This window comes from Mycobacterium sp. Marseille-P9652, from assembly GCF_902652685.1.
Taxonomy (GTDB): Bacteria; Actinomycetota; Actinomycetes; order Mycobacteriales; family Mycobacteriaceae; genus Mycobacterium.
The window spans coordinates 1-57204 of record NZ_CACRUY010000005.1 but is presented as its reverse complement, the minus strand read 5'-3'; the positions used below and the strand labels follow the sequence as shown (position 1 = coordinate 57204).

The following is a 57204-nucleotide window of genomic DNA, read 5'->3' as shown; positions in this document are numbered from 1 at the left end:
GGCGCCGTCGACGTTGCTCCTGGCCGTGCTGAGCGGATTCGAGCGGCGCGGCCGGTGGAACGTCCCCAAGAAGCTCACCGCGTTCACGCTGTGGGGTAGCGGGGTGCTGGACCTGCGGTATGCGGACTTCACCTCGACCGAGGTCGACATCCACGCGATCTCGATCATGGGCGTCCAGAACGTCCTGCTGCCGCCCGAGGTGAACGTGCAGATCCAGGGCCGCGGTGTGATGGGCAACTTCGACAACACCGTCCTCGGCCAGGGCACCCCCGGCGCGCCGAAGGTGAAGATCCGCGGCTTCTCCTTCTGGGGTGCCGTGGGCATCAAGCGCAAAGCCCGCCGGCCCCGCGGCGCTTCGTAAGGCGATCGCGAGCGCGGCGAAGCCGGGCGATGCGGGTCGCCGTGGTCAAACAGTCAGTCCGGCACGTAGTCGAACGTATCGGGGTCCGGCCCGGTCCTGCCCGACTCGCCCCGGTCGAGCCCAGAGATCGCGGCCATATCGTCGCCGTCGAGCTCGAAGTCGAACAGCTCGAAGTTGGCCTTGATCCGCTCCGGCGTCACCGACTTGGGGAACACGATGTCGCCGCGCTGGATGTGCCAGCGCAACACCACCTGCGCGGGCGACTTCCCGTGGTCCCCGGCGATGCGGGTGATCACCGGGTCGTCGAGCACCTTGCCCTGGGCGATCGGCGACCACGCCTCGGTCGCGATTCCGTGGTCGCGTCCGTAGGCGCGGACCTCGTCGTTGGTGAAGTACGGGTGCACCTCGATCTGGTTGACCGCGGGGACAATGCCGGTTTCGGCGGCCAGCCGATCGAGGTGTGCGGGCTGGAAGTTCGAGACGCCGATGCTGCGGGCGCGGCCGTCTCGGGCGAACTCCTCGAACACCTTCCACGTCGAGACGAAGTCCCCGTCGTACAGCGTCGGCAGCGGCCAGTGGATGAGGAACAGGTCGACGTAGTCGGACCCCAGCGCCTCGAGTGTGCCGTCGAAGGCCCGGCGCGCGTCGTCGGGGCGGTGAAAGCCGTTGTTCAGCTTGCTGGTGACGAACACCTCGGACCGGTCCAGGCCGGAGTCGCGGATGCCCTGACCGACTTCCTTTTCGTTGCCGTACATTTCGGCGGTGTCGATGTGCCGGTAGCCGATGTCGAGTGCGAGCTTGACCGCCGCGGCGGTCTCGTCGGGCGGAATCTGGAAAACGCCGAAGCCGAGCTGGGGGATGCGGTGACCGTCGTTGAGTTCGATTGCCGGGACGTTGCTCATGCGCTTGCGAATACCCGGTCGGTAGACCGTCAACCCTGTGACGAAGCTATCGCCGGCGGCGCGACCTGAGGTAGTCGCCCACCACGGCCGCCCCCAGGCCGTCGAGGTCGGGCACCACCACGCGTCCCTCGACGCGGCGGGCCACCTGGTCGATGAACCGCGCCAGGCCGGGGTCGCTGCCCAGGCGGAAAATCGTGATCTGCGCACCGAGCCGGGCCATGTCGTCGAATCCGCGCACGGTATGGGCGATCGTCCGCGGATGCGGCGGGTAGTCGAAGAACACCGACGTGCCGTCGCCGTCGAAATCCTCGAGGTGCGCGGTCGGTTCGCCGTCGGTCACGACAAGGACGACGGGTTGGGCGTTGGTATGCCGCCGGAGATGCCGGCCCGCCAGTGCGAGCGCGTGATGCAGGTTGGTGCCCTGCTCGTAGACGCCCTCGAGGCCGGTGAGCTCCGCTGCCGTCACCGTCCTCGCGTAGCGGCCAAACGCGATGATCTGCAACGCATCCGACCGGAACCGCGTGCTGACCAGGTGATTGAGGGCAAGCGCCGTCTGCTTCATCGGCAGCCAGCGATTCTCCATCACCATCGAGAACGAGGTGTCCACCAGCAGCGCTACCGCCGCCTGCGTGCGCGTCTCGGTCTCGGAGACCTCGACGTCCTCGACGGTGATCTTCAGCGGCGTCACGCGACCGTCCCGGGTGGCCGTCCCCGCCTGCCGCAGCACGGCGTTCGTCAAGGTGCGGGGGATGTTCCACGGCTCGGTGTCGCCGAACTGCCACGGGCGGGTGGCACCGGTCAGCTCGCCGGCGGCCCCGGCGCGCCGGAGCTCCCGTTCGCCGCGCCGACTCGAAAGCTGTTGCGCCACATCGCGCAACGCGGTCTCCCCGAGCCGGCGCATTGCCTTCGGGGACAGCCGCCACTGGCCGTCGGATCCCCGGTCCAGGAAGCCCTGGTTGACCAGCGCGCGCTCCAGCTCGGCCAGCGTGCGGGCGTCGACGGCGGCCTGGTCGCCGAGCTGGCGGGCGAGCGCGTCGAGGTCGACATCGTCCATGGTGGCGCCGGGGTAGCTCTGCGAGAGCTGCTCGGCCAGCTGCTCGAGCTCGCCGATGTCGGCGAGCGCCTGGGTGCCCTCGCCCATCCCGAACGGGTTGTCGCCCGAAAACTCCTCCGACCCGGTCCAGTCCTCACCCGGCCGCGCCGCCTGCAGGTGCGCGTCGAGGCGGTTCAACGCCTGCATCAGGTCAGGAGAGCCGAATGCCTGCTGCGCCAACGCATCCAGCTCGGCGCGCTGCTCGGGGCTCAGGCTGTTGCGGAAGCGCTGGGCGGCGGCAGCGCGCTTGGCCAGCGAGTCGAGCAGTTCCTCGACGTTGCGGGGGTTCTCGGGGAAGAACTCGCCGTGCTTGTCCATGAACTCCTGGAAGTCCTGCTGCGTGTCCTCGCCGCGGGAGTGCTTGTCCAGCAGGTTGTTCAGGTCGTCCAGCATGTCCTTGACGTGCTGGCGGTCCTCGTCGGTGGCGCCCTCGAGCGCCTGCTTCATGCCGGCGAAGCGCTGGTCGAGCATTTCGCGGCCCAGCAGATCCTTGATCTGTTCGTACTTTTCGCGGGCCTCGGCGCTGCGCCAGTTGTAATCCGAGAGCTCCTGGACGGCCTTGGCCGGCGATGCGGGCAGCGCGTCGAGCTGCAGTTCCCCGAAGCGGGCGTCGTCGTCGAGCGCGCGCGCCAGTTCCTTGCGTTCGGCCAGCACGGCCTCGTCGAGCAGTTTCTTGATGTCCTGCAACGTGCCGTCCAAGTTGTTGCGGCGCAACAACTCCCGGCGGCGACGGTTGGCCTCGGCCGCCAGCCGGTCGGCGCCGCGCATGTTCTCGGTGCCCCGGCGCAGCAACTCCGAGAGGGCGCGGCGCGGTGACGTTCCGGCCATGACGTCCTGGCCGATCTGTTCGAGCGCCTCGCGCAGATCCACCGGCGGGGCCAGCGGGTCGGGTCCCCCGGTGTAGGCCGAGTATCGCGAGGAGTGGCCTTTCGAAAAAGGCTTAGCCATAAACGGTTTGACCCTCTCCGGACACCTTGTCGATCCGCTTGGCGAGATACAGCGCCTCGAGCGCCAGTTCCAGCGCCGCGGCGCGCTCACCCACCGATTGGGCGTTGAGCTTGGTCGCGATCCGGTCGACGACCGGCAACTCTCCCACCGCGGCCAGCACGTCCTTGGCCGGCACCCGCTCGCCGGTGGTCACCGCGGACCCCCGCTCCACGGCGGAGACCAGCGAACCGACGTCGATGCCGCCGAGCACGCGCGAGGCCGTGTCGGCGGTCGCGCGCCGCAGCAGGTGCTCGAGCACCGCCTGCTCGCGCCCCTCCTCGCCCGACTCGAATTCGAGTTTCCCGCGCAGCACGTCGATGACGGTTCCGAGGTCGACGACACGGGCCACCGGGTCCGTCTCGCCCAGCACCGCGCCGCGGTGCCGGGCCGAGGCGGCCACCGTCTCGGCCGCCGCGATCGCGAACCGCGCCGACACCCCGGACCGCTGGTCGACCGAGTTCGACTCGCGCAGATACCGGGCGAAGCGCGCGATCACCTGCATCAGGTAGTCCGGCACCTGCGCGCTCAGGTGCGCCTCCTGCGCGATGACCCCCACCTCGGCCTCGAGCTCCAGCGGGTAGTGGGTGCGGATCTCGGCGCCGAAGCGGTCCTTCAGCGGCGTGATGATGCGGCCGCGGTTGGTGTAGTCCTCGGGGTTCGCGCTGGCGACCACCAGCACGTCGAGCGGGAGCCGCAGCGTGTAGCCGCGGACCTGGATGTCGCGTTCCTCCATCACGTTGAGCATCGACACCTGGATGCGCTCGGCGAGGTCGGGCAGTTCGTTGACCGCGACGATCCCGCGGTGGGCGCGCGGGATCAGCCCGTACGCGATGGTTTCCGGGTCACCGAGGCTGCGGCCCTCGGCGACCTTGATCGGGTCGATGTCGCCGACCAGGTCGGCGACGCTGGTGTCGGGCGTGGCCAGCTTTTCGGTGTAGCGCTCGCTGCGATGCTTCCACTCCACCGGAAGGTCGTCGCCCAGCGTGGCGGCCTTGCGGATCGACTCCGGGGTGATCGGCGAGTAGGGGTGTTCGCCCAGTTCCGCCCCGGCGATCACCGGCGTCCACTCGTCCAGCAGTCCGACCAGCGCCCGCAGCAGCCGTGTCTTGCCCTGACCGCGCTCGCCGAGCAGCACGAAGTCGTGACCGGCGATCAGCGCCCGTTCGACCTGCGGCAAGACGGTGTCCTCGAAGCCCAGGATGCCCGGCCAGACGTCGTCCCCCTTCGCGAGCGCGGCGAGGAGGTTCTCCCGGATTTCCTGCTTGACTCCCCGTTCGCGGTGGCCTGCGGCGCGCAGTTCGCCGACGGTGCGGGGCAGATGAGTCGGAGTTGTCACCACTCCACGCTACGGCGTGCCAGGGCATGAGTCATGTGCGCGTTGTTCACCGCCCGCTTATTGACACCCGCGCGAATTCCGTGCATCGCGCAACCGTCAGCAGTCGAGGCAACGTTTGACGCTCAGTGCGCGAAGTGACGAGCGCCCGTCAGGTAGAGGGTGAGGCCCGCGCCGGCCGCCGCGGCGGTCACCTCGTCGTCGCGCACCGAGCCGCCCGGATGCACCACCGCCTTGACGCCGGCGGCCGCCAGCGTTTCGAGCCCGTCCGGGAACGGGAAGAACGCGTCGGACGCCGCGACCGCGCCCCGGACCCGGTCACCGCCCCGCTCGACCGCCAGCCGGGCGGCGTCGACGCGGTTCACCTGGCCCATGCCCACCCCGATCGTGGCGCCGCCCCCGGCGATGACGATCGCGTTCGACTTGACCGCCCGGCAGGAGCGCCACGCGAAGACGAGGTCGCTCAGCGTGGCCGGGTCGGCCGGCGAGCCGGCGGCGAGTGTCCAGTTGGCCGGGTTGTCGCCATGGGCGTCGAGTTCGTCGCGTTGCTGCACCAACAGGCCACCGCTGATCGGCCGCAGTTCGGTGCCGCCCGTCAGCGGCTCGGAGGCGACGAGCACCCGGATGTTCTTCTTGCGCGTCAGCGCCTCGAGGGCCCCGGGCGCGTAGGCGGGCGCGATGATGACCTCGGTGAAGATGGTGCTCACATACTCGGCCATCTCCACGCTCACCTCGGTGTTGGACGCGATCACCCCGCCGAACGCGCTCAGCGGGTCGCATTCGTGCGCCTTGCGGTGCGCGTCGGCGACCGACACCGACGAGGTCGCGATCCCACAGGGATTGGCGTGCTTGATGATCGCCACGCAGATCTGCTCGTGGTCGAAGGCGGCCCGCCAGGCCGCGTCGGCGTCGGTGAAGTTGTTGTAGGACATCTCTTTTCCGTGCAGCTGCTCGGCCTGCGCCAGGCCGGGCCACGCTCCGGGGTCGCTGTACAGTGCCGCCTGCTGGTGCGGGTTCTCGCCGTAGCGCAGCATGGCCTCGCGGCGCCAGCTGCGGCCGAGCCATCGGGGAAACGCCGTCGGGGGATGCTCGGGCGCCAGCGTCGACTCCATCCAGCCGGCGACCGCGATGTCGTACTCCGCGGTGTGCTGAAACGCCAGGGCGGCCAGCCTTTTGCGCTCCCCGAGGGTGAAACCGCCGTGGCGGATCGCGGCCAGCACGCCGTCGTATCCGCGCGGGTCGGTGACCACCGCCACGCTGGGATGGTTTTTGGCGGCCGCCCGCACCATCGACGGCCCGCCGATGTCGATCTGCTCGACGCACTCGTCGATGCTGGCCCCCGAGTCGACGGTTTCACTGAACGGATAGAGGTTGACGACGACCAGCTCGAACGCCGCGATCCCGAGCTCCTCGAGCGCCGTCGCGTGCTCCGGCTTGCGCAGGTCGGCGAGCAGACCGGCGTGGACCCGCGGGTGCAGGGTCTTCACCCGGCCGTCGAGCACTTCGGGAAAGCCGGTCAGCTCCTCCACGCGCGTGACCGGAATCCCTTTCTCGGCAATGGTCTTCGCGGTCGACCCCGTCGAGACGATTTCGACGCCCACCGCGGTCAGACCGCGCGCGAGATCGATGAGCCCGGTCTTGTCGTACACGCTGATCAGGGCGCGGCGGATGGGCCTTCTCGCCGCATCGCGCCAGTCGTCGGTGCTCATGGGTTCGTCACCTTTCGTCCGATCGTCGCTTGTCTTCCGACCAGCGTCAGGCCGCCCGTCGCGATCGCGGCCACCACCTCCACCAGCAGCCCGCGTTCGACGACCTTGATGCGCTCGTGCAGAGTCTCGTCGGTGTCGCCGTCGAGCACCGGAACGGATTGCTGCGCCAGTATCGGTCCGGTGTCCGTCCCGGCATCCACCAGGTGCACCGTACAGCCCGTGACCTTGACGCCGTAGGCCAGCGCGTCGGCCACGCCGTGCGCGCCGGGGAACGCCGGCAGCAGGGCCGGGTGGGTGTTGATGACGCGCCCATAGAATTGCGAAAGAAACTGCGGGCCAAGGATTTTCATGAATCCCGCAGAGACGATCAGGTCCGGCGCGTGGGCGGCGGTGGCGGCGGTGATGGCGCTGTCCCAGGCGGTGCGGTCGGGGTGCTCGCGCAGCCGGACGGTGTAGGTGGGCAGCGACGCCGTCGCCGCGATGTCGACGGCCGGGCAGTCGCGATCGGCGCCGACGGCGACGACCCGGGCCGGGTAGTCGCCGACGGCGGCGTCGAGTAGCGAACGCAGCAACGAGCCCGCGCCCGAGGCCAGGACCACGACCCGCGCCGGTGCACTGGGGGGCACGCGGAGCGGTTCTTGCACACGGCGAGCCTACTGGTGAGGCTCATTGCGCCGAGCCTGCGTCCAGCGCGTTGCCCCCCGGCGTGTCGACGCGCTGCGCGCAGGCTCGATGCCGTCACCGCGGGCTCGATCGCTACCTGCTCAGTCGGGCCGGCGCTCGGGTTCCTCGGGCGGCGGGGCTTCACCGTCGACCGTCTCGGGAACCTCGGCTTCGGCGGCGTCCTCGACGACGGTTTCCTCGCCCTCGAAGACGCCCGCGAAGTCGGCCGGTTCTTCGGCCGCGACGGGCATGGGCTGGGGCTTGGGCCGGGGCCGCCTCGGCCGCCGCCGGATACCGCCGGCCAGGAACACCGTCGCCCCGCCGACCGCTGCGAACCAGAAGAACACCCCGCCCACCAAGGTGCCCTGGTCGACGCCCACGTCGCCAAAGTTGCCCAGCCGCCCGCTGCCGCCATACGCGAGCAGGGACATCGTGGCCGCCCCGACCGCCGAGGCGATCAGCAGCTTCGCCGTGGCCGCGACGAGCGGGAGAGCGCGCCGCGCGCACTGTTGCCCGACGGCCACGCCCGACGAGGCGCCGACGATCAGCAGCGCCACCCACACCGGCCCGAGCGGCGGCCTGGGCACCGCGGCCAGGATCGGCAGGGCCGGGATGTCGCCGCCGAACACGGTGAACGAGCTGAACGTCGCGAAGCCGAGGTGCGCGCTCGAACCGACCGCGACCGCCGAGGTGCCGACGATCACGTTGGGCGCGTACAGGATCGAGAGCAGGGTGAGGCTGAACTGGCCGAAGATCGAGTCGGTGATGCCGTAGAGCTCCTGCATCGTCGCCCAGTGCACGACCAGTGACCCGGCCGTCACCATGCCGGACAGCCCGAGCAACGCCAACACCCCCGCGGCCGCGGCGCGCAGCGAGTCGCCCAGCCAGTTCGGCAACGGCGACGCGGCCAGCGCCCGCCGTCCCACCCGGGACCAGATCCCGATGGCCGCGCCGGTCGCGTGCACCACGAGCACGCTGACGAACGCGCGCAGGGCGCTGGGCGTCTGGAGTTCGGTGATCACCGACGAGGCGTCGTGGATGACCGCCAGCGCGATCGCCGCCATCAGCAGCGGTCCGCCCAGCGCCGACGCGATCACCCAGCGCACCACCAGCCACGACGAAGACGGCGAGGTGGCGCGCGCCGTGCTGCGCGCCGTACCCCACACCATCAGCAGCGCGGGCAGCAGCGGCAGCACGCCCAGTTCGTGGCCGCCGATCGAGATCGGCACCTGGTGCACGCCGAGCCACATGCTGGCGATGGCGCCCAGGGCGCCGGTCATGTCGCTGTTGGCGATCAGCAACTGGATCAGCGTGACGGCGGCGATGACGACCAGCGCCACCACCGCCGGGCCGAACGCAACCCGGACCAGGTCACGCGCCTGGCGAGCGCCCGCAGCCCGGTTGTCCTCCACCCGTGTCACGCTAGGCGCACGTCCCCGGCTAGGCGCGGAAGCGCGCGGTTACGACGGCGCGGGCCCGGAGGGTGACGAAGGCGACTGCTGCTGACCCTGACCGAAGTTCTGCTGGCCCTCGGAGGGATTGGACTGGCCGGAGTAGTTGGCCGGGGCCGACCCCGCTTCCGAACCCGACGCGCCGGAGCCGGCCGAGGGCGGCGGGCTGAAGCTGGGGAACCCGGTCGGCGGGGTGTTCGTCCCGTGGTGCTGCGCCGAGGGCTGCGGGCCGGACTGCGGCTGGGCGGCGAAGCCGCCGGTGGTCGGGATCGCGCTCTGGGTCGGAGCCTGGCTCGACGGGTAGCCGCCGTACTGCGCCCCGTAGCCCTGCTGCTGCGGGTTGTGGGACTGCGGGCCCGGCTGACCGTAGTAGGGCTGCTGGCCGTACTGGCCGTACTGCCCGTATTGGCCGTACTGGCCGGCGTACGGGTCGTACTTGGGCCGCGGCGCCGGCGGGGTGATGACCCCGGCGTCGAGGAGCAGCGCGCCGACGGCCGCGAGCGCCTCGAGCACGACGGCGACCAGCACGAGCCACAGCCCCCAGCCGATGGAGACGCCGTTGCCGGTGTTGACCACCGCGGAGACCAGCAGCAGCAGGGCGAGCACCGCCAGCACGGCGGTCACCGCCACGTACGTCTTCGCCTTGGGCACCAGGCTGACGGCGGCGAGCAGGCCAGCCAACAGCGCCGCGATCACCGCCAGGGACACGCCGACCGTGGTGCCCTCGCCGGACACGCCGTTGCCGATGTCGACGTTGACCGTGAAGATCGGCCCGAAGCTGGCCAGGTAGGCCAGGAACCCGAGGGCCGCGACGGCGATGGTCAGGTACAGCGGCAACTTGCTCTTGCCGTCGTCGTCCTTGGTGAAGGACGGCGAATTGCCCGCGTACGAGCCGCCGGGCTGAGAGGGTGGGTATCCGGGACTACCGGGCGAGTAGGTCATGAGTCCTCCTGTTGCTTCCAGTGCCTCGAAGTACCGATGGGGTCCGACGCTGTGCTCCCCGCCGCGCCGCCTCCCCGTAAGACGCGATCGACCAACCACGCTAGCGCACGCGCGGAGGGCCCCGCCGGGCCGACCGCCCCGCCGGACGGCGGGCCCGCTTGCCCCGCGCAGCTAGAACACGTTCTAATTCTGGACATGGACTACGGCCTCGTACTTTTCACCAGCGACCGCGGCATCTCGCCGGCGACGGCCGCCAAGCTCGCCGACGACCACGGCTTCACGACGTTCTACGTGCCGGAACACACGCACATCCCGGTGAAGCGGGAGGCCGCCCACCCGACGACGGGTGACGCGTCCCTGCCCGACGACCGCTACATGCGAACGCTGGACCCATGGGTGAGTCTGGGTGCCGCCTGCGCCGTGACGTCGCGGGTGCGGCTGTCGACGGCGGTGGCGCTGCCCGTCGAGCACGACCCGATCACGCTGGCGAAAAGCATCGCCACCCTCGACCATCTGTCAGGCGGGCGGGTCAGCCTGGGTGTGGGGTTCGGCTGGAACACCGATGAACTCGCCGACCACGGGGTGCCGCCCGGCCGCCGCCGCACCATGCTGCGCGAGTACATCGAGGCGATGCGGGCGCTGTGGACGGAGGAGGAGGCGGCGTACGACGGCGAGTTCGTGAAGTTCGGCCCCAGCTGGGCGTGGCCCAAGCCGGTGCAATCGCACATTCCCGTCCTGGTCGGCGCGGCCGGCAACGAGAAGAACTTCAAGTGGATCGCCCGCAGCGCCGACGGCTGGATCACCACGCCGCGCGACTTCGACATCGACGAGCCGGTGAAGCTGCTGCAGGACGTCTGGGCGGACGCCGGTCGTGACGGCGCCCCGCAGATCGTCGCGCTGGACTTCAAGCCCGTCCCCGAGAAGCTGGCGCGCTGGGCCGAGCTCGGGGTCACCGAGGTGCTCTTCGGCCTGCCCGACCGGTCCGAGGACGAGATCGCCGCCTACGTGGAGCGGCTGGCCGGCAAGCTGGCGGCTCTGGTCTGACGACTCCTCGGGGGATCCGCGAAACGTAAACCATTGCGTACCTCCACGGCGTGTCGTGTGGTTTACGTGTCGCGGAACGCGGCCTGCTCAGGCCAGCGTGCAGCGGTTGCCGTAGTCGAACGAGCGCACCCGCACTGCACGCCCGAGCGGATCCCCGTCGATCAGCAGGGCGATCAGGTCGTCGTCCTCGGTGGTCGACAGGAAGCGGCTGCCGTCGTCCAGCCGGCCGATGATAATCCCGGTAGGCCGCCCGTCGTCACGCCGGACGGTGTAGGTCTCGACGACGCCGCGGCCGTCGGCGCTCTCGGTCACCGGTTGCGTCGGCCAGCCGGCGACCTGCGCCTGCAACGCCGGGCTGCGGTCCGGCTCCCACTGCCCCGGAGTCGTGGAGTAGATGCCCACCGAGTACTTGCTCAAGATGCCGCCGTTGGCGCCGACGAGGCCGAACGAGCCCGGCGCGGAGCGCATCTGGGTCACCGTCTCCGCGACGGCGTGCATCGAGTAGTTGTTGCCGGCGCCGCCGAAGAACGGCAGCCCGCCGGTCAGCGTGAGGCCCCGGGGGTCGTCGGGGGCGAGCCCCATGCCGTCGCAGATGTTGAACACCGGCACCGGAAAGCAGCTGTACAGGTCGAAGGTGGCGACGTCGTCGATGCCGATGTTGGCCATGACCAGCGCCTCGCGCACCGCCATCACGGCCGACGGCGCGCGCCCCAGGTCGGGGCGCGCCAGCAGCGCCTGCTCCTCCAGGTCGGCGTGCCCGCGCAGGTACACCCAGTTGTCCTCGGGCACCCCGAGGCGGCGCGCCGACTCCACCGACATCAGCAGGGCGGCGGCGCCCTGGTTGACCTGGTCGCGGGCGACCAGCAGCCGGGGGTACGGCTCGGCGATCATCCGGTTGGTCTCGGTCACGGTGGTCAGCTCGTCGACGGTGCGCTCGACCGGCGCCGCGGCATAAGGATTGCTGGCGGCGATCTTGGTGAAGGGCGCGAACAGTTCGCCCATCGTTTGGAGGTACTCGGCAGGGCTCAGCCCGGTTCCGGCGCGTCGAGCGTTCTCCAGCAGCCCGTACTGGATCGGGGCGCTGGTCAGCCCGTGGATGACCGTGTAGCGCGAGATCAATTTCTCGATTCCCGTCCCGCGGTCTTCGAGGTCGCCGTCCACCGTCTCGGTGAAGTCGGGTTTGTCGTCGGCCTTGGCGAAGTGCCGCAGGGTGGAGGTCGCGTCGGAGCCGAAGACCATGGCCGCCTGCGAGCGCCCCGCCGCGATCTCGCCGGCCAGCTCGCTGATCAGGTGCTGGGGCCCCTGCCCGCCGACGATCTCAAGGATCGCGCGGGCCGGGTCGGCGCCGATGCGCTTGGCCACCGAACGCGGGTAGTTGTTGGACCGACCGAGCACGGCGCTGGCCACCGGTCCGGAGATCTCGAATTGCCGCACGCCGGCGACGGTGTCGACGGCGGCCGCCACGGCACCGACGTCGGCGCCACAGTCCGCGAGCGCTGCCTGGGCCGCGGCGGCGGCCAGTTCCACGGGTGACATCGCCCGGTAGTCGGGGTCGTCGATGCGCTCGGCGGCCTGCCCGACGCCGACGACGACCGGCGTTCGCGGATCAAGATTCATAGTTCAACTATCTACCTGAGGGTGACGGCGCCTCGCCAACCGGGCCACCCGCAAGACGCCAAAGCCCCCGACACGCCGTGCGTGCGGGGGCTTCTGCGTTCGCCCGTGGGCCCCCCTCGGGGGGAGCCCCTCCGTCTACAGGCTCTTCAGAATCTCCCGGGCCAGCGCCGCCGTCTCCGACGGCGTCTTGCCCACCTTCACGCCCGCGGCCTCCAGGGCCTCCTTCTTGGCGGCGGCGGTGCCCGACGAACCGGACACGATCGCGCCCGCGTGGCCCATGGTCTTGCCCTCGGGGGCGGTGAAGCCCGCGACGTAGCCGACGACGGGCTTGGAGACGTGGGCCTTGATGTAGTCGGCCGCCCGCTCCTCGGCGTCGCCGCCGATCTCACCGATCATCACGATGACCTTGGTGTCGGGGTCCTTCTCGAACGCCTCGATGGCGTCGATGTGGGTGGTGCCGATCACCGGGTCGCCGCCGATGCCGATCGAGGTGGAGAAGCCGAAATCGCGCAGCTCGTACATCATCTGGTAGGTCAGCGTGCCCGACTTCGACACCAGGCCGACGGGACCGGGCCCACTGATGTTGGCCGGCGTGATGCCGGCCAGCGCCTCGCCGGGGGTGATGATGCCGGGACAGTTCGGTCCGATGATGCGCGTCTTCTGCCCCCTGTCGACGTTGTAGGCCCACGCATACGCGCTGTCCTGCACCGGGATTCCCTCGGTGATGACCACCAGCAGCGGGATCTCGGCGTCGATGGCCTCGATCATGGCGTCCTTGGCGAACTTCGGCGGCACGAAGCCGACCGACACGTTGGCGCCGGTCTCCTTCATCGCCTCCGCGACGCTGCCGAACACCGGCAGCTCGACGTCCTTGCCTTTCGCGTCGACGTGCGAGACGGTGGTGCCGGCCTTGCGCGCGTTCACCCCGCCCACCACCTGCGTGCCGGCCTTCAGCATGAGCGCGGTGTGCTTGGTGCCCTCGCCGCCGGTGATGCCCTGGACGATGACCTTGGAGTCCTTGTTCAGGAAGATCGACATGTGTTGGCTCCCTTACTTGTTCGCCAGCTCGGCGGCTTTGTCGGCACCTTCGTCCATGGTGTCGGCCTGGATGACGAGCGGGTGGTTGGCCTTGGCCAGGATGCGGCGGCCCTCGTCGACGTTGTTGCCGTCAAGCCGGACCACGAGCGGCTTGTTGGCCTCGTCGCCGAGCATGTTCAGCGCGGTCACGATCCCGTTGGCGACGGCATCGCATGACGTGATGCCCCCGAAGACGTTCACGAACACGCTCTTGACCTGCTTGTCGTTGAGGATCACGTCCAGGCCCGCGGCCATCACCTCGGCCGAGGCGCCGCCGCCGATGTCGAGGAAGTTGGCCGGCTTGACCCCGCCGTGCTTCTCGCCGGCGTAGGCGACGACGTCGAGGGTGGACATCACCAGGCCCGCACCGTTGCCGATGATGCCGACGGCGCCGTCGAGCTTGACGTAGTTGAGGTCGTGCTCCTTGGCCTTCAGCTCGAGCGGGTCGGTGGACGCGCGGTCCTCGAACTCGGCGTGCTCGGGGTGGCGGAAGTCGGCGTTGGCGTCCAGGGTGACCTTGCCGTCGAGCGCCAGGATCTGGTCGTCGGGCGTGCGGACCAGGGGGTTCACCTCGACCAGGGTGGCGTCCTCGGCAACGAAGAGCTCCCACAGCTTGTTGATGGTCACCGCGGCCGCGTCGAGCACCTCGGCGGGCAGGTGACCCTGCTCGGCGATCGACCGCGCGGTTGCCAGGTCGACGCCCTTGACGGCGTCGACGGGGACCTTGGCGAGCCGGTCGGGCTTGGTCGCGGCGACCTCTTCGATCTCCATGCCGCCCTCGACGGAGCACATGGCGAGGTACGTGCGGTTGGCGCGGTCGAGCAGGAAGGAGATGTAGTACTCCTCGGCGATGTCGCTGGCCTCCGCGACCAGGAGCTTGTGGACGACGTGGCCCTTGATGTCCAGCCCGAGGATGTTCGTGGCGTGCTCGTAGGCCTCGTCGGGCGTCGCGGCGTATTTGACGCCCCCGGCCTTGCCGCGGCCACCGATCTTCACCTGCGCTTTGACCATCACCGGTCGGCCGATCTCGGTGGCGATCTCGCGTGCGCCCTCGGCGGTGTCCGTCACCCGTCCGGGCGTAGTCGGTACGTTGTGTTTGGCGAACAATTCTTTAGCTTGATACTCGAAAAGGTCCATGGGCTCACTGTCTTCGCTCGGCTTGCTGCTAGGCCAGTACGTAGGCGGTGCCGTAACGGCAACTCGCACGGAGGAACTGTATCCACCCCTCGAACGGCTGCTACCGTCGCGTCCACCGTTGTGGCACAGGTCACGGCATACCCGCTGGCATGGAAGGTGATCCAGTTCACAATTCCGGTCGGAATCGTCGGCCGAGGTTGCCAGCGCCGTCGGTTAACCGTTACGGTCCCTAGGGTCCAGATAACGTTATGGTCACGATACGAGGACATTTCAGCTTGTCCCTGAACCGTTTTGCCACTCCTGCTGTGGCTTCTGGCGTCGTGCGGGTCGGTCGCTCCGCGGGCGGCCGGTGGACCGAAGCCCACCGCAACGAGGTCACGGAGATCCTGCCGCTCGACGGTTTCGACTTCGACGACCTCGACTTCAACGACGCTCGCGATCTCGACGACCTCGACTTCAGCAACGACTCCACGTTCGACAACGCGGCGCAAGTGTTGCGGGCCCCCGAGCTGGACGACCTCAGCGACGCCGACGACCCGGCCCCCCTCCGCCTGGCCGCGCCCGACGAGGCGGTCACCCGTGTCGTGGCCGTCGACGCGCGCTTCGAGCGCGACTCGGCCCGGGACCGCTTCCTGGACGCGTTCCGCGACACCGACGTCATTCCCGTGATCCGGCGCGGCGGCCAACACCGCAAGCAGCCGACCAGCGCCGCCAAGGGGCGGCTGATGATCGCGTCCATGGCCGCCGGCGCCGCCGCCGCGGCGGCCCACGCGGCGACCGGCCACGCCGACACCCACACGACCGAGCCAGTCCTCGCCGCCAGCGCGTCGACGCTCGGCGGCGGTTCGGAGGCCAGCACCGTTCGCGGCGCCCAGGTGATCGCCGTGCAACCCGCGGCCAGCGTCGCGGTGCACAACCAGGAGCTGGCCAAGGGGGTGGCGTTCGCCAACGACCGCGCCGAGCGTGAGGCGCGGCTGCAGCAACCGCTCTACGTCATGCCGACGAAGGGCATCTTCACCTCGAACTTCGGCTACCGCTGGGGCGTGCTGCACGCCGGCATCGACCTGGCCAACTCGATCGGGACGCCGATCTACGCCGTGTCCGACGGCGTCGTCATCGACGCCGGACCCGCGTCGGGGTACGGGATGCTGGTCAAGCTGCGCCACGCCGACGGCACGGTCACGCTCTACGGCCACGTCAACACCACGCTGGTGAGCGTCGGGCAGCGCGTGATGGCCGGCGACCAGATCGCCACCATGGGCAACCGGGGTAACTCCACCGGCCCCCACCTGCACTTCGAGGTGCTCCAAGGCGGCACCGAGCGGATCGACCCCGTGCCGTGGCTCGCAAAGCGTGGACTTAACGTAGGCAACTACGCTGGTTAGGGTGACCGCGCCCAACCCACAACCCCCCGCATCACAACCGCACGCCGAGTCGCCCTCGGAATCGCGGACGCGGATCATCAGGCGCGCGCCCACCGGTCCCATCCCGACCGCCCCCGAATCGCCCACCACCCTGATCCCCCCGCAGCCGGCGGGCTATCCCGTCCGCGGCACGCCCGCCGTGGAGCCGAGCGGCCGGACCGCCGTCGCCGCCTGCGCCGTCAGCATCGTCAGCGGCTGGGCGACGTCGGTGGTGGCCACCGACCTGATCGCCGGGTGGTGGCGGACCGACCGACTGTTCTGCATCGCCGTCGCGTTCCTGGCCCTCGTGTTCGCGGCCACCACGATCTCCGGGGTGATCCTGCTGCTGCAGCGCCGGCCCGTCGGCCGCTGGCTCCTTTTGGTCGGCGCGGTCGTCGGTTTCCTGACCTACCTCGGAATTTTCATCGCCGGCGCCCGTGTCGCGTGGATCGTGGAGCTACTGCCTGTGCTGCCGCTCGCCACGGCGGTCCTGGTACTAATTCCTCCGACCAAACGCTGGGTGCAGGCCTGAATTGCGCCGAATGTGTTCTCAGGGCGGGAAATCAGCGAAATAGCCGCCCTGACTTCACGTTCGGCGGGCCTACAGCTTGCTGAGCGGCGCGTGGTTGTGCATCAGCTTGACCCGGCCCGAGCTGCCGAAGTCGATGAGCGACATGGCCGATTCGCCGACGCCGGACACCTCCTCGACCCGGCCCAGCCCGTACTTGTCGTGCGTCACCCTGTCGCCGGGTTCCAGCACCAGTAGCGGCCGCTTGCTCGCCCCCGACCTAGTCGGCGCCGCCCGCGGCGTCCCGAACCGGCCGGCGCCGCTCACCGGCGCGCTGAACGACGGGGCCGGCGCGGTTCGCCGCCACTCGATGAGCTCCTGCGGAATCTCCCGGAGGAAACGCGACTCGGGGTTGAGCATCGGCTGTCCCCAGGACGACCGGACGATGGCCCTGCTCAGGTAGAGGCGCTGACGCGCCCGCGTGATGCCCACGTAGGCCAGGCGCCGCTCCTCGCACAGTTCGGTCGGATCGTCCAGCGACCGCATGTGGGGGAACATCCCGTCCTCCCAGCCGGTCACGAACACCACCGGAAACTCGAGGCCCTTCGCGGTGTGCAGCGTCATCAGTGTGACCACGCCCGCCCCGTGCTCGGGGATCTCGTCGGTGTCGGCGACCAGTGACACCCGCTCGAGAAACTCGGCCAGCACGCCGGTGTCCGGCACGTCCTCGTCCTTGGGCGTCGATTCGTCCAGCGCGGCCGCGTTGGCCCGGTCGATGCTGAATTCGTGTGCGACGCTGACCAGCTCGTTGAGGTTGTCCAGCCGGGCCAGCTCCTGCGGGTCGGTCGAGGACTCCAGCTCCCTGCGGTACCCGGTTCGCTCGAGGACCGACTCGACGAGGTCACCGAGGTCGTCGTCGAGGCGGCCCCTCAGGTCGTCGAGCAGCTCCACGAAGCCCGCGATCGCCTTCTCGGCGCGCGTGTTCAGCATCGGCACCTTGCCCTCGGCCGCGGCCACCAGCGCGTCGGCGAAGCTCGAGCCGGTGTTCTCGGCGTACACCGCCACACACGCCTCGGCGCGGTCGCCGATGCCCCGGCGCGGGGTGTTGAGGATGCGCCGCATGCTGACCGCGTCGCCCGGGTTGTCGAGCACCCGCAGGTAGGCGACGATGTCGCGGATCTCCTTGCGCTCGTAGAACCGCACTCCCCCAACGACTTTGTAGGGGATCCCGGCGCGGATGAACACCTCTTCGAGCGACCGCGACGAGTTGTTGGTGCGGTAGAAGACGGCGACGTCGTTGTAGGTGATCTCGCCGCGGTCGGCCAGCGCGTCGATCTCCTCGGCCACGAACCGGGCCTCGTCGTGCTCGTTGTCGGCGACGTAGCCGACGATCAGCTCCCCGGCGCCCGCGTCGGTCCACAGCCGCTTCTCGCGCCGCCCCGCGTTGCGGGCGATCACCGAGTTAGCCGCCGAGAGGATGTTCTGCGTCGAACGGTAATTCTGTTCCAGCAGAATGGTTGTCGCGTCCGGGTAGTCGCGTTCGAAGTCCTCGATGTTGCGGATAGTGGCGCCGCGGAACGCGTAGATCGACTGATCGGCGTCACCGACCACACACAGTTCTGCCGGCGGCACGTCGTCGGGCGAGTGCTCACCCACCGCTGAACCGCCGTGCTCGTTCGGCGGTCCCAGCTTCGCCTCGCCTCCGGCGAGCCTCGCTGAACCTCCGTGCCCCACCAGCTCCCGCACCAACACGTACTGCGCGTGGTTGGTGTCCTGATACTCGTCGACCAGTACGTGCCGGAACCGGCGCCGGTAGTACTGGGCGATCTGCGGGAAGGTCTGCAGGATCCCCACGGTCTCGCCGATGAGGTCATCAAAGTCCAGCGCGTTGGCCGCCCGCAGCCGCCGCTGGTATTCGGCGTACACCGACGCGACCGTGCGGGCCAGGTCGTCGGAGGCGTCCGACAGGTCCGACACGTACTGGGCCGGGTCGATCAGCTCGTTCTTCAGATTGGAGATCGCGTTGGCCAGCAGGCGCGGCGAGTATCGCTTGATGTCGAGCCCCATGTCGCGGCCGATCATCTGCAGCAGGCGCCGCGAATCGTCGGCGTCATAGATGGAGAAGTTGGAGTTGAGGCCGTCGATCAGGGTGGCGTGATTGCGCAGGATCCGCACGCCCGTCGAATGGAACGTCGACACCCACATCGCGCGGGCCCGGTTGCCGACCAGCCGCACCACCCGCTCGCGCATCTCCGCGGCGGCCTTGTTGGTGAAGGTGATCGCCAAAATCTGCCCGACGCCGACGCCGCGCGCTGCGATCAGATAGGCGATGCGCCGGGTCAGCACCGCCGTCTTGCCCGAGCCGGCGCCGGCCACGATCAGCAGGGGCGATCCCTCGTGCACCACGGCCTGGCGCTGTTCGGGGTTGAGGCCCTCCAGCAGCTGGTCGGCGTCGGAGGCGGCCCGGGTATCGGTTGCGTGCACACTCATGTCTGTCCAAACTTACCGCCGCCCGCCGACACGCGTGGGCAGACGGCACCGCGCGGCGCGAGCTCAAGTGGCATGCCGCGAGACTGCCGGAATTTTGCACGGGCGCGGCTGTTGATGGCACACTCAAGGCGTGCTCAACAAGCAGCGCCGATTTTTTTATGGGTACCGGCCAGCGGTGCCCGTGGTGTAGCTGCTTTCGCTCAAGCCCCGTGGTCCGCTTCCGGATTCGGGGCTCGTCTTTTTGTGAGGCCCGTGCCGGATGAGACCAGAACCCCCACCTCACGAGAACACGGAGTCAGCAGAGATGGACATCGAGATGGTCGACACCCAACAGGACGGCGATATCGACGAGTTGCGCCGGGAAATCGACCGATTGGACGCCGAGATCCTCGCCGCGGTCAAGCGGCGGGCCGAGGTATCCCGGGCGATCGGCAGGGTCCGGATGGCGTCCGGCGGCACCCGGTTGGTGCACAGCCGCGAGATGAAGGTGATCGAACGGTACAGCGAGCTCGGCCCGGAGGGTAAGGACCTGGCGATGCTGCTGCTGCGGCTCGGCAGAGGCCGCCTCGGCCACTGAGTGCGCCCGGCGTCAGCCCTGGCTCGGCCGCATCGCGGTGCATAGCTCGATGGTGACGGCCCGCAGCGCCCGGCTATGCCGCGCTCGCGACCGTCACTAGGCCGACGGTGACGGCCCGCAGCGCCCGGCTATGCCGCGCTCGCGACCGTCACTAGGCCGACGGTGACGGCCCGCAGCGCCCGGCTATGCCGCGCTCGCGACCGTCACTAGGGTCGGGGATATGACCTCCGTGCACACCATCCCCGACATCACCGCCACCCCGGCCTGGGACGCCCTGCGCAGGCACCACGAGCAGATCGGCGAAACGCACCTACGCCAGTTCTTCGAAGAAGACCCCGACCGCGGCCGCGATCTCACCCTCACGGTCGGCGACCTGTACATCGACTACAGCAAACACCGCATCACCCGAGAGACGCTGGGGCTACTCGTCGATCTGGCTCGCGCGGCTAACCTCGAGGAGCGCCGCGACCAGATGTTCTCGGGCGCGCACATCAACACCTCGGAGGACCGCGCGGTGCTGCACACGGCGCTGCGGTTGCCCCGCGACGCCGAGCTGATCGTCGACGGCCGCAACGTGGTCGAGGACGTCCACGAGGTGCTGGACAGGATGGGCGACTTCACCGACAGGCTGCGCAGCGGCGAATGGACCGGGGCCACCGGCGAGCGCATCCGCACGGTCGTCAACATCGGCATCGGGGGGTCGGACCTCGGCCCCGTCATGGTCTACCAGGCGCTGCGCCACTACGTCGACGCCGGAATCTCGGCGCGCTTCGTCTCCAACGTCGACCCGGCCGACCTGGTCGCCACGCTCGCCGACTTGGACCCCGCCACAACGCTTTTCATCGTCGCCTCCAAGACCTTCTCTACGCTCGAGACCCTGACCAACGCGACAGCCGCCCGGCGCTGGCTGACCGACGCGCTGGGCGATGCGGCCGTGTCCAAGCACTTCGTCGCCGTCTCGACCAACAAGCGGCTGGTCGACAACTTCGGGATCGACACCGACAACATGTTCGGGTTCTGGGACTGGGTCGGCGGCCGCTACTCGGTGGATTCGGCGATCGGCCTCTCGGTGATGGCGGCCATCGGCAAGGAGGCCTTCGCCGACTTCCTTTCCGGATTCCACGTCATCGACCGGCATTTCAGGACGGCTCCGCTGGAGTCCAACGCGCCGGCGCTGCTCGGCCTGATCGGACTGTGGTACTCGAATTTCTTCGACGCACAGTCGCGGGCCGTGCTCCCCTACTCCGACGACCTCGCGCGTTTCCCGGCCTATCTGCAACAGCTCACCATGGAGTCCAACGGCAAGTCGACGCGCGCCGACGGCACGCCGGTCACCACCGACACCGGTGAAATCTTCTGGGGCGAGCCGGGAACCAACGGCCAGCACGCCTTCTACCAGTTGTTGCACCAGGGCACGCGGCTCGTGCCCGCCGATTTCATCGGGTTCAGTCAGCCCCTCGACGACCTGCCCACCGCCGACGGCGACGGCAGCATGCACGACCTGTTGATGAGCAACTTCTTCGCCCAGACGCAGGTGCTGGCGTTCGGCAAGACGGCCGACGAGATCGCCGCCGAGGACACTCCCCCAAATATCGTGCCGCACAAGGTGATGCCGGGAAATCGGCCGTCCACGTCGATCCTGGCCAACCGGCTCACCCCGTCAGTGCTGGGCCAGCTGATCGCGCTGTACGAGCACCAGGTGTTCACCGAGGGCGCGGTCTGGGGCATCGACTCGTTCGACCAGTGGGGCGTCGAGCTGGGCAAGACGCAGGCGAAGGCGCTGCTGCCGGTCATCACCTCCGATGGCTCGCCCGAGCCGCAGTCGGACAGCTCCACCGACGCGCTGTTGCGCCGCTACCGCACCCAGCGTGGCCGCGCGAGCTGATATTTCGCGTCCGCTACGAGGGTCGGCCGACGAGCTCCGAGCCCAACCGCCGGACGAAGGTGCGTAGGCGTTCGGCCGACGCGTTCTCCGGATCGCTGAGGCGCAGCTGCAGCAACTCGCGACCGGCGGCGTGCAGGATGCGGGCGGTGTATTCCGGCTCGTGCAGCGCGGGGTTGTGGCGCAGCAATTCCCGGACGAAGAAGTCCAGCACGACGGCCTGGGACTGAGCCAGCCTGGCGTACAGCTGCGGCGGGGCGCCCTGCGGCGGGAACAGGAACAGCCGCCAGGTCGCCGGGTGCGCGTCGACGGCGGCCAGCACGCCGTCGAAGGCGACCACCAGTGAATCGTCGACAGCGTCCACTCCGGAGATTGCCTCGGCGAACTGCGCGCCGGCCCGGGCGGCCTCGCGGTCGATCAGCTCGACGAAAAGGCCCGCCAGGTCACCGAACTTCTGATAGATCAGCGACCGGTCGACGCCGGCGGCCTCGGCAATGCGGTTCGGCGTTGCCGCGTGAAACCCCTCGGCGTCGACGATCGCGTGCGTGACATCGAGTATCTGCTCGCGCCGCGCCGCGGCGGTCATCCGCCGCCTCGGGCTGTCGGTCGCCGCCTGCGTCACGCTTGACAGCATAACTAACAGCTTGTGAGTATTACTCACATGGTGTTAGTTGGCCGGAGGCAGCGATGGTGACGTACTTCCCCGAACTCGCCGAGCGCGTTCGCAGCCAGCGTGACCTACAGCCCGACCTGTACGGGGACTTCGACTTCGACCTGCAGCCGGATCGCCTGGCCACCGAAGCCGACGCCGAGTCCGCCCTGCCCGCCTGGGTCGCAGACCGCGCGCCGATCCTTGCGGACGACCGCGTGACCGAGCTGATCCGCACGGCCACCATGCTCGGCGACGTCGTCGCCGATCCCTATGCGGCCCTGATGAACACGCACAGCGTCGCCCACCTGATCGACATGCTCAAGACGGCCTGCCGGAAGGGAATCGACGCGGTCCCCGACGCGCCTGCCGAGCTGGCGTCGTTCATCGCCGCCATGGAGGCGACGCCGGAATGGATCGATTTCGACCTGGTGCGTGAAGGGGCCCGGCAGGAGCGCATTCCCGCGGCGCTGCTGGCCCCGTTCATCACCCGAGGCGCGTTCATCGCCACCTTCACCAACACCTATGCCGCGCTGCCCATGGCCCTGACGGGCGCCCTGTCCGGCAAGCGGGCCGCCCGGCGGGTCAACGAGACGGCGAGCTTCTTCGCCGTCACCACCCTGCCGGGCGCGCTCGACCGCTACGGGCCCGGATTCGAGGCGGCCGCCATGGTCCGGCTCATGCACTCGATGGTCCGCTACAACGCGCTGAAGAAGTCCGACAAGTGGGATGTCGCGATCTACGGCATGCCAGTGCCGCAGGTCGACCAGATGCCCGCCGGCATGATCGGCCAGTACCTGCTGGCGCGCAAGGCGCGCCAGCAGGGCCGCAGCGAGTTCACCGCCGAGGAGCGTGCCGTCGTCGAATTCGCCCGGTACCGTTGCTTTCTGCTCGGCCTGCCGGAGGAACTGCTGCCCGCCGAACCCGCCGACATCATGCACGTCATGCATGCCCGCTCGGCGCTGCTGCGCGACGGGTTCGACGCGATCTGCGAAGAGCTCGTCCGCGGAACCATGGCGGCCTACCTGCGCCCCGGCACCAGCCTGTTCGACCGCTGCGCCGAAGCGGTCGAGAGGAGTTTCAGCAAGCTCACGTTCGTCCGCACCTTCTGCAACGGCGACAGCGACATCGCGCAGGCCATGGGCGTCTCGCTCGACCCGACGGACCTCCTGCGCATCGCCCTCACGGCGCCTTTCATCATCGGCCGGTTCACCGCGGTAAACCACGCCAGCCGCATCCCCGTGCTACGCGACATCACCGACGCGTATGTCATCGGGCTGCTCAAGCTCCGGCTGGCTACCTACGGAAAGCCCGAATTCACCACCGACGCAGCGCATTACACCCCGGCGCACCACTAATCCTGCGGCGCGAGCGTGCGCGGTTGTACGCCCCGGCGCGGCGTGTCGCGTGCAAACGCGCACGCTCGCGGCGTAGACGTCAGGCGAACCATTTGGTGAGCGGGGGCGGCAGCACCCGCATCACCTGCACGAGCGGTGCCCACGGCCACCACGGCACCGCGGCGCGGCCCGCCTCGCGCTCGATGGCGGCGACGAGCGCCTTGACGCCAGTTTCGTTGTCCACCATCAACATCGTGCTGTTCGACTTCGCCGTCATCTCGGATTCGATGTAGCCCGGCTCGAGCACCGAGACGGCGATGGGGCCGCTGCGGTACTCGGCGCGCAGCGACTCGCCCAGCGAGCTGACGCCGGCCTTGCTCGCGGCGTAGGCGGCCTTCACACCCGGCACCCCTTTGTTGCCGAGCACCGAGGAGATCAGCACGAGGTGGCCGGACCCGCTGCGGTGGAACATCTCCAGCGCCGTCTCGATCTGGACCAGCGCGGCCACCAGGTTGGTCTCGATGGTCGCCTTGTTGGCCCACAACTTGCCTGAGCCCAGCTTCGCGCCCTTGCCGATGCCGGCGTTGACGATGACGCGATCGATGCCGCCCAGCTCGTCGCTCAACTCCCCGAACACCTTCGGCACCTGCTCGTGGTCGTTGACGTCGAGCGCCGCGACCGCGACCTTGATGCCGGGATGCTGTTGCTTCAGTTCGGCTTTCAGCTCGTCGAGCCGGTCGGTGCGACGGGCGCACAGCGCAAGGTCGCGTCCCTTGGCCGCGAACGCGCGCGCCATCCCGGCGCCCAGGCCGGAGCTGGCGCCGGTGATGAGGATCTTCTGGCGGGTCACCCGGGCAGCATAACGAGTTCGGGCCGAGCGTCGAGTTGTTGGGCTCTGCACCGGGGTTTTGGCACCACAACTCGACGTTCGCGCGGCCAAATGAGCGATCACTTGAGCAGGCGCGACATCCGCCGGTCGGCGAGCACCTTGCCACCGGTCTGGCACGTCGGGCAGTACTGAAAAGACTTGTCCGCGAACGCAACTTCGCGCACCGTGTCCCCGCACACGGGGCACGGCAGCCCGGTTCGCGCGTGCACGCGGAGCCCGGAGCGCTTCTCGCCCTTGAGGGTGGCGGCGCCCTGGCCCACGGACCGGCTGACGGCGTCACGCAACACCGACACCATCGCGTCGTGCAGGGTGGTGAGCTGTTCGGCGGTGAGTTTTCCGGCCGTCGCGAACGGCGAGATCTTGGCGACGTGCAGGATCTCGTCGCTGTAGGCGTTGCCGATGCCGGCGATCACCTTCTGGTCGGTGATGACGGTCTTGATCCGGCCGGTGTTGCCCGCAAGCACCGCCGCCAGGTCGTCGATGCCGAGGTCGAGGGCGTCGGGACCAAGCGCGGCGATCTGCGGCACCTGCTGGGGGTCGGCGACCAGCCACACGGCCAGTCGTTTCTGGGTCCCCGCCTCGGTCAGGTCGAATCCCGGCGCGTCACCGGGGGTTCCGAGGTGGACACGCAGGGCGATCGGCCCCTTGCCGGGCCGCAGCGGCGCCGCCGCCAGCTTGTCCGACCAGCGCAGCCAGCCCGCGCGCGACAGGTGGGTGATCAGCCACCACTGGCCGGCCTGCAGCCCGAGGTACTTGCCCCACCGCTGCGCCGCGACGACGGCGTTTCCCTGCAGGGCGGTCACGGGTGGGTCGAAGGTCTTGAGCACGGAGAAGGCGGCGACGTCGACGCGGCCGACCGTCAGTCCGACGGCGTGCCGCCGTAGGTGGTCGACCAGCGCTTCGATCTCGGGGAGTTCGGGCACGCTTTCAGTCTGCCGCCCGCAGCAAATAGGTGTCCATGATCCACCCGTGCCGAGCCCGGGCCTCGGCCCGCGCCGCCTCGATCCGCGCACCCACCTCGCCGACGGTGCCGCTGAACAACAGCTCGTCGGGGGTGCCGAGGTAGGCGCCCCACCAGATCCGCGTCTCGGGCGGGCACGTCCGGAACGAGCAGTCGCGGTCGAGCATCACGACGGCCGACCCGGACAGGCCGTGCTCGCGCAGTCGCCGGCCCGTGGTGACGAGCACCGGTTCCCCGACGTCGTTGAGCGGGATCCGGTGGCGCGCGGTGAGCGCCTGCACCGCGGTGATTCCCGGGATGACGTCCACGGTGAATTCCACTTCGGCCGCGACCCTGTCCAGGATGCGCAGGGTGCTGTCGTACAGGGACGGGTCGCCCCAGGCGAGGAACGCGCCGACGCCGTCGGGCCCGAGTTCGGTAGCGATGGCGGCGGCCCACAGCAGCGCGCGTTCGGCGTGCCAGTCCGAAACCGCCTCGCGGTAGTCGGCGTCCGTCGACCGCTTGGGGTCGCGCAGCTCGACGAAGCGATAGCCGGGCTCGCGGATGAACCGCGCGCAGACTTCCCGCCGCAGGGCGAGCAGGTCACCCTTCTCCTCGCCTTTGTCCATCGCGAAGAAGACCTGCGTGTCGTTGAGCGCCCGAATCGCCTGCACAGTGACGTAATCGGGGTCGCCGGCGCCGATGCCGATGACGTGAATGCGCCGACCCACCCCGACAGTCAACCGAATCGAAACCAAAAGGGCCTAGTCGGGACCCAAAGTACCCAGTACCATGGGTACCGTTTGCAGGACCCAATGAAGGGACGCCAGCAATGACCACTGCGGTGAGGGCCGGTGGGCCGAGTCGTGAGGAATTCTCCGATCGCCTGCTCAAGGGATCGGTCAAGAAGTCCTACGAACCGGTCGTCGACATCGACTGGGACGCCCCGCTGGACCCGGACAAGTTCTTCCTGCCGCCGCGGCTGGTGTCCCTCTACGGCACCCCGATGTGGGACGAGATGACGCGCGAGCAGCAGATCGAGCTGTCCCGCCAGGAGCTGGTCAACACCCTGTCGGCCGGCATCTGGTTCGAGAACATGCTCAACCAGTCGCTGCTGCGGACGATCCTGCACGAGGACCCGACCAGCCGCTCGACCCATTACAAGCTGACCGAACTGGGCGACGAGACCCGGCACATGGTCATGTTCGGCAAGGCGATCGAGCGCATCGGCGCCAAACCCGTCCGCCCGAAGCGGTTCCACCGCATGGTCATCAACACCTTGCCCCTGGCCTTCCAGCGCGGCTCGATGCTGTGGGTGGCCGCGCTGATCGGCGAGGAGATCTTCGACTCCCTGCAGCGGCAGATGATGGACGACCCCGAACTGCAGCCAATCATCCAACGGCTCATGCGCATTCACGTCACCGAGGAGGCGCGCCACATCCAGTTCGCGCGCGACGGCGCACGCAAGCGGGTCGCCGAGATGCCGCGGCTGAACCGGTGGTTCATGGCCAACATCAACGGTCTGGGCGGCTACTTCTTCAACTACCTGTTCAGCAACCCGATCCCCTACGCGCGGGCGGGCCTGGATGCGAAGCGGGCACGGGCGATGGCGCGCAGCAGCCCGCACCGGCGCGAGATGCAAGTCGCCGGCTTCGCCCCGCTGGCCGCGTTTTTGACCGAGGTCGGTCTCCTGGGCCCGATCGCACGCGGCGGCTGGAAGCGCAGCAGGTTTCTGTGACGCCGACGCCCGGCCCCGCCGATCACGTCCATGAGCTGGTGATCGTCGGCGCGGACGCCGCCGCCGATAGCGCACGAGCGGCGTTGACCCGCGTCGTCGAACCCTTGCTCGTCGAAGACGAGCCGGTCGGCTCGATCTTCGACGACGAGACCGACACCTGGCGGGTGCGGACCGCCGGCGGCGAAGTGCGCGGCCGCGTCGTGGTCGCGGCGCACCGGCCGCCGTGGACGCCGTGGACGCCGGACATTCCGGGCCGCAACGACTTTCGCGGCGCGTGTTTCCATGCGGCGCGATGGGACCCCGACTTCGACCCGGCCGGCATGCATGTTGCGGTCGTCGGTGCGGACGCCGGCGCCGGTCACCACCTCACCCGGCTCACCGCGTCGGCGGCCTCGGTGACCGTGTTCCCCTACGCGCCGCGTCGCGTCGTCACCGAGCTGACGTCGCCGACCACCCGCGCAACCCGCTGGCTGCGGCGCCGGCCCGCGGACAGCGGGGCGCCCGCGATCGTCGCCTCGGGCATCGCCCGCATCACCGCCTCGGGCATCCGCACTCGCGATGGTGTCGACCACCGTGCGGACGCCATCGTCTTCGGCACGGGATTCGCCGTCCCCGACGGGCTGCCCGACGCGACATTGGTGGGGGCCGGCGGGGTGACCATCCGGCGGGCCTGGTGGGACGGCATGGAGCCGTATTTCGGGATCGCGATGCACGGGTTCCCGAACTACTTCGTCATTTCAGGGCCCGACCACGCCGCGCAAGCGCGTCATATCGCCGAGTGTGTGCGCCTGATGAGGGATACCGGCAGCACGCGCATCGAGGTGCGGCACAGCAGCCAGCAGGTCTTCAACGAGCGCGCCTGCCTGCGGCCGGCGACCCCTGCCGGGGCGGAGTCGGCGTTCGACCTGTCGTCTCTCTGCGGCGAGGACCGGGAGACCTACGACGGCGCGGCGACGTTGACGATAGGTGACGTCGACCATCCGGTGCGGGTGCGGCTGATGGGACGCCTGGATCCGATCGACGGCCAGTTCCATTGGCAGGGAACGGTTTTCGGGTCATCCTCCCATCCCCTGCCGGAGCGGGAGCTGCAGCAGTCGCGGGGGGTGACCCTCACCGTGGGCGATCGCAACGCGCCGGCACGCATCGTCGAGAAGACGCCGTGGGGCACGCATTCGGTCGCCGGGGTCGGCGCCCCGCCGTACGCCTCGAGCTGACCGCGGCACACTCGGTCGCTTGACCGGGTTTGACCTCGCCCGCGAAGTGGGTACAACCCGCGCGTGCGCGCGCGGCGCGGTGGCGATCGGCAGGTTCGACGCGGAAGGGTCCGGCGCTCCGGACGGGGTGGACCGGAGCGTGCCTCGCGGGTGCCAAGCCGCGGCGCCGACCTGATCGCAGCGCGGAACGCCAAGTCCTTCGAGCTCCGGCGGCACCGGCGCCGCTCGATCCCGTAACAGCTTCCGCCGCCGGGGGGCGGTTCGTCAGCAGGGCAGCCGCGCGGAAATCAGAGGAGCAGGACATGGCATCGGACGACGTGACCGAGCCGCAAAGCCGGATGGTGCCCGGTTCGCGCTCCCGCGCGCGTGAGCGACAATCGAGACACGCGCGTTCGCACATCATCGCGTTGGCGGCCGCGATCAGCGAGGATATAGCCCTGAAGCGAGAGGGGTCGTTGACGTGAGCGCGGTAGCCGAGCCCCCGGGCCCGCTTGACGTTGCCACGCGGACGGATCAGTCGGTTGTCGTCCTGACGGTCGAGGGGGTGCTGAACACCGGCAACTCCGCGGCCCTGCGCGACAGCATCGTCAAGGCGACGGTCGACGAGCCGACGGCCGTCATCGTCGACATCTCCGCGCTCAAGGTGCCGGCGGATTCGGCATGGACGGCCTTCGTCGGCGCACGGTGGCAACTGCCCCACCCCGACGTCCCGATCGTGCTGGTCTGCTCCAGTCGGGCCACCCGCGACGCGATCAGCCGCAGCGAGGTCGCCTCCTTCATGCCGGTGTACTCGACGCAGAACGCGGCGACGAAGGCGCTGGCGAAGCTCGCGCGGCGCACGCTGCGGCACGCCGATGCCAAGCTGCCGGCGGACCTGAGCAGCCTGCGCGAATCCCGCCGGCTGGTCCGCGAGTGGCTGACCGCGTGGTCGCAGTCCAAGCTCATCCCCGTCGCGCTGGTTGTCGTCAACGTCTTCGTCGAGAACGTGCTCGAACACACCGGCAGCGTCCCGATGATGCGGGTCGAAACCGACGGGGCGACGGCCACGATCGCGGTGTCCGACGGCAGCGAGTCCCCCGCCGTGCGGCTGCCATCGCCGACGAAGGGCATCGACGTGTCGGGCCTGGCGATCGTCGAGGCGCTGTCGCGCGCGTGGGGCAGCACGCCCACCTCGTCGGGCAAGACCGTGTGGGCGGTCATCGGCCCGGAGAACCAGCTCTGACCCGCGGCCCGGCGTCCGATGACGCCTTGTGCGGTGCCCGCCTGTTGGTCAAACTAGAACACGTTCTAATGTCGTGCGGGGGCGGTTGCGAGAAAGGCGGATGGCGTGCGGTTCACCTATGCGGAGGCGATGACCGACTTCTCGTACTACATTCCGCTCGCCAAGGCGGCCGAGGCGGCCGGCTACCACGCGATGACGATCGCCGACAGCATCGCGTATCCGTACGAATCCGACTCGAAATATCCGTACACGCCCGACGGCAACCGGGAGTTCCTCGACGGCAAGCCGTTCATCGAGACCTTCGTGCTGGCCGCGGCGCTGGGTGCCGTGACGTCGACGCTGCGGTTCAACTTCTTCGTTCTCAAGTTGCCCATCCGGCCGCCGGCGCTGGTCGCCAAGCAAGCCAGCTCGCTGGCGGCGCTGATCGGCAACCGGCTGGGGCTGGGCGTGGGCACCAGCCCGTGGCCGGAGGACTACGAGCTGATGGGCGTCCCGTTCGCCAAGCGCGGCAAGCGGATGGACGAGTGCATCGAGATCGTGCGCGGATTGACCAGCGGCGAATACTTCGAATTCCACGGCGAGTTCTACGACATCCCGAAGACCAAGATGACCCCGGCGCCCACCCAGCCGATCCCGATCCTGATCGGCGGGCACGCCGACGCTGCGCTGCGTCGCGCCGCCCGCGCCGACGGCTGGATGCACGGCGGCGGCGATCCGGATGAACTCGACGGGCTGATCGCCAAGCTCAACCGGTTCCGCGAGGAGGAGGGCAGGACGGGACCGTTCGAGATCCACGTCATTTCGGCCGACGCCTACACCCTGGACGGCATCAAACGCCTCGAGGACAAGGGCGTCACGGACGTGATCGTCGGCTTCCGGATCCCCTACATCATGGATAACGACACCGAGCCGCTCGACACCAAGATCCGCAACCTGGAGATGTTCGCGGAGCACGTCATCGCGAAGCTCTAGCGGCGGCCGCAAGCGCGGCCGCAGGCCGGGCGCGGCGGGCCGCCGCCATTTACCGCGCCGCCTATAGCGGATCCCACTTGGGGGCGCGCTTCTCGCGGTGGGCCTGGGCGGCCTCGGCCGGGTTGTTGGTGAAGCCGCTGAGGATCTGCGTGCGGTTCTCCAGTTCGATGGCATGCCGCAGGCTCGGCGCATCCAGCGCGGCGTTGAGGCCGATCTTCGTCTGCCACACGCCATAGGCGTTGTTGTCGGCGATCGAACGCGCCAGCGTGAGGGTCGCCGGCATCAGGTCGTCCGGGGCCACCACCTCGTGGACCAGCTTGATGCGGTAGGACTCGGCGGCGTCGATGATGCGGCCGGTCAACATGAGCTCGCGCGCGACCCCCGCGCCGACGATCTTGGGCAACAGGTAACTGGTCCCCATGTCCATCGAGGAGAACCCCGCCTTGATGAACACCGACCCGAACCGGGCCTGCTCGGACGCCACCCGGATGTCGCAGACCAGGGCGAAGGCCAGACCACCGCCCACCGCCACGCCGTTGACGGCGGCGATGACCGGGATGGGCAGCTCGTAGATCCGGGTGAACAGTTCGGCCAACCGCACCTGTGCGTCGTAGTTGACCTTGAACGCCGGGGTGGCCGGCCGGGGATGCGTCCACGGCTGGCCGGTGCCGCTCAGGTCGGCGCCCGCGCAGAATCCGCGCCCGGCGCCGGTCAGGATGGCGGCGCGGAAATCCCCCGCGCCGAGCGCGTCCAGCGCTTCGTGCACGCCGTCGATCAGCGAACCGTCGATCGCGTTCAGGCGTTCGGGGCGGTTCAGCGTCACGCAGGCGATGTCGTCGTCGATGGCCTGGAATTCCACTGCTGGCATAGACAAACCGTAGGTGACGTGGCTGTTCTCCGGGCCGACCTACGGTGGATTCGGGTCGGCGACTAATGCGAAGGAGAGACGATGGCACGAACCGAGGGCGACACCTGGGACCTGGCGAGCAGCGTGGGAGCCACCGCGACCATGGTCGCCGCGGCCCGCGCGGCCGCCAGCCGATGCCCGCAACCGGTCGTCACGGACGAGTTGGCCGAACCCTTGGTCCGCGCGGTGGGGCTCGACGTGTTCACTCGGGTGGCCACGGGCGAGATCGATCTCGCCGACCTCGAGGAGGGCATCGGATTCCCGCGCATGGTCGATACGTTCGCGGCCCGCGCACGGTTCTTCGACGACTACCTCGCCGCCGCCGGCCTCGCGGGCCTGCAGCAGGTGGTGATCGTCGCGTCGGGGCTCGACGCCCGCTCCTATCGGCTCGCCTGGCCGGTGGGGACGACGGTCTACGAGATCGACCAGCCGGAGGTCATCGCGTTCAAGACAGCGACGCTGGCCCAGATCGGCGCGGCCCCGACCGCCGAGCTCCGCACCGTGGGGATCGACCTTCGCGACGACTGGCCGGCGGCGCTGCAGGAGGCCGGCTTCGACCCCGCCCAGCCCACGGCGTGGCTCGCCGAGGGCGTTCTGATCGGCTTCCTGCCACCCGAGGCGGAGATCCGGCTGCTGGACTCGATCATCCCGCTGTCCAGCGAGGGCAGCCGGTTCGCCGCCGACTACGGCAGCGTCACCGGCTCCTCGGCGCAGTCACAGGAGCAGGCGCGACGGATGACGGAGGGCTGGCGACGCCAGGGCCTCGACATGGACATCGCCGACCTGACCTATCCCGGCGAGCACACCGACGTCGCCGCCCACATGGACGCCAACGGGTGGGAGACCACCCGCTACGGACTCACCGACCTGTTCGCCGCCGCCGCGCTGCCCGAACTCGGGGAGGCCCAGCACCAGGTGCCCTCATCCACCATCAGCTTCGTCAGGGCCATCCGCGTCTAACGCCGAACGATCAGCCACGCTTGGCGAGCCACTCCGCCTGCATGGCGAGCAGCGCCATCGCCTCCAGTTGCGGGGTGGCCGGGTCGAGTTCGCGGTAGCGCTGGTAGACGTTGACGACGACGCGCTCGGCGTCGAGCCAGGTCGCGTATTCGCCGAGGTCGATGGTGTCGGCGGCCTCGGACCACGACAGGCCCCGCTGGTGAGCGGCCTCGGCCTGCTCCGACACGTGCGCGAGATAACTTCGCACCGAACGGATTCCGTCGGGGTCGGTGACCGGTCCGTGGCCCGGGACGACGATCGGCGCGTCCAGGGCGATCATCGTGTCGCACGCGGCGATCCAGTTGTCGATCGGGCCGGCCCACACGATCGGGGTGCACCCGATGAACAGCAGGTCCCCGCCGAACAGCACACCCGCGTCGGGGACGTGCACCACCGAGTCGGCGGCGGTGTGCGCCGGGCCGAGGTTGAGCAACTCCACTCGGCGGCCGCCCACGTCGATGGTCAGGTCGCGGTCGAACGTCAGGTCGGCGTTGCGGACGGTGATGCCGCTGAAGTCGAAGTGCCCGAAGCGGTCCCGCACGTAGGGGGTCGCGACGGGGCCGAGGTTGGCGGTCTGCGCCATGGCCAGCATCTCCGGTTTCATCCCGTGCGCGATCTCCTCGGCCGTGCCTTCGGCGGCGATGATCCGCACCGACGCGTCGAGCAGTTGGTTGCCGTGGGTGTGGTCGCCGTTGGAGTGGGTGATCAGCGCGTCGGTGATGGGCGCCGACGACGTGACTTGCCGCATGGCCGTGAGCATTTCGCGGGTCAGTGCGAGGTCGAACAGCGTGTCCACGAGCAGCGACGCCCCGTCGCCGGCGACGAGTCCGGCGTTGCTCCACCCGTAGCCACCATCCGGCAGCGTCCACGCCCAGACCTTCTCGGCGACCTCGTGCAGCCCGCGGGTGTACCGCACCCGCGCGGGAGCCCGGTTGATGCGGGGCGCGGCGGGCTTCGCGTCGGGGTTCTGCCGGGCGGGCAGCGGATGCGGCGCGCCGGCGGCGCGCACGGTCTGGCGGGTTTCGCCCAGCCCCTGCACCCGCAGCGTGACGACGTCGCCGTCGTGCAGCCAGCCGGGAAACGATTCCCGCGCAGCGGGATTGAGGTGCTCGACGAGCGTGCAGGTCGGCACCGTGCCGGAGCCGATGACGTCGCCGGGACGCAACGGCACCCCTCGCGAGACGTAGGAGATGACTTCGCCGAAGGTCCAGTCCATCTGGGCGGTGGACCCCGAACCGATCACCCGGTCGTTGACGAGTGCCTCGACCCGCAGGTCGAGCCTGCCGTCACGGCGATGAAGTTCCAGCTCGTCCGGCGTCACCAGGTAGGGGCCGAGCGTGACGCCGCTGTCCTTGCCCTTGCCCTGGCCGATCGCGAGCTGGCCCTCGAGCTGCTGCAGGTCGCGCGCCGACCAGTCGTTGAAGATGGTGTAGCCGATGATCGCGCGTTCGGCTTCGTCGACCGTCAGGTCCTTTCCACCCGTCCCGATGATTGCCGCGATCTCCAATTCGAAGTCCTGCCAGGCGCTCCCGGGCGCGGTGGGGGCGTCGTCGTACGGGCCCAGCACCGTTGCCGGGCAGGCGAAGTAGAACGCGGGGACCCGGTACCAGGTGTCGGCCAGCACCCGCCCGCCGCCCATGGCGGCCTGGCAGTTGCGCATATGGTCCAGGAAGCACAGCGAGTCCCGGATCGACGGCGGGCGTGGGATCGGCGCGAGCAACCGCGCCGCGGCCACGGGCACTGTCTCCGACGGGGAGCGCAGCGCCTCCTCCCCGGCCTCGTGCAGCCCGTCGGCCCCGCGGGCGACGAGGTCGAGCAGCGTCACTCCCGGCGGCGCGGCATGGATGGTGTCATCGGACAGCACGCCGGTGCGCTCACCCGTGTCGCTCTGGTAGGTAACCCATTTCATTCGCGCACCACCTCACTGGGGTCCTTGTCGGGGCGCAGCCCGCGCCAACTCGATTGGCGTAACCGGTTGTCCGGTGTCCACTCGCTGTAGCGCACCTCACCCACCAGCACCGGCTCGACGTACGTGACTCCCCTGGCCTCGGCCCGCGGCAGCGGCGGGTCAAACGGTGATGTGTCGGTGTGCAGCGGCGCGAGCGTCTGCTTGAGGTTTGCGAGGTCGCGTTCGGTGAAGCCGGTGCCGACGCGTCCGGCGAACCGCAGCCCGTCCGGGCCGGGGATGCCCAGGACCAGGGAGCCGATGCCGCTCGTCCGGCCGCCCTCGCCGGCCTTCCATCCGCCGATAACGACTTCCTGTGTGTTCCAATGCTTGTCCTTGATCCACGACGCCGATCGCCGCCCGGGCTGATAGGTGGAATCGCGCCGCTTGGCCACCACGCCCTCCCAGCCGTGGCCGGCGGAGTGTTCCAGGGCCTGCGGGCCGTCGCCGGGCAGCAGCGGGGGGACGATGAGGTCGCTTCCCGCGGCGAGGGTTTCCAGCAGCTTTCGCCGGTCGGAGTACTTGGCGCGCAGCAGCGAGCGGCCGTCCAGGTACAGCAGGTCGTAGGCCCAGAACTCAACGTGGCTGCCGCGACCGCGGTTCTGCATCGCGTGGAAGCTGGGCACGCCCTTGGCATCGAGAACCACGGCCTCGCCGTCGAGGACGACGTGGTGGTCGGCCAGATCGGCCGCGAGCGCGGCGAATTGGGGGTACTCCTTGGTGACGTCGCGCCCGCGGCGCGACCGCAGCCGCACGTCGCCGTGGTCGAGTTCGGCCAGCAGCCGGTAGCCGTCCCACTTGCCCTCGAAGGCCCACTGGCGGGCCTTGAGCCCAGCCACCGAGCCGTGCGTGGCGAGCATTGGCTTGATGTCGTCGATGTCGAAGGCGTGCTGATCCTTCATCCGATGGGCCAGCCACTGATTGCCGTTGGTCTGAATCAGCGCGTAGCGGCCCGTGATTCGGCTGCCGTGCAGGTTGACGATCACCTCGTCCTCGTTGAACTTCTCGGCGTCGTAGGTGCCCGCGTCCCAGATGATCACCTTGCCCGCCCCGTATTCCCCCTTGGGGATGAGGCCCTCGAAACCGCCGTACTCCAGGGGATGGTCCTCGGTGTGGACCGCGAGGTGGTTCACCGACGTGGACTCGGGCAGGTTCTTGGGCACCGCCCATGACACCAGGACGCCGTCCTTTTCCAGCCGGAAGTCGTAGTGCAGCCGGCGGGCGTGGTGCTCCTGGATCACGAATGAATTACCTTGTCCACTGGCCGGTTTCGTCGCGGGGACCGGCTCGGGGGTCTTGGTGGCGTCGCGCATGCTGCGGTACTTGCTCAGCCGGTCGGGCACGGGGGCGTCGCGGTCCAGCGGCTCGAGCAGGTCCCCGTCGCGCGCCACCCGGGCCAGCACCTCGTCTAAGCGCAACTGGCGCACGCCGGCGTCCTCGAGTTCTTCCCACGTGCGCGGCGCCGCAACCGTGGGCTGCTCGCGCCCGCGCAGCGAGTACGGCGCGATCGTGGTCTTGGAGCCGTTGTTCTGGCTCCAGTCCAGGAACACCTTGCCCGCGCGCAGACTCTTGGTCATGGTGGACGTCACCAGCTTGGGCATGGTCTTTTCCAGTTGCTGCGCAACGCGTTTGGCCAGCACAGTGGCACCGTTGCTGCTCACCGGCTCCTGCAGCGGAGTGTAGAGGTGCAGCCCCTTGCTGCCACTGGTGAGCGGGTAGGTGGTCAGACCGATGCCGCTGATCAGTTCCCTTACGGCGTGCGCCACTTCGCAGAGTTGGGCCATGGTCACGCCCTCGCCGGGGTCGAGGTCGAACACCAGTCGCGTCGCGGGGCCCGGCTTCACTTCTTCCGCGCGGCTGCGCGTCCATTCGCGGACGAACCGCCACTGCGGGACGTGCACCTCCAGCGCGGCCTGCTGCGCGATCCACGCGAGCCCTTCGGGCGTGTCGATGATGGGATAGGTCGTCGTCCCGGAGCGGTGGGTGACACTGGCGCGGGGCAGCCAATCGGGCGCCGAGGATGCGAGTTGCTTTTCGAAGAACGATTCCTGTTCGACGCCGTTGGGCCACCGCTTGCGGGTGACCGCCCGGCCCGCGATGTGGGGGATCATCACCTCGGCGATGCCGGTGTAGTAGTCGAAGACGTCGCCTTTGGTGGTCCCGGTGGCGGGGTACAACACCTTGTCGGCGTTGGTCAGCTTGACCCGCGCCTCCGCCTTTGAAGCCACAGACCTCATAAGCTCAACTTACGTCCTCCGGCAGGCAGGGGGTGAAAGCCATGACCCGCGGTCTGGTAATCGGCGAGGCGCTGATCGACGTCGTCGGCGCCGTCGAGCATGTCGGCGGAAGCCCGCTCAACGTGGCCGTCGGCCTCGCCCGACTGGGCCGCGGAGTCGACTTCCTGACCCACATCGCCGACGACGAACGCGGCCGCCGAATCCGTGACCACATCGACACCTCCGGCGCACGGCTGCTCGCGGGAAGCGTCGCGGCCGAGCGGACGCCGACCGCGGCGGCCACGATCGCCGGAGACGGTTCGGCCACCTACGCTTTCGACATCGACTGGCGGCTCCCGGACGCAGCGGACGTCGAACGGCCGCTTTTCGTGCACACCGGATCGATTGCCGCCGTGCGCGAGCCGGGATGCGCGACGGTCGCCACGCTGGTCGACAAGTTCCGCGCGTCGGCGACGATCACCTTCGACCCGAATGTGCGACCGTCACTGATCATCGACCCGGACGTCGCACGCGCACGTCTCGAAAGCATGGCGCTCTCAAGCGATGTCGTGAAGGCGAGCGACGAGGATCTGGATTTGCTCTATCCCGGCCGCGAACCGGAAGCGGTCGCACGACGTTGGTTGGAATCGGGACCGGCGATCGTGGCGGTGACGAGGGGCGAGCGCGGGGCGATCGCATTGTGTGCGGCCGGCGAGGTGCGGGTGGCCGCGCGGCCGGTCCGGGTGGTCGACACCGTCGGCGCCGGCGATGCGTTCATGGCCGGTCTGATCGACGCGCTCTGGGAACTGGGATTGCTTGGTGCCCGCCGTCGCGGGACGCTGCGCGAAATATCGCTCGGGCAGCTCAGGACCGCGCTCGACGCGGCGATGCTGTCGTCGGCGCTGACGGTCACAAGGGCCGGTGCCGACCTGCCGGATCGAGCGGCGCGGGACGCAGCTCGGAGCGAATTGGCAAGAGACGGTTAAGCGGTCGCCCGCGCGGCCCGAGTGCGCGCGAGCGACCGCCGTCCGTCACCGGTCAGGCCGGTGGCATGAGGACCGTGTCGATCAGGTACACGGTCGCGTTGGCGGTGGGAACGCCGCCACACACCACGCCGGCATTGTTGACGTTCAGGTTGTTGCCCTGGCCGGTCACGTTCACACTCGCGCCCTGCAGCGTCTTGTGCGAGCCGATGACCTTGGCCGGGCTCACCTGCCCCTGCACCACGTGGTAGGTCAGGATCTTCGTGAGCAGGTTCGAGTCGGTCTTCAGCTGGTCGATCGTCGACGCCGGCAGCTTGCCGAAGGCCGCATCGGTGGGCGCGAACACGGTGTACTGACCGTTGTTCAGCGTGTCGACGAGGTTCACCTGCGGGTTGAGCTGACCCGAAAGCGCCGACGTCAGGGTCTTGAGCATCGGGTTGTTCGACGCCGCCACGGCGACCGGCACCTGCGACATCCCCTGGACCGACGCTGGGCCGGTGGGGTTCTGGGCCGCGTAGTCCGCGCATCCCGGGCCCACCAAGTCGGCCGCCGCGGCCGTCGGCGCCGTAGTCACCGACAGCCCCACCGTGGTCGCCGCCGCGAGTCCTATTGCGGCGATAGACGTTTTGAGTGCTTTCATCGCTTCTGGTCTCCTCATACTTGCGACGGCGGCTCTCGCCGTCGATTACACGGGTGATTCGGAGCAACGGCCGTTCCGGATCGGTGCCGCACGGAAATTCGCTTCCCGTCAGCCGTACGTGAAGGAAAAGAGCTGCAAACCCGGCGTGGGCCGCACCTCGAGCGTGCCGGATTCCAGGCGGTCACCGGAGACGATCGCGTGGGACGTCGGCGGCCCGTCGATCGGCACCGTGGTGGAGCGGCCGTCACGCCTCACGGTGAGGGTCCCGGTTCCACCGGCGACGACGTAGACGTCCTTGGCGTGGTAATTCAGGCGGACGCCGGACTGTGCGCTCTGGGCCGTCGCGCCCTGGTAATCGAGCGCCCAGGGCCCGCTGAGCGCAAAGCTGTCGGCGGCGAGCGACGGTGGGTAGGCGAACGTTGCCGTCCCTTCGTCATACAGACCACCACCGCCGTAGTTCACGACCTTGCCCACGCCGAAGTAGGTCTCGGGGGTGGTCTGCTCGCGCGGCGTGAGGACGGCCCCGTCCACCGGAGCGGGTAGCCGCACCCCCGGATCCGCGTCGACGAGCAACTGCCGGATCAGGTTCTCGGTGTCGTGGTAACCGCCTTCGCCGAACTCGATGTGCCGGACCTGTCCCTTAGCATCGATGAGGTATTCCGCCGGCCAGTAACGGTTGCGGTAGTTCGTCCACGTGGAGTAACCGTTGTCCAGCGCAATGGGATACCGGATCCCCAGATCCGCGGCGCCTTTGGCGACGTTGCCGGCCACCCTTTCGAACGCGTACTCCGGGGTGTGCACGCCTATCACTTCGAAGCCGTGCTCCCGGTAGGCGTTGTACCAGCCGACGACGTGCGGAATGGCGCGTTGGCAGTTGATGCACGAGTACGCCCAGAAGTCCACCAGTACCACCTTTCCCCGTAGGGACGCCAGGTCGACCGGTTTGTCCCCGGGTGTGTTGAGCCACTCCGCGATGCCCTTGAGTTCGGGTGCGGGACCGCAGTTTTCGAGCTGGGTCGCCCCGGCGCTGCAGTTGGAGAGCTGGGCGTTCTGGTCGTTGACGATGCCGCCGAGCTTCAGCTTCTCTCGCACCCGCCGGTCACCGGCGAACCTTTCCTGTGCCGCGCTGGTGTAATCCGGAACGAGCCGCTGCAGCACCGCAGGCACGTCGAACACCAACGCGACCGCCAGCAGGATCATGACGAGTCCCGCCGCGATGCGGGTGGGACGTTGATTGCGCCGGAAGGCACTGACCCGCTGCGTGATCCGTTGGCCGGCCAGTGCAAAGGCCAGCAGCGGCAGCGCGGCCCCGAGGGCGAACGCGCCCGTCAGCACCGCGGTGCCCGGCCCGATGGACGACGTGGCACCGGCCACGACTATCGCGGCCAGCACGGGTCCCGCGCAGGGCACGTAGAGCGCGCCGAGCGCCAGCCCGAGCACAAAGCCGTCTCCGCGCGCCGCGATCCGCTTCTGCGGGATGCGTGCGAAGGGCCGCTCCAGGAGGCGTTCGACCGCCGGAAAGATCAGGCCCAGGCCGATCGCGACCAGCGCGCCCAGCGCCACCCAGCGAATCGCGTCCTGCGGCAGATGCAGCAGTGACAGGGCCGCCGACCCGGCCAGCGTGACCAGGCTGAAGCTGAGCACCAGGCCGCCGACGATCCGGAAGGGCCGCAACGCATTCGATCGTGCTCGCTCGCGCGGCGACGCCGTCTCGCCGGTGGGCGCTTGGGCCCCCGCGAAGAAGATCACCGGCAGCACCGGCAGTATGCACGGCGAAACCCCGGTGATCAGGCCGCCGACGAACCCAATGAGCGCGAGAGTAAACACATTTGGTATTCGGCGCCGAGGCCGCCGCGGACGGGCGAGAAGGCTTCAGCGCAGGGGCAGCTCGGCCAACACCTTGCCGGTCGGCTGGGTGGACCCATTACCCGGCTCGACGGTGAACGCCAATGCCTTCGACGATCCGAGGTTGGTCAGCGTTGCAGTCGTCGACGGCGCCACCGACGCCGTGTCCATGGTGCCCGCCGACGTCGGCCCGTTCGCGCCGATCAGCCACATCTGATAGACGGTCCCCGGCGAGGGCGGCGGGACATTATTCATCACGAGCACACCGGCGTTGCGGTCATGGGAGAACACCACCGTCGCCGTCCCGCTGCCGAGCGAGCCGGACACCGTGCGGACATCGGGCGCCGCCAGGACCTGTTCGGCCACCGTCGATTGCGTGTGGGGACGCGTCAGGACGCCGATGCCGAACGCAATTCCACCCGCCACCACAGCCGCGGCCGCGGCCGCCACAGCCGCGGTGCGCCAACGGGATCGACGACCGCCTTCGGAACCCACGGCACCGAGCGTCGCGGCGCGCAGGCGTGCGGGCGGCTCCGCCGCCGTCGCCGCCGAGACCACCGCCATGGTCTCGCGGACGGCGCGGACCTCCTCGTCGAAGGCCGCCGCCAGCGCCCGCGGGGCCGACGCCAACCGCTCGTCGATGGTGGCGCGCTCGTCGTCGGACAGGGCGTTCAACGCGTACGGCGTCGCCAGCTCGAGCAGTTCGAATTCGGTCGGTTCGGTCATGACACGTCCAGGCAGTTACGCAGGCCGCGCAGCGCATCGCGCATGCGCGACTTGATCGTCGACAAATTCACGGCCAACCGCTGCGACACTTCGCTGTACGTCAGCCCGTCGTAGTACGCCAACTGGATGCACTGGCGCTGGGCGTCGGTCAACCCACCCAGACAGTCGGTCACCCGCCTGCGCTCGTCGCCGGCGATCGCCGCCTCGCTGACGACGTCGCCGGCCGGGTCGGCGTTCGAGGCGAGGTAGCGATTCTCCCGCCTGCTGCCCGCCTCCTCCGAGCGCACTCGATCGATCGCGCGCCGGTGTGCCATGGTCAGCAGCCAGGCCAGCGCCGAGCCTTTGCTGGGATCGTAGGCCGACGCGGACCGCCACACCTCCAGGTAGATCTCCTGGGTGGTCTCCTCGCTGTATCCGGGATCCCGCAGCACACGCAACACCAGCCCATACACGCGGCTCCTGGTGAGGTCGTACACGGCGGCGAAGGCGGCTCGGTCCCCCCGCGCGACGTCGCGCAGCAGGGCCTCCAGCTCGTTGCTCTGCCTCACGGTTCCGGTCATCGATCGGTAGCCTATCGTCAGCAGTCGCGGATATGCCCCCGGTTGCCATATCCGCGCCGATCCAGGCGGAGGCGCGGGGCGCCGCCGTCGCGAGCCCCGGCATTTGACCGTCCTGTCGTCCCACGTCGGGTATTCGAAGCCGCCCGCCGCTCGGATTGCCGCGGCCGCGGCGTGCTGTTAGGGGCACCCCGCTGCGGGCATACTGACTTACATGCGCTCCATCTGGAAGGGTTCGATCGCGTTCGGGCTGGTCAACGTCCCGGTCAAGGTGTACAGCGCGACCCAGGACCACGACATCAAGTTCCATCAGGTGCACGCCAAGGACAACGGCCGCATCCGGTACCAGCGCGTGTGCGAGGTCGACGGCGAGGTGGTCGAATACCGCGACATCGCCCGGGCGTTCGAATCCGACGACGGCCAGACGGTGATCATCACCGACGACGACATCGCCACGCTGCCCGAGGAGCGCAGCCGCGAGATCGAGGTGCTGGAATTCGTACCGGCAAGCGAGGTCGACCCGATGTTGTTCGACCGCAGCTACTTCCTGGAGCCGGACTCGAAGTCGTCGAAATCGTATGTGCTGCTTGCCAAGACACTCGCCGAGACCGACCGGATGGCGATCGTGCACTTCACGCTGCGCAACAAGACACGGTTGGCCGCGTTGCGGGTCAAGGACTTCGGCAAACGCGACGTGATGATGGTGCACACCCTGCTCTGGCCCGACGAGATCCGTGATCCCGACTTCCCGGTGCTGGACAAGGAGGTGGAGATCCGGCCCGCCGAGCTCAAGATGGCCGGGCAGGTCGTCGAGTCCATGGCCGAGGACTTCAACCCCGACCGCTACCACGACACCTACCAGGAACAGCTGCACGAGCTCATCGAGGCGAAACTCGAAGGCGGCGAGGCGTTCACGTCCGAGGAACAACCCAAGGAGCTCGACGAGACGGAGGACGTCTCGGACCTGCTGGCCAAACTCGAGGCCAGCGTCCGCGCGCGTTCCGGCGGGGACGGTGCCGCCAAGAAGGCCTCCGCGGACAAGGCACCCGCGAAGCAAGCCCCCGCCAAGAAGAGCGCCACGGCGAAGAAGGCGCCCGCCAAGAAGACCGCCGCGGCCAAGAAGGCGCCGGCGAAGAAGGCCCGCTCAGCGGCGGCCTCGAAAAGCTGACCCGGGATTCGGCCGACGCGCTCAGCGCCGCCGGTTCGATATCAAGCGGAACACCGCGGCGGTCAGGTTGATGACGGCGACGATGATGATCAGCGTGAACGCCGCACCCCAGATCCGCAGGAATCCGGCGTGCTCGGGGTTGGTCAGTTCGGTGTAGATCAGCAGCGGCAGCGAGGCCATGTTGCCGTGGAAGATGTCCATATTGATCGAGCGGCTGTATCCGACAAGCACCAGCACCGGCGCCGTTTCGCCGATGACGCGGGCGATCGACAGCAGGATGCCGGAGACGATGCCCGGCATCGCGATCGGGAAGACGATCCGCAGGATGGTCTTCCACTTCGGTACGCCGAGCGCGTAGCTGGCCTCGCGGAGGTCGTCGGGGACCAGCCGAAGCATCTCCTCGGTGGAGCGCACCACCACCGGCAACATCAGCAAGACCAACGCCAGCGACACCGCGAAGGAACTCTGCTCGAACCCCAACGTGGCGATCCAGAGGCTGAAGATGAACAGCGCCGCCACGATCGAGGGCACCCCGGCCAGCACGTCGACCATGAAGGTCGTCAGCCGCACCAGCCGGCCCGAGCCGTATTCCACCAGGAACACCGCCGTCATCAGCCCCAGCGGGACCGAGAGCAGCGCGGCCATCCCCGCCTGCACGATCGTGCCGTACAGGGCGTGATACACCCCGCCGGCGAATTGCTCGGGCAGCACGCCGTGTAGCGAGTGCGTCCACCAGCCCGAACGGGTGACGCCGTACCAACCCCTCACCACCACTACGCCGAGAACCCAGATCAGCGGCACCAAGGCGGCGATGAACGAGGTGACAAAGAAGGTCGTCGCGGCATTGTTGGTGATCCGCCGCCGAAGGCTGACGGGCGCGAACGCCGCGTTTTTGACGGGCCGGTCGAGAATGTCAGAGGTCACGGCGCCGCTTTCCCCCGCGAGCGGGTGGTACCCCCACCTCACCGCTGTGCGCGGCATCGTCGCCGGCGCCGGTCATGCGTTGACCTTGCCGCCCGCGACCGAGCGGGCCAGGGCGTTCACGATGAACGTCAGCACGAACAGCGCGAAGCCCGCGGCGATGTAGGCCCCGGTGGGCAGCGGCTCGCTGAACTCGGCCGCCGCGGAGGCGATCTTCGACGCAAAGGTGTAGCCACCGTCGAACAGCGACCAATGGCCGGCCCGGGCGGCCGAGCGCAGGATGATCAACACCGCAACGGTCTCGCCAAGCGCGCGGCCCAGCCCCAGCATCGACGCGGCGATGACGCCGCTACGACCGAACGGCAGCACGGTCATCCGCACCACCTCCCACTTCGTGGCGCCCAGCGCCTGCGCCGCTTCCATCTGAATGGGCGGAGTCTGCCGGAACACCTCGCGTGACACCGAGGTGACGATCGGCAGGATCATCACCGAGAGCACGATGCCGGCGGTGAAGATGGTGCCGCCGCCGGCCAGGGAGACGTTGCCCTGGCTGAACAGGAACAACCAGCCAAGGTTGCGATTGAGGAACTCCGCGACCGGTTCGAGCTTGGGCGCCAGCACGAAGATGCCCCACAGCCCGAAGATGATCGACGGCACCGCGGCCAGCAAGTCGACCATTGCGGCGAACGGACGCGCGAGCCGTTTCGGCGCGTATTGGGTCAGGAAGAGCGCGATCCCGACCGCGACCGGCACAGCCAGCACCAGGGCGGTTATGGAACTCAGCACCGTGACCATGAACAGGTCCCGGATACCGAACGCCAGGTGGGTTGCGCTGGTGGTGTTGAACTCGGCGCTGGTGAAGAAGTTCGCGTGGTTGGCGCGCAGCGACGGGACGGCGCGAATCAACAGGAACACCGCGATCATCACGATCGTGAAGATGATCGTCAGCCCGGCCGAGGCGGCGAACCACTTGAACAATCGGTCGCCCTGCCGGGAGGTGCCGGCCCTTATCGACCTGGGCTCAGGGCTTCTCACGGTCGACGGAGCGTCCACCGTTCCCTGGCCCATGACACCTCGAATCATGTGATGGCGTTGATCGCCGTCGATAGCTTGCCTTTGAACGAGTCCGGAATCGGAATGTATCCGTTGTCGGCCAGGCCGTTCTGGCCCGCCCCGATGGTGCTCTGCAGGAACGCCTTCACCGCCGTGCCGACCTGGGAGTCAGGATACTTCGAGCAGACGATTTCGTATGTCGCCAGCACGATCGGATACGACCCGGCCTGCGTCGGCTTGTAGAACGAGTTGGTGTCGAGCACCAGGTCGTTGCCCTGCCCCTTGACGGTGGCGCCGGAGATCGTCTTGCCGACCGAGTCGGCGGAGATCGCGACGGCATCGGGACCCGCGGGGGTGACGATCTTGGCCATGTTCAGGTTCTGGGCCTTGGCGAACGACCACTCGTTGTAGGTGATCGATCCCTCGGTGGCCTTGATCGCCGCCGAGGTGCCGTCGTTGCCCTTGGCGCCCTCGCCGACGCCGCCGTTGAACGTCTTACCGGCGCCCTTGCCCCATGCGCCGTTGGACGCGGCGTCGAGGTACTTCTGGAAGTTGTCGGTGGTCCCCGACTGGTCGTTACGGAAGACCACGTGGATCGGCTCGGCGGGCAGGGTGACCCCCGCATTGAGGTTCTGGATCGCCGGGTCGTTCCAGGTGGTGATCGCTCCGTTGAAGATCTTGGCCGCCGTCGGGCCGTCCAGGCTCAGCGACGTCACGCCCTTGACGTTGTAGGTGATGGCGATCGGGCCGAAGACCACCGGCAGGTTCCACGCCGGCGAGCCGCAGCGCTGCTGGGCGGCGGCGTACTCATTGGGGGCCAGAGGCGAGTCCGATCCGCCGAAATCCGTTTGATTGCCGTTGAATTCGCTGATGCCGGCGCCCGAACCATTGGCGGTGTAGTTCAGGGTCTGACCGGGGCAGGCCTGCTCGAACGCGTTAACGAAGCGCGTCATCGCGTTGGCCTGGGCCGTCGACCCGCTGGCCTTGAGCGTCTTCTTCCCACCGCAGCTCACATTGCCCGACGAGCTGCCGGAGGGCGCGCCCGACGACCCACTTCCTTGGTTCGTGTTGTCACTTCCACACCCCGACAACACCAGCGCACCGGTGGCCAGGACAGTCATTGCGGCGCCAATTCGGTTGATTTTCAACTCAATTCCTCACAGTAGGGATGACCGACGCCGCCGCCTGTGGGCTGCGGCCCGCAAAACCAGCCGTACTCTCGCAGCCAAGAAGCTAACAGCAACAAGGTTAACGGTGGGCGAATAACTGTCGCCGAGATGGCACCGCCCGCGCGTGCCCCGCCTTCGAACGCGCTTTCGGATCCATACCCTCTCCCGCGGGGACTAGAACGTGTTTCAGAATGGTCGTGATGCCGGGCGTCGCGCTTGCTAACGTGGCGGCGGAGAACTCGACGAAGAGAGGCCGCAATGATCCTTGACAGGTTCCGTCTCGACGACAAAGTCGCCGTCATCACCGGTGGCGGGCGTGGCCTGGGGGCGGCCATCGCGCAGGCGTTCGCCGAGGCCGGTGCGGACGTGCTCATCGCGTCGCGCACGGAATCCCAACTAGAAGCCGTCGCCGAACAGGTTCGCGCCGCGGGGCGCCGGGCGCACGTGGTCGCGGCCGACCTGGCGCATCCCGAGTCGACCGCCGAGCTTGCCGGTCAGGCGGTCGAGGCGTTCGGACGCCTGGACATCGTGGTCAACAACGTGGGCGGCACGATGCCGAACACGCTGCTCACCACCTCGACCAAGGACCTCAAGGACGCCTTCACCTTCAACGTCGCGACAGCCCACGCGCTGACGGTCGCGGCGGTGCCGCTGATGCTCGAGCACTCCGGCGGCGGCAGCATCATCAACATCACCTCCACCATGGGGCGGTTGGCCGGGCGCGGGTTCGCCGCCTACGGCACGGCCAAGGCGGCGCTGGCCCACTACACGCGGCTGGCGGCACTCGACCTGTGCCCGCGAATCCGGGTCAACGCGATCGCGCCGGGCTCGATCCTGACCTCGGCGCTGGACGTGGTGGCCTCCAACGACGAGCTGCGCGCGCCGATGGAGAAGGCGACTCCGATGCGCCGCCTGGGTGACCCCGTCGACATCGCCGCGGCCGCAGTGTATTTGGCGTCGCCCGCGGGCAGCTTCCTGACCGGTAAGACGCTGGAGGTCGACGGCGGCCTCACCTACCCGAACCTCGACATCCCCGTCCCCGACCTTTAAGCCCCGATGACCCGCGAGCAGACACCCCCAGCTCGCGCCCTTGACCGATCCCCCTAAGGAGCCCCTCATGCCCATTCCCGTCGTCCAACTGGGCACCGGCAACGTCGGCATCCACGCGCTGCGGGCACTGATCACCAACCCGGAGTTCGAGCTCACCGGGGTTTGGGTGTCCTCGGAGGCCAAGGCCGGTAAGGACGCGGCCGAGCTCGCCGGCCTGTCGGAGTCGACCGGTGTGCTCGCCAGCACCGACCTGGACGCCGTGCTGGCCACCGGGCCGCAGTGCGCGGTCTACAACGCCATGGCCGACAACCGCCTGCCGGAAGCGCTCGAGGACTACCGCCGCGTCCTGGCCGCCGGCGTCAATATCGTCGGAAGCGGCCCCGTCTTCCTCCAATACCCGTGGCAGGTTATTCCGGACGACCTCGTCAAGCCGCTGGAAGACGCCGCCCGCGAAGGCAATTCGAGCCTCTACGTCAACGGCATCGACCCCGGCTTCGCCAACGACCTGCTGCCGCTGGCGCTGGCCGGCACCTGCCAGAGCATCCAGCAGATCCGCTGCATGGAGATCGTCGACTACGCCACCTACGACAGCGCCACCGTCATGTTCGACGTGATGGGCTTCGGCAAGCCCCTCGACGAAATCCCGATGCTGCTGCAGACGGGCGTGCTGAGCCTGGCATGGGGTTCGGTGGTGCGCCAGTTGGCCGCGGGCTTGGGCGTCGAACTCGATTCCATCGCCGAGGAATACGTGCGGGAACCCGCCCCCGAGGACTTCGACATCGCCTCGGGCCACATCGCCAAGGGCACCGCCGCCGCCCTGCGCTTCGAGGTGTTCGGCATGGTCAACGGCGACCCCGTCGTCGTGCTCGAACACGTCACCCGGCTGCGCGAAGACCTGTGCCCCGACTGGCCCCAGCCCGCCCAGCCCGGCGGGTCCTACCGCATCGAGATCACCGGCGAGCCGTCCTACGCGATGGACGTCTGCCTGAGCAGCCGCAAGGGCGACCACAACCACGCCGGGCTGGTCGCCACCGCGATGCGCGTCGTCAACGCCATCCCGGCGGTGGTGGCCGCGGCGCCCGGGATCGTGACGACCCTCGACCTGCCGCTGGTCACGGGCAAGGGGCTGTACGTTCCCGGGTGACCCACTTCGGCTACCCTCACTTTTCTATTCGGTAATAGGAATTGAGGGTCGACACGTTGGCGCAGGGCACCGGGGCCTCGCTCAAGGAAAGTTGGTACCTGCTCGGACCGGCCTTCGTCGCGGCCATCGCCTACGTCGACCCCGGCAACGTCGCGGCCAACGTCAGCTCCGGCGCGCAGTACGGCTACCTGCTGTTATGGGTCATCGTGGTGGCCAACGTGCTGGCCGGCCTCGTGCAGTACCTGTCGGCGAAGCTCGGGCTGGTGACCGGCCGGTCGTTGCCCGCGGCGATCGCCAGGCGGATGAGCCGCCCCGTCCGGCTCACCTACTGGGCCCAGGCAGAACTCGTCGCGATCGCTACCGACATGGCCGAGATCGTCGGCGGAGCCATCGCCCTGCGCATCCTGTTCGGCCTGCCGCTGCTGCTGGGCGGCGTCATCACCGGGGCCGTGTCGCTGCTGCTCCTGGCGATCCAGGACCGGCGCGGCCAGATCATCTTCGAGCGCGTCATCACCGGGCTGCTGCTCGTCATCGCCATCGGGTTCGCGGCGAGCTTCTTCGTCAAAACGCCCACGACCGGTGAGATGCTCGGCGGGCTGGTCCCCCGGTTCCGTGGGACCGAGAGCGTGCTGCTGGCCGCGGCCATCCTGGGCGCGACGGTGATGCCGCACGCGGTGTACCTGCATTCCGGCCTGGTCCTCGACCGGCACGGCCATCCCGCCGAGGGCCAGCATCGCCGCCTGCTGCTGCGGGTGACCCGCCTCGACGTCGTGCTGGCCATGGCTGTCGCCGGAACGGTCAACGCGGCGATGCTGCTCGTCGCCGCCATCAACCTGCAGCATCGCGGCGTCGCCGCCTCCATCGACGGCGCGTACTCCGCGATTCACGACACGCTCGGCCCGACTATTGCGGTGCTCTTTGCGATCGGGCTGCTCGCGTCCGGGTTGGCGTCGTCATCGGTCGGGTCCTACGCGGGCGCCATGATCATGCAGGGCCTGCTGCACCGGTCGATTCCCATGCTGCTGCGACGCCTGGTCACGCTGTGCCCCGCGTTGATCATTCTTGCCGTCGGTGTCGACCCGACGCGGACGCTGGTGCTCTCCCAGGTCGTGCTGTCGTTCGGGATACCGTTCGCGGTTCTTCCCCTGGTCAGGCTGACCAGCGACCGCGCCCTGATGGGGAGCGACACCAACCATCCCGTCACGACGGTTGTTGGCTGGGCCGTCGGAATAATGATTAGTCTGCTTAACATGGTGCTGATCTGGCTGACGGTGACCGGCTGAATGCCGGCCCGCCGGCACCTCTACTTCGCATACGGGTCGAACCTGTGCGTCCGGCAAATGGCGCTGCGTTGCCCCCACGCCGCCGACCCACGCCCGGCGGTGCTGTCGGATCACGACTGGTTGATCAACGAGCGCGGGGTGGCCACCGTCGAGCCGTTTGCCGGCAATCAGGTGCACGGGGTGCTCTGGCAGGTGTCCGACGACGACCTGGCGGCACTGGACAACGCCGAAGGCGTCCCCGTGCGCTACCGGCGCGACGAGCTCGTCGTGCACACCGACGCGGGGTCGTCACCGGCCTGGGTCTACATCGACCACCGGGTCACGCCGGGGCCGCCCCGGCCGGGCTACCTGCCCCGGATCATCGACGGCGCCCTGCACCACGGGCTGCCGCAGCGCTGGGTCGACTTCCTGCGCCGCTGGGATCCGGCGCGCTGGCCAAAGCCGGTAATGCGGTCAACGAATACGGTTGCCCCGACGTCTCTTTCGGAATTGCTGCGCGAAGCAGGGGTGGTCGAGTTCAGCCGGCTGCGTTCGCGTTTTGGCTTTCTCGCCATTCACGGCGGCGGCCTGGAACAGATGACGGACGTGATCGCCGAGCGCGCCGCCGAGTCGGTCGGCGCGTCGGTCTACGTCGTTCGCCACCCCGATGGCTATCCGCATCACCTTTCGTCGTCTTCGTTCGATCCCGCCGAATCTCTCTGCCTCGCAGAGTTTCTCGACCACGTCGACGTGGCGGTGTCGTTGCACGGCTACGGCCGAATCGGGCGCGGCACCCAACTGCTGGCCGGCGGTCGCAACCGCGCGCTGGCCGCCCATCTCGCGCGCCACGTTCGGCTGCCGGGCTATCAAGTCGTCACCGAGCTCGACCAGATCCCGCCCGAACTGCGCGGCCTGCACCCGCGCAACCCGGTCAACCGGGTGCGCGGCGGGGGCGCCCAGCTCGAACTGCCCGCGCGGGTCAGGGGGCTCAGCCCGCGCAGTCCACTCCCGGGCGCCGACGGCCTGTCGCCGGTCACCGGCACCCTGGTCCGCGGGCTGGCGGACGCGGCTCGCTGTTGGTAGCTGTTTTGAGTGAACGGAGGTTGTTGATGGCCAAGGATTTTCGCTTCGGACTGAGTATGCGGTTCATCAAGTCGCGCGCGGCGCTGGTCGACAAGGTGAAGCGAGCCGAAGACCTCGGGTACGACATCCTGTGCGTCCCAGACCATCTCGGAGCGGCGGCGCCCTTCCCGACGCTGACGGCGGTGGCAATGGTCACGACGACCATCCGCCTGAGCATGTACGTGCTCAACGCCGCCTTCTACAAGCCGGCGCTGCTGAGCCGGGACTGCCAGGCGCTCGACGTCCTCAGCGACGGCCGGCTCGAGATCGGGCTGGGCACCGGCTACGTCAAGGAAGAGTTCGAGGCCGCCGAACTGCCGTACCCCAGCGCCGGGGCGCGGGTCGACTACCTCGCGCACATGACGAGCTACCTGAAGGAACACCACCCCAAGACGCCGATCCTCATCGCCGGCAACGGCGACCGGGTGCTGCGGCTGGCCGCCCGGAACGCCGACATCATCGGCCTGACCGGCGCCCGGGTGCGCGACGTCGACGACCCGCTGGCCGAACGCATCGCCTTCGTCCGCGACGCCGCCGGCGACCGGTTCGACGCCCAGGAACTCAACATGGTGATCACCGCCATGCCGCCCGAAGGCGAGAGCGCCCCCGACCTCCGCATGACCCGCCAGTACGCGCCCGACCTTTCCGACGAGCAGTTGCTGTCGATGCCGTCTGTGCTCGCCGGGTCGCCCCGCGAGATGGCCGACACGCTGTCGGGGCTGCGCGAGAAGTACGGGCTGTCAAGCTTCACCGTGCAGGACAACCACCTGGACGCCTTCGCGAAGGTGATCGCCGAGCTGCGCTGAATAGGTCGCGCAAGCCGCCGGCCGGTAAGCTCGGCGCGTCCGCCCTCGTAGCTCAGGGGATAGAGCACGGCTCTCCTAAAGCCGGTGTCGCAGGTTCGAATCCTGCCGGGGGCACAGCACATTCGCGCAGCTCAGAGGCTATTTTCGCGGGATGGGCCGAGGGCGGTGTGTGATCTATGTGTGATCCGCCCGTGCCGCGCGGCCCGTCGTTTGATTTGCTGCGGATACGGCTCCGCTGGGTCGGGCTTTACCGAGGCCGTTCGACTGCCTGCTCCCCCGGCCGTACCACCTGAAAGCTGTACGACCAGACCATCACGGCGTCGTTGTCCGGTTCGGCAAGTGTAAAAGGCTCGGCTTTGCCCCTAATCCCTGAACCCTTCCCATACGATGTTGCCATCTAGATCGACTTTGACTGCGTCGGAATTTGTCCTGGCAATTTTCTTCGCGAGACCCTCAAACTCCTTGAAAGTGGTGCGATCCTTGGTTATCTCATCACGCAACCAATAAGCCGTGGGCTTCCACAAGCTCCATCGGTATGGGATCGAAGCACCCAGTGATTTATTCACGATGTCGAAATCAATGCCACCACGCTGAACCATGATTGCGAGGTCCTCCAGGAAGTTCGCCTCGGTCAAAAGCTCCCGGTATTCAAGGCCGTTCTCTTGCATCAACTTCTCGATGCATTCCTTGAGTCGATCCGGCCCTTCGGGCGCGTGAGCAACCCCACCGCGAACAGTCCAGCCACGAATTCCAAAAGGCGTTGGACACCGAACCAATCTGCGCGGCAAACCGTTTCGGGCGTATTCGTGAACTTTCTGACGCACTTGCAATCTCGATTCTTCGTCCCATCGCCTCGACAAATCGGTCATTTGAGTCGCGTTGCGAGCGAATCTCGCTTCACGGATCGCGCCGAGGGCGAGAATCGCCCCAATCGCCAACACGAAGGTCGAAATAGCCGTCACTATGTCGGCCCAGTTCGGGCCTACAGGATCCGTGGGTATTGATATGTAGCGGCTTTGCAGTTCAACGCACTGGACGCCTGCGATAACCCCGAAGGCGACGGCGAACAGCGCCGAGAGCGCGGCAACAGACCACCCCACCTTGGCATTCTTGATCTTTGCCCACCAACGACTCCACCGCGTCGACTTGCCCCCGTCGGCCATACCGCCGGACTCTAACTCGGTAACAGTCTGCTAGGGCGGCGATTTGACAACGCGGGTCTCCGCGCAACGACGCAAGTAAGTGAAATTGGACAATTTCGCCATCGTTCAAGCAGTACGAGGAACTCGTCACCGGGCGACGTGTGCATGATTTTAGGCCCGACCATAGAGGGCGAAAGTCCCTAGTTGGATTTGACGGCTCGCGGCCACAATCCGTCCTACGTCCTACCGATCAGTCGATGAAGAGACCGGGCAGGAGGATCAAGATGTCGGCTGTGATCGCGACGCCGGAGCTGATGGAAGCGGCGGCAGCCAACGTGGCGAGTATTGGTTCAACGGTCAACGCGGCGCATATGATGGCCGCTGCCCCGACTGTTTCCCTGCTGCCTGCGGCTGCTGATGAGGTGTCGGCGGGTATCGCGCACCTGTTCTCCGGTTACGCCCAGGACTATCAGGCGCTGGCCGGGAAGGCGGCGGCGTTTCAGGACCAGTTCGTGCAGCACCTGACTGCGGCTGCGGGCGCCTACGTCAGTGCTGAGGCCGCCAACATCGCGTCATTGGTGAAGCCTTCGACGGCGATTGCGGCACCGGTTGCCGCTGCTGCCACAGCCGCGCAGAACGTGTTGAATGATTTAATAGCGCCTGCAGTAACGAACATTCAAGGTATCATGCAAGGTATCGTGGCTACGGTGGCGATTCCAATAATTATTTCGGGTTTTATTGCTTGGTTGTTCGCAGACTTTTTCCTGATCGCTTTAGGGCAAATCCTCACTAACATGATAGCGTCGATCCCGTTCTCTGGTTTAGTAACGAGCGCTTTGATCGACGCGATGACCCCACTGTTTACGCCGTTTTTTACGACATTTCCAATTCTAGGACAACTCGTCCAGTCAACCTATAATACAATTTTCTTTCCGCTGCTTGCTCTACAAGACTTTAGCAGCCATATAAAGTGGTGAGGCCCGTCGGAAAAAGCCGCGTGAAGCCAAAACAACAACGGACCTCACCGAGTCTCTAACCTCGCGGATCTCGGTCTGATTACATATCCAGGCGCACCCCCGCTGCCACCGAGGCGGCGGCTCAGAGCGTCGCAGGGTCGCCCCCCGCCCTCTACGCTCGCCACGGCCCGAAAACGGCTCACAGGTTGTCGAGGCCCAGCCGCCTACGCTCGGCGCACGAATCGCAGATAGAACGCCCCGAAAACCAGCACGATCCCGACGTTGACCATCAGGCGCGGCCAAAAGTGGTGGCGAAACAACAGCACGTCGACACCGACGACTACCACGATCATCGTCAGGACGTACGCCACGAGTACAGCGTGTTTGGCCATGCGCTATTTCTACTCCCCCAAGCGAAATTCGCACCGTCGCGGGGCGACGACCACCTGCCCTTCAGCCGTGCATCCGGCCATCACGAACTGGTGCGACGGCCATCTATCGGTTAGAACGATGGCTGATTAAAGAGCAATGTCCGTAGAAGAAGCACCGGAAAGAAAAGTATGTTGCCGGTAGAGTGAACCAGTTGGCCTAGAACGGGGAAGGTCGTCGTGAACAGTGGGTTTATCGCGTCGATCAAAGTGTTCGCTACCAAGCTCAACAATGCGTTCGACGCTATTACATTCGTGGCGATTTCCGCTAAACTTATTGCAAAGATATCTGCTATAAGCCAGGCAATAAAACCCGAAATAACTAGTGGAAGCGCGACCGTAGCCACGATACCTTGAATGTTCATCACTAAAGGTGTTATTAAATCATTCAACACGTTCTGTGCGGTTGTGGCAGCAGCGGCAATCGGTGTCGCAATCGCTGTCAAGGGCTTCACCAATGACGCGATGTTGGCGGCCTCAGCACTGGCATACGCGCCCGCGCTGGCAGTCAAATGCTGCACGAACTGATCCTGAAACGCCGCCGCCTTCCCGGCTAGCGCCTGATAGTCCTGGGCGTAACCGGAGAACAGGTGCGCGATACCCGCCGACACCTCATCGGCGGCAGCGGGCAGCACCGCGACGGTCGGGGCAGCGGCTAACAGGTGCGCCGCGTTGACCGTTGAACCAACACTCGCCAAGTCCCTTGCCGCTTGAACCATCAGGTCCGGAGTCGCCATCACCGCAGACATCTCTATGCTCCCGCCCCGTCGTCACCGACTGATCAGGAGGAAATCATCGCGCGGACCTGTCATGCCCACTAGGGACTTTCGACCCATCGTTGCAGGTCAGGGCGCGATTGGTGCAGCCGCCACCCCAGTGGGCTTCTTCTCACCAGCTGACACCCCTTCCATCCGAGGCTCAGCCGTGCGTCCGCCGCTCACCGCGTAGAGGCGGCATCATCCCGCCCCGACGCATCCTCGCTTCTCGGCGGGCCAACACTTCATCCGGCGGGCCATCCGATTTCTCACGGTCTGCCAGTTCTTCGATTTCGGCGGCCAGCGCCTGCAACCGCCTGACGAGCGGCTCCACGTCGTGGGCGCAGCCGGCCTCGTCGCCAAGCGGCGGCGGACGTGACGGTGGTGTGCGTGAATGCCATGGAAGTTCTCGCGTTCTGCGGCCCAAAGCCGCGTGGGACCGGGTGCGTGTCCACGCCCCGCCACATAGACGGCTATCGCCGTAACCCGCCTACGGCGGGGACGCGTCGCAAGCCGGCGCACCCAGCGCCGAAAGTCCCGTAGCACGTTGCCTTTACGCCCTGAGATGGCCGCGCTCGCGCGGGTGCCTCCTTGTCAGCAGGCGCAACAAATCATCTGCCGACGGCGCCTAGCCCTGCGCGCATATCCCCTTCGACACAAGTCCGCAGGCGCGAACCGTGCTGCGCAGCCTCAGTTATCAAGTCACCCAGCTCACCGGCCCGCGACTTACGCGCCCCGTCCAAATGCGCCGCCGCGTACTCCACGCAACAGAGCGCCGCCGTCAGAAACGCGTCCGCCCGCCGCAGATTAGACAAAGCGTCCATTCATCCTCCCCGCACCGACGCAACCATCCCAACCCGTGCGACCGCAAGACAAAAAGCGAACCCGTCTTCTACGGCCCAACACCCCCGCCTGGAGTGCCCAAAAGTTAGTTGCCACGCTTCGCAGGTGCGAGTCCAGGCAGCGAGGCGGTGTGACCCTCTCGAAGCCCCCGCGCGATACCCTCTCGAGAAGCGGGGTCGTCAGGCGCTGCCGTCGTCCCGCATTTGCAGAGCAATCCGCTGTACGGGGTGGGATCCGTTTCTCCAGCGTTGGGGTTCGCATGGGCCACCGCCACGCCTGTCGTGAAGGCCACTGCGGCAAGGGCGCTCAGGGAGGCCCCCGCGACCGAACGGTGTCGCAGATTCGACATGTCATAGCCTTTCGATGATCGAAATCAGCCTCGAAGTTGAGGCCCGGCGTGGGTGTCGCCTCGATGATTTCCACGCTAAGGGGAAGGCGACCGACGGTAAAATGCCTGCGGCGGAACATCTATGCGCGCTGCGCATGGTTGACCAGGGCGACACCCGGCGTCATTGGCCGAGGATGACACATTCGGTCAGGCGGTCAGTCCATCCAGAACGGCCGGAACTGGGTGCATGGCCGAATGAATAGGAACTACTGCTGATACCGCTGTCAATCCGTATCGGCTGATGACGCGTTCAAACCATTGTGTGCGCTTTTCTTTGAGCATGCTCAGAGACGCCACAACCGGATGGAACCCGCGGACTGCCGAAAGTACGGTTGAGTTGCGCATCAATAAGAGCCACGGGTCAGCGTCTGACAGGAGGAAGCACGCGTTGCAATCGGCCTCGTCAGGCTCGTAGACACCACGGAACTGGCGGCCCGCGGCCTGCGTCCAAGCCGGTATGGAGGTAGTGGGAAGTGCCAGAGCCGCGGCGTCACTTCTCATTCCAATAATTCGAAGCCCCAGAGCAATTCATATCGTTTCCATATTTCCTACCCGCAATTTATGAAACTCAGGAGGACCAAGTGACATACCGCCGAATGGTCACCACGACGTTGTTCGCCGCCGCCATCGGTTTCGGCCTATGTCTCGGGCAGGCGGCGCCGGCCAGCGCCGACAACCCGGACCCCCTGGCCGACCAGTCGAACCCGTACCGGACCTTCACCTGTAGTTGCACCGAGACGGCCCCGGCCGGCAGTCCCGTCCTGCTCGACGAGATCCACCGCGGACTCGAGCGGGGTCACACCGCCCTGTTGCCGGGCCTCCCCGCACCTGCGAGGTAACCGGGGTCAAAAGCCGTCGCGTCCCCACGCGGCGGCCGCTAGGGCAGGACGGTGTGCATCAACATGACGTCGTACGCCGACCACAGCGACAGGTTGAAGTACAGGTCCTTGCCCGACGACCACGGGTGGATCATCGGCGCATAGATGCCACCGGGCATCGAGAACGCCGACACCAGCGGCTGTTCCGGGCTCCACGGCCCCTCCGGTGACGGCGCCGTCCTTGCGACGACGTCGTTGCTGCCGCCGTTGGTGTAGAGCACCAGGTACTGCTTGAGATAGTTGTTGTACTGGGCCGACATCTCCCCGACCGGGCCGGGCCAAAGCGGTGTCGCCGCACCGGGATTGGCCGCCACCCAGTGCCCGCCGTTGTCGCCGTTCCAGTACTGGTACTTGCTGAGATCGGGCAACTGGGCCGGTGGAACGCGCGACAGGAAAGCGGCACCGCCGCGTCCCGACGGGGTGCCGAACTGATACAGGTAACCGTCATTACCCTTCATGAACGCACCCATCTGAAAGTTCTCGTTACCCGGGGTGAAACCCGCTCCCGGGACGGCGTCGGCCGAGGCCGTGCGGATGGTGCCGGGGAACACCCCCCAGTTCTCGCCGTTGTCGAGCGACCGCGCGATCGCCGAATAGTTCGTGCTCCATTCGCCGTCGCGGCCCCATTCCCTGATCGACATGAAGCTCATGTACTGGGTCCGGCCGAGCGAAATGCCAGCCGTCGGAATGATTCCCGTTTCGTGCGCCGCCTTGTGGATGGTGTTGACGACCTGCTTGGAAAGGCCGGTGGTCCACACCGGGGAGCCGGAGTACCTGTTGTTGGGCACGCCATCGGCGATGTGAATCCCGTGCGACAGATCATGGTCAGAGCTGCGGAAGAGCGTGTTGTATCGCCACTGCTGGCCGTGCACCTTGCAGTAGCCAAAGGTGTCGCCGAACGCCATCAGCACCTGCCGGTTGGCGGAATCGCCGTTGTCCCAAGCGATCCCGAGGTCGGTGCCGGAGATGCCGAAGCGGTCCAGGGTCTTGTTGGGGCCGTTGGGCCCGGTCACCCAGTCGACCAGTGACGTCGGTGCCCCGGCGATGTTGGCCGGGGGCGGCGGCGCGGCCGCCGGCGCCGGTTGCGGGACCGGCTGCGGTTGCACCGGTGCCGCGTTCGGGTTCAGCTGCGTGGCATTAGGCGACTGCGGGATGCCGGGGGTG

Annotated in this window: 51 protein-coding genes, 1 tRNA gene and 1 pseudogene (1 of these 53 only partly in view); 23 read left to right on the top strand and 30 right to left on the bottom strand. The window is 68.0% G+C overall.

What is annotated here, in order from left to right; all coding sequences use genetic code 11:
• Window positions 1-361: the 3' portion of a DUF1707 SHOCT-like domain-containing protein gene (locus GPY60_RS04870; protein WP_156686508.1), read on the top strand. Its footprint begins 248 nt before the window's first position; 361 of the gene's 609 nt are visible here — the last part of the coding sequence; its start codon lies beyond the left edge, outside the window; it ends in the stop codon at window positions 359-361.
• A 53-nt stretch (window positions 362-414) separates the two neighbouring features.
• Here the strand turns inward: GPY60_RS04870 and GPY60_RS04865 are convergent, their stop codons facing one another.
• The 7 genes from GPY60_RS04865 to GPY60_RS04835 all read right to left on the bottom strand — a co-directional run bounded on the left by GPY60_RS04865 (window position 415) and on the right by GPY60_RS04835 (window position 9441).
• Entirely contained in the window at window positions 415-1263 is an 849-nt protein-coding gene (locus tag GPY60_RS04865; protein WP_156686507.1) for an aldo/keto reductase, read from the bottom strand.
• A 46-nt stretch (window positions 1264-1309) separates the two neighbouring features.
• Window positions 1310-3304 carry a VWA domain-containing protein gene (locus GPY60_RS04860; protein ID WP_156686506.1) on the bottom strand — a complete coding sequence of 665 codons (1995 nt, stop codon included), beginning with the start codon at window positions 3302-3304 and terminating at the stop codon, window positions 1310-1312.
• A complete protein-coding gene (locus tag GPY60_RS04855; RefSeq protein ID WP_156686505.1) occupies window positions 3297-4682 on the bottom strand; it encodes an ATP-binding protein in 1386 nt (461 codons plus the stop codon). Before GPY60_RS04855 ends, GPY60_RS04860 begins: the two co-directional genes overlap by 8 nt.
• 119 nt (window positions 4683-4801) lie before the next feature.
• Window positions 4802-6385: a bifunctional phosphoribosylaminoimidazolecarboxamide formyltransferase/IMP cyclohydrolase gene (gene purH / locus GPY60_RS04850; RefSeq protein ID WP_156686504.1), complete on the bottom strand. Its 1584-nt coding sequence runs from the start codon at window positions 6383-6385 to the stop codon at window positions 4802-4804.
• Window positions 6382-7029, bottom strand: coding sequence for a phosphoribosylglycinamide formyltransferase (purN, locus tag GPY60_RS04845; RefSeq protein ID WP_156686503.1), 648 nt, complete (start codon window positions 7027-7029; stop codon window positions 6382-6384). The genes purH and purN overlap by 4 nt, the downstream gene beginning before the upstream one ends.
• 120 nt (window positions 7030-7149) lie before the next feature.
• Complete coding sequence (locus tag GPY60_RS04840; protein WP_156686502.1) at window positions 7150-8460, bottom strand: cell division protein PerM; 1311 nt, start codon at window positions 8458-8460, stop codon at window positions 7150-7152.
• A gap of 48 nt (window positions 8461-8508) precedes the next feature.
• Window positions 8509-9441 carry a DUF5336 domain-containing protein gene (locus tag GPY60_RS04835; protein WP_156686501.1) on the bottom strand — a complete coding sequence of 311 codons (933 nt, stop codon included), beginning with the start codon at window positions 9439-9441 and terminating at the stop codon, window positions 8509-8511.
• Window positions 9442-9636: 195 nt separating this feature from the next.
• Here GPY60_RS04835 and GPY60_RS04830 point away from each other — a divergent pair, with 195 nt between their 5' ends.
• A complete protein-coding gene (locus GPY60_RS04830) occupies window positions 9637-10485 on the top strand; it encodes an LLM class F420-dependent oxidoreductase (RefSeq protein WP_156686500.1) in 849 nt (282 codons plus the stop codon).
• A gap of 87 nt (window positions 10486-10572) precedes the next feature.
• Here GPY60_RS04830 and GPY60_RS04825 read toward each other — a convergent pair whose 3' ends face one another.
• The 3 genes from GPY60_RS04825 to sucC all read right to left on the bottom strand — a co-directional run bounded on the left by GPY60_RS04825 (window position 10573) and on the right by sucC (window position 14316).
• On the bottom strand, window positions 10573-12102 hold the full coding sequence (locus tag GPY60_RS04825; RefSeq protein WP_156686499.1) for an acetyl-CoA acetyltransferase: 1530 nt from the start codon (window positions 12100-12102) through the stop codon (window positions 10573-10575).
• A gap of 135 nt (window positions 12103-12237) precedes the next feature.
• Window positions 12238-13140, bottom strand: a complete 903-nt coding sequence (gene sucD / locus GPY60_RS04820; RefSeq protein WP_156686498.1) for a succinate--CoA ligase subunit alpha — start codon at window positions 13138-13140, stop codon at window positions 12238-12240.
• A 12-nt stretch (window positions 13141-13152) separates the two neighbouring features.
• The gene (gene sucC / locus GPY60_RS04815; protein WP_156686497.1) at window positions 13153-14316 is read right to left on the bottom strand and encodes an ADP-forming succinate--CoA ligase subunit beta; all 1164 of its coding nucleotides are present in this window, start codon (window positions 14314-14316) and stop codon (window positions 13153-13155) included.
• A gap of 275 nt (window positions 14317-14591) precedes the next feature.
• Here sucC and GPY60_RS04810 point away from each other — a divergent pair, with 275 nt between their 5' ends.
• Both GPY60_RS04810 and GPY60_RS04805 read left to right on the top strand, forming a co-directional pair.
• Window positions 14592-15701 (top strand): M23 family metallopeptidase, encoded by a 1110-nt coding sequence (locus GPY60_RS04810; protein ID WP_370462647.1) that lies wholly within the window; start codon window positions 14592-14594, stop codon window positions 15699-15701.
• A 1-nt stretch (window position 15702) separates the two neighbouring features.
• Window positions 15703-16251 (top strand): hypothetical protein, encoded by a 549-nt coding sequence (locus GPY60_RS04805; protein WP_231639338.1) that lies wholly within the window; start codon window positions 15703-15705, stop codon window positions 16249-16251.
• A gap of 69 nt (window positions 16252-16320) precedes the next feature.
• On the opposite strand, the gene pcrA is transcribed toward GPY60_RS04805, so the two are convergent.
• Window positions 16321-18717, bottom strand: a complete 2397-nt coding sequence (gene pcrA / locus GPY60_RS04800; RefSeq protein ID WP_156686495.1) for a DNA helicase PcrA — start codon at window positions 18715-18717, stop codon at window positions 16321-16323.
• 259 nt (window positions 18718-18976) lie between these two features.
• Between pcrA and GPY60_RS04795 the strand changes: the two genes are divergently transcribed.
• Both GPY60_RS04795 and pgi read left to right on the top strand, forming a co-directional pair.
• Window positions 18977-19294 carry a chorismate mutase gene (locus GPY60_RS04795; protein WP_156686494.1) on the top strand — a complete coding sequence of 106 codons (318 nt, stop codon included), beginning with the start codon at window positions 18977-18979 and terminating at the stop codon, window positions 19292-19294.
• 220 nt (window positions 19295-19514) lie between these two features.
• The gene (gene pgi / locus GPY60_RS04790; protein ID WP_156686493.1) at window positions 19515-21179 is read left to right on the top strand and encodes a glucose-6-phosphate isomerase; all 1665 of its coding nucleotides are present in this window, start codon (window positions 19515-19517) and stop codon (window positions 21177-21179) included.
• Between the two features lie 13 nt (window positions 21180-21192).
• On the opposite strand, the gene GPY60_RS04785 is transcribed toward pgi, so the two are convergent.
• Window positions 21193-21762 carry a TetR/AcrR family transcriptional regulator gene (locus GPY60_RS04785; RefSeq protein WP_156686578.1) on the bottom strand — a complete coding sequence of 190 codons (570 nt, stop codon included), beginning with the start codon at window positions 21760-21762 and terminating at the stop codon, window positions 21193-21195.
• Between the two features lie 101 nt (window positions 21763-21863).
• Here GPY60_RS04785 and GPY60_RS04780 point away from each other — a divergent pair, with 101 nt between their 5' ends.
• Window positions 21864-23183 carry an oxygenase MpaB family protein gene (locus GPY60_RS04780; RefSeq protein WP_156686492.1) on the top strand — a complete coding sequence of 440 codons (1320 nt, stop codon included), beginning with the start codon at window positions 21864-21866 and terminating at the stop codon, window positions 23181-23183.
• A 79-nt stretch (window positions 23184-23262) separates the two neighbouring features.
• Here GPY60_RS04780 and GPY60_RS04775 read toward each other — a convergent pair whose 3' ends face one another.
• The 4 genes and pseudogenes from GPY60_RS04775 to cobF form a co-directional block, all read right to left on the bottom strand.
• Window positions 23263-24012 (bottom strand): SDR family oxidoreductase, encoded by a 750-nt coding sequence (locus GPY60_RS04775; RefSeq protein ID WP_156686491.1) that lies wholly within the window; start codon window positions 24010-24012, stop codon window positions 23263-23265.
• A 98-nt stretch (window positions 24013-24110) separates the two neighbouring features.
• Window positions 24111-24578 carry a zinc finger domain-containing protein gene (locus GPY60_RS26935; protein WP_231639344.1) on the bottom strand — a complete coding sequence of 156 codons (468 nt, stop codon included), beginning with the start codon at window positions 24576-24578 and terminating at the stop codon, window positions 24111-24113.
• A 153-nt stretch (window positions 24579-24731) separates the two neighbouring features.
• Window positions 24732-24974, bottom strand: a pseudogene (locus GPY60_RS26930) (DNA-formamidopyrimidine glycosylase family protein); the annotation flags it as partial.
• Between the two features lie 4 nt (window positions 24975-24978).
• Window positions 24979-25722, bottom strand: coding sequence for a precorrin-6A synthase (deacetylating) (gene cobF, locus GPY60_RS04765; RefSeq protein WP_156686489.1), 744 nt, complete (start codon window positions 25720-25722; stop codon window positions 24979-24981).
• A 101-nt stretch (window positions 25723-25823) separates the two neighbouring features.
• Here cobF and GPY60_RS04760 point away from each other — a divergent pair, with 101 nt between their 5' ends.
• From GPY60_RS04760 to GPY60_RS04740, 5 genes are all read left to right on the top strand, one after another.
• The gene (locus tag GPY60_RS04760) at window positions 25824-26729 is read left to right on the top strand and encodes an AurF N-oxygenase family protein (protein ID WP_156686488.1); all 906 of its coding nucleotides are present in this window, start codon (window positions 25824-25826) and stop codon (window positions 26727-26729) included.
• Window positions 26730-26974: 245 nt separating this feature from the next.
• The gene (locus tag GPY60_RS04755) at window positions 26975-27943 is read left to right on the top strand and encodes a DUF4873 domain-containing protein (RefSeq protein WP_231639342.1); all 969 of its coding nucleotides are present in this window, start codon (window positions 26975-26977) and stop codon (window positions 27941-27943) included.
• 302 nt (window positions 27944-28245) lie between these two features.
• A complete protein-coding gene (locus tag GPY60_RS04750) occupies window positions 28246-28407 on the top strand; it encodes a hypothetical protein (RefSeq protein ID WP_156686486.1) in 162 nt (53 codons plus the stop codon).
• Window positions 28404-29165, top strand: coding sequence for an STAS domain-containing protein (locus GPY60_RS04745; RefSeq protein WP_156686485.1), 762 nt, complete (start codon window positions 28404-28406; stop codon window positions 29163-29165). The genes GPY60_RS04750 and GPY60_RS04745 overlap by 4 nt, the downstream gene beginning before the upstream one ends.
• Window positions 29166-29270: 105 nt before the next feature.
• Window positions 29271-30137 carry a TIGR03619 family F420-dependent LLM class oxidoreductase gene (locus GPY60_RS04740; protein ID WP_156686484.1) on the top strand — a complete coding sequence of 289 codons (867 nt, stop codon included), beginning with the start codon at window positions 29271-29273 and terminating at the stop codon, window positions 30135-30137.
• A 61-nt stretch (window positions 30138-30198) separates the two neighbouring features.
• On the opposite strand, the gene GPY60_RS04735 is transcribed toward GPY60_RS04740, so the two are convergent.
• Entirely contained in the window at window positions 30199-31005 is an 807-nt protein-coding gene (locus GPY60_RS04735; RefSeq protein WP_156686483.1) for an enoyl-CoA hydratase/isomerase family protein, read from the bottom strand.
• Between the two features lie 81 nt (window positions 31006-31086).
• Here GPY60_RS04735 and GPY60_RS04730 point away from each other — a divergent pair, with 81 nt between their 5' ends.
• Window positions 31087-32004 (top strand): SAM-dependent methyltransferase, encoded by a 918-nt coding sequence (locus GPY60_RS04730; protein WP_156686482.1) that lies wholly within the window; start codon window positions 31087-31089, stop codon window positions 32002-32004.
• Between the two features lie 10 nt (window positions 32005-32014).
• Here GPY60_RS04730 and GPY60_RS04725 read toward each other — a convergent pair whose 3' ends face one another.
• Both GPY60_RS04725 and GPY60_RS04720 read right to left on the bottom strand, forming a co-directional pair.
• The gene (locus tag GPY60_RS04725) at window positions 32015-33952 is read right to left on the bottom strand and encodes a fumarylacetoacetate hydrolase family protein (RefSeq protein WP_156686481.1); all 1938 of its coding nucleotides are present in this window, start codon (window positions 33950-33952) and stop codon (window positions 32015-32017) included.
• A complete protein-coding gene (locus GPY60_RS04720) occupies window positions 33949-36216 on the bottom strand; it encodes an ATP-dependent DNA ligase (protein ID WP_156686480.1) in 2268 nt (755 codons plus the stop codon). The genes GPY60_RS04725 and GPY60_RS04720 overlap by 4 nt, the downstream gene beginning before the upstream one ends.
• A gap of 50 nt (window positions 36217-36266) precedes the next feature.
• Between GPY60_RS04720 and GPY60_RS04715 the strand changes: the two genes are divergently transcribed.
• Window positions 36267-37190 (top strand): carbohydrate kinase family protein, encoded by a 924-nt coding sequence (locus tag GPY60_RS04715; RefSeq protein WP_156686479.1) that lies wholly within the window; start codon window positions 36267-36269, stop codon window positions 37188-37190.
• Between the two features lie 52 nt (window positions 37191-37242).
• On the opposite strand, the gene GPY60_RS04710 is transcribed toward GPY60_RS04715, so the two are convergent.
• From GPY60_RS04710 to GPY60_RS04695, 4 genes are all read right to left on the bottom strand, one after another.
• The gene (locus GPY60_RS04710) at window positions 37243-37827 is read right to left on the bottom strand and encodes a fasciclin domain-containing protein (RefSeq protein ID WP_156686478.1); all 585 of its coding nucleotides are present in this window, start codon (window positions 37825-37827) and stop codon (window positions 37243-37245) included.
• A 108-nt stretch (window positions 37828-37935) separates the two neighbouring features.
• Window positions 37936-39654 carry a cytochrome c biogenesis protein DipZ gene (locus GPY60_RS04705; RefSeq protein WP_156686477.1) on the bottom strand — a complete coding sequence of 573 codons (1719 nt, stop codon included), beginning with the start codon at window positions 39652-39654 and terminating at the stop codon, window positions 37936-37938.
• Between the two features lie 45 nt (window positions 39655-39699).
• Window positions 39700-40398 carry an anti-sigma factor gene (locus tag GPY60_RS04700; protein WP_156686476.1) on the bottom strand — a complete coding sequence of 233 codons (699 nt, stop codon included), beginning with the start codon at window positions 40396-40398 and terminating at the stop codon, window positions 39700-39702.
• On the bottom strand, window positions 40395-40958 hold the full coding sequence (locus GPY60_RS04695; protein ID WP_156686475.1) for a sigma-70 family RNA polymerase sigma factor: 564 nt from the start codon (window positions 40956-40958) through the stop codon (window positions 40395-40397). The genes GPY60_RS04700 and GPY60_RS04695 overlap by 4 nt, the downstream gene beginning before the upstream one ends.
• Window positions 40959-41169: 211 nt before the next feature.
• Between GPY60_RS04695 and ku the strand changes: the two genes are divergently transcribed.
• Window positions 41170-42123: a non-homologous end joining protein Ku gene (gene ku, locus GPY60_RS04690; protein ID WP_156686474.1), complete on the top strand. Its 954-nt coding sequence runs from the start codon at window positions 41170-41172 to the stop codon at window positions 42121-42123.
• Between the two features lie 21 nt (window positions 42124-42144).
• On the opposite strand, the gene pstA is transcribed toward ku, so the two are convergent.
• From pstA to pstS, 3 genes are read right to left on the bottom strand one after another with little or no spacing between them, the layout of a single operon-like run.
• Window positions 42145-43104: a phosphate ABC transporter permease PstA gene (gene pstA / locus GPY60_RS04685; RefSeq protein WP_156686473.1), complete on the bottom strand. Its 960-nt coding sequence runs from the start codon at window positions 43102-43104 to the stop codon at window positions 42145-42147.
• Between the two features lie 15 nt (window positions 43105-43119).
• Complete coding sequence (gene pstC, locus GPY60_RS04680) at window positions 43120-44112, bottom strand: phosphate ABC transporter permease subunit PstC (protein WP_156686472.1); 993 nt, start codon at window positions 44110-44112, stop codon at window positions 43120-43122.
• Window positions 44113-44123: 11 nt separating this feature from the next.
• On the bottom strand, window positions 44124-45245 hold the full coding sequence (pstS, locus tag GPY60_RS04675; protein ID WP_156686471.1) for a phosphate ABC transporter substrate-binding protein PstS: 1122 nt from the start codon (window positions 45243-45245) through the stop codon (window positions 44124-44126).
• A gap of 279 nt (window positions 45246-45524) precedes the next feature.
• Between pstS and GPY60_RS04670 the strand changes: the two genes are divergently transcribed.
• The 6 genes from GPY60_RS04670 to GPY60_RS04645 all read left to right on the top strand — a co-directional run bounded on the left by GPY60_RS04670 (window position 45525) and on the right by GPY60_RS04645 (window position 50764).
• Window positions 45525-46316, top strand: a complete 792-nt coding sequence (locus GPY60_RS04670; protein WP_156686470.1) for an SDR family oxidoreductase — start codon at window positions 45525-45527, stop codon at window positions 46314-46316.
• Between the two features lie 67 nt (window positions 46317-46383).
• Window positions 46384-47460 carry an NAD(P)H-dependent amine dehydrogenase family protein gene (locus tag GPY60_RS04665; protein ID WP_156686469.1) on the top strand — a complete coding sequence of 359 codons (1077 nt, stop codon included), beginning with the start codon at window positions 46384-46386 and terminating at the stop codon, window positions 47458-47460.
• A 41-nt stretch (window positions 47461-47501) separates the two neighbouring features.
• Entirely contained in the window at window positions 47502-48743 is a 1242-nt protein-coding gene (locus GPY60_RS04660) for an Nramp family divalent metal transporter (protein ID WP_370462646.1), read from the top strand.
• On the top strand, window positions 48744-49805 hold the full coding sequence (locus tag GPY60_RS04655) for a poly-gamma-glutamate hydrolase family protein (protein ID WP_156686468.1): 1062 nt from the start codon (window positions 48744-48746) through the stop codon (window positions 49803-49805).
• Between the two features lie 20 nt (window positions 49806-49825).
• On the top strand, window positions 49826-50650 hold the full coding sequence (locus GPY60_RS04650) for an LLM class F420-dependent oxidoreductase (protein ID WP_197283539.1): 825 nt from the start codon (window positions 49826-49828) through the stop codon (window positions 50648-50650).
• A gap of 41 nt (window positions 50651-50691) precedes the next feature.
• Window positions 50692-50764, top strand: a tRNA-Arg gene (locus GPY60_RS04645).
• Window positions 50765-51012: 248 nt separating this feature from the next.
• Here GPY60_RS04645 and GPY60_RS04640 read toward each other — a convergent pair.
• Window positions 51013-51813 carry a DUF4760 domain-containing protein gene (locus GPY60_RS04640; RefSeq protein ID WP_156686466.1) on the bottom strand — a complete coding sequence of 267 codons (801 nt, stop codon included), beginning with the start codon at window positions 51811-51813 and terminating at the stop codon, window positions 51013-51015.
• A gap of 263 nt (window positions 51814-52076) precedes the next feature.
• On the opposite strand from GPY60_RS04640, the gene GPY60_RS04635 reads away from it, so the two are divergent.
• A complete protein-coding gene (locus GPY60_RS04635; RefSeq protein WP_156686465.1) occupies window positions 52077-52769 on the top strand; it encodes a PE family protein in 693 nt (230 codons plus the stop codon).
• A 203-nt stretch (window positions 52770-52972) separates the two neighbouring features.
• Here GPY60_RS04635 and GPY60_RS26535 read toward each other — a convergent pair whose 3' ends face one another.
• On the bottom strand, window positions 52973-53140 hold the full coding sequence (locus tag GPY60_RS26535; protein WP_197283531.1) for a hypothetical protein: 168 nt from the start codon (window positions 53138-53140) through the stop codon (window positions 52973-52975).
• 110 nt (window positions 53141-53250) lie between these two features.
• Window positions 53251-53925: a PE family protein gene (locus GPY60_RS04630; RefSeq protein ID WP_156686464.1), complete on the bottom strand. Its 675-nt coding sequence runs from the start codon at window positions 53923-53925 to the stop codon at window positions 53251-53253.
• 1818 nt (window positions 53926-55743) lie between these two features.
• On the opposite strand from GPY60_RS04630, the gene GPY60_RS04625 reads away from it, so the two are divergent.
• Window positions 55744-56001, top strand: coding sequence for a hypothetical protein (locus tag GPY60_RS04625; RefSeq protein WP_156686463.1), 258 nt, complete (start codon window positions 55744-55746; stop codon window positions 55999-56001).
• Between the two features lie 38 nt (window positions 56002-56039).
• Here the strand turns inward: GPY60_RS04625 and GPY60_RS04620 are convergent.
• The coding region (locus tag GPY60_RS04620) for a DUF4185 domain-containing protein (RefSeq protein ID WP_197283530.1) at window positions 56040-57204 on the bottom strand (1165 nt) is incomplete at its 5' end.

What these genes read in the sequence shown, in the direction of transcription:
- GPY60_RS04865 (WP_156686507.1), bottom strand. Translation starts at nt 1,263, where the DNA reads ATGAGCAACGTCCCGGCAATCGAACTCAACGACGGTCACCGCATCCCC.
- GPY60_RS04860 (WP_156686506.1), bottom strand. Translation starts at nt 3,304, where the DNA reads ATGGCTAAGCCTTTTTCGAAAGGCCACTCCTCGCGATACTCGGCCTAC.
- purH (WP_156686504.1), bottom strand. Translation starts at nt 6,385, where the DNA reads ATGAGCACCGACGACTGGCGCGATGCGGCGAGAAGGCCCATCCGCCGC.
- GPY60_RS04835 (WP_156686501.1), bottom strand. Translation starts at nt 9,441, where the DNA reads ATGACCTACTCGCCCGGTAGTCCCGGATACCCACCCTCTCAGCCCGGC.
- GPY60_RS04830 (WP_156686500.1), top strand. Translation starts at nt 9,637, where the DNA reads ATGGACTACGGCCTCGTACTTTTCACCAGCGACCGCGGCATCTCGCCG.
- GPY60_RS04825 (WP_156686499.1), bottom strand. Translation starts at nt 12,102, where the DNA reads ATGAATCTTGATCCGCGAACGCCGGTCGTCGTCGGCGTCGGGCAGGCC.
- sucD (WP_156686498.1), bottom strand. Translation starts at nt 13,140, where the DNA reads ATGTCGATCTTCCTGAACAAGGACTCCAAGGTCATCGTCCAGGGCATC.
- sucC (WP_156686497.1), bottom strand. Translation starts at nt 14,316, where the DNA reads ATGGACCTTTTCGAGTATCAAGCTAAAGAATTGTTCGCCAAACACAAC.
- pcrA (WP_156686495.1), bottom strand. Translation starts at nt 18,717, where the DNA reads ATGAGTGTGCACGCAACCGATACCCGGGCCGCCTCCGACGCCGACCAG.
- GPY60_RS04795 (WP_156686494.1), top strand. Translation starts at nt 18,977, where the DNA reads ATGAGACCAGAACCCCCACCTCACGAGAACACGGAGTCAGCAGAGATG.
- pgi (WP_156686493.1), top strand. Translation starts at nt 19,515, where the DNA reads ATGACCTCCGTGCACACCATCCCCGACATCACCGCCACCCCGGCCTGG.
- GPY60_RS04785 (WP_156686578.1), bottom strand. Translation starts at nt 21,762, where the DNA reads ATGACCGCCGCGGCGCGGCGCGAGCAGATACTCGATGTCACGCACGCG.
- GPY60_RS04780 (WP_156686492.1), top strand. Translation starts at nt 21,864, where the DNA reads ATGGTGACGTACTTCCCCGAACTCGCCGAGCGCGTTCGCAGCCAGCGT.
- GPY60_RS04760 (WP_156686488.1), top strand. Translation starts at nt 25,824, where the DNA reads ATGACCACTGCGGTGAGGGCCGGTGGGCCGAGTCGTGAGGAATTCTCC.
- GPY60_RS04750 (WP_156686486.1), top strand. Translation starts at nt 28,246, where the DNA reads ATGGCATCGGACGACGTGACCGAGCCGCAAAGCCGGATGGTGCCCGGT.
- GPY60_RS04735 (WP_156686483.1), bottom strand. Translation starts at nt 31,005, where the DNA reads ATGCCAGCAGTGGAATTCCAGGCCATCGACGACGACATCGCCTGCGTG.
- GPY60_RS04730 (WP_156686482.1), top strand. Translation starts at nt 31,087, where the DNA reads ATGGCACGAACCGAGGGCGACACCTGGGACCTGGCGAGCAGCGTGGGA.
- GPY60_RS04725 (WP_156686481.1), bottom strand. Translation starts at nt 33,952, where the DNA reads ATGAAATGGGTTACCTACCAGAGCGACACGGGTGAGCGCACCGGCGTG.
- GPY60_RS04715 (WP_156686479.1), top strand. Translation starts at nt 36,267, where the DNA reads ATGACCCGCGGTCTGGTAATCGGCGAGGCGCTGATCGACGTCGTCGGC.
- GPY60_RS04710 (WP_156686478.1), bottom strand. Translation starts at nt 37,827, where the DNA reads ATGAAAGCACTCAAAACGTCTATCGCCGCAATAGGACTCGCGGCGGCG.
- GPY60_RS04700 (WP_156686476.1), bottom strand. Translation starts at nt 40,398, where the DNA reads ATGACCGAACCGACCGAATTCGAACTGCTCGAGCTGGCGACGCCGTAC.
- GPY60_RS04695 (WP_156686475.1), bottom strand. Translation starts at nt 40,958, where the DNA reads ATGACCGGAACCGTGAGGCAGAGCAACGAGCTGGAGGCCCTGCTGCGC.
- ku (WP_156686474.1), top strand. Translation starts at nt 41,170, where the DNA reads ATGCGCTCCATCTGGAAGGGTTCGATCGCGTTCGGGCTGGTCAACGTC.
- pstA (WP_156686473.1), bottom strand. Translation starts at nt 43,104, where the DNA reads ATGCCGCGCACAGCGGTGAGGTGGGGGTACCACCCGCTCGCGGGGGAA.
- pstC (WP_156686472.1), bottom strand. Translation starts at nt 44,112, where the DNA reads ATGGGCCAGGGAACGGTGGACGCTCCGTCGACCGTGAGAAGCCCTGAG.
- GPY60_RS04670 (WP_156686470.1), top strand. Translation starts at nt 45,525, where the DNA reads ATGATCCTTGACAGGTTCCGTCTCGACGACAAAGTCGCCGTCATCACC.
- GPY60_RS04665 (WP_156686469.1), top strand. Translation starts at nt 46,384, where the DNA reads ATGCCCATTCCCGTCGTCCAACTGGGCACCGGCAACGTCGGCATCCAC.
- GPY60_RS04655 (WP_156686468.1), top strand. Translation starts at nt 48,744, where the DNA reads ATGCCGGCCCGCCGGCACCTCTACTTCGCATACGGGTCGAACCTGTGC.
- GPY60_RS04640 (WP_156686466.1), bottom strand. Translation starts at nt 51,813, where the DNA reads ATGGCCGACGGGGGCAAGTCGACGCGGTGGAGTCGTTGGTGGGCAAAG.
- GPY60_RS04635 (WP_156686465.1), top strand. Translation starts at nt 52,077, where the DNA reads ATGTCGGCTGTGATCGCGACGCCGGAGCTGATGGAAGCGGCGGCAGCC.
- GPY60_RS26535 (WP_197283531.1), bottom strand. Translation starts at nt 53,140, where the DNA reads ATGGCCAAACACGCTGTACTCGTGGCGTACGTCCTGACGATGATCGTG.
- GPY60_RS04630 (WP_156686464.1), bottom strand. Translation starts at nt 53,925, where the DNA reads ATGTCTGCGGTGATGGCGACTCCGGACCTGATGGTTCAAGCGGCAAGG.